This window comes from Serratia sp. BNK-23, assembly GCF_047456145.1.
Lineage (GTDB): Bacteria > Pseudomonadota > Gammaproteobacteria > Enterobacterales > Enterobacteriaceae > Serratia > Serratia nematodiphila.
Map to the genome: position 1 here is coordinate 3,350,829 of NZ_CP179900.1, position 55,835 is coordinate 3,406,663.

Sequence of the window (55,835 nt, forward strand, 5' to 3'; positions counted from 1 at the left end):
TGGCCGATCCGGCGCTGTACCAGACCTTCGTCGACGCGGCGCAGAGCATCGCCGAAGCCTACGCCGGCCGCGAGTTCAGCCGCGCGATCCGCGAAATCATGGCGCTGGCCGATCTGGCCAACCGTTATGTGGATGAGCAGGCACCGTGGGTAGTGGCGAAGGAAGAAGGCCGCGACGCCGATCTGCAGGCCATCTGTTCAATGGGCATCAACCTGTTCCGCGTGCTGATGACTTACCTGAAGCCGGTGCTGCCTTCGCTGACCGAGCGCGCCGAAGCGTTCCTCAATGCCGAGCTGAGCTGGGACGCGATCCCGCAGCCGCTGCTGGGCCATCAGGTGAACGCGTTCAAAGCGCTGTTCAACCGCATCGATCTGGACAAGGTCAACGAGATGGTCAATGCCTCGAAGGAAGACATGGCCGCCGCCAAGCCGGTGACCGGCCCGCTGGCTGACGATCCGATCCAGGAAACCATCACCTTCGACGACTTCGCCAAGGTCGACATGCGTATCGCCCTGATCAAGAGCGCCGACTTTGTCGAGGGCTCCGACAAGCTGCTGAAGCTGCAGCTGGATCTGGGCGGCGAATCGCGCCAAATCTTCTCCGGCATTCGCTCCGCTTACCCGGACCCGAAAGCGCTGGAAGGCCGTCTGACCATCATGGTCGCCAACCTGGCGCCGCGTAAAATGCGCTTCGGCGTGTCAGAAGGCATGGTGATGGCGGCGGGCCCAGGCGGGAAAGAGATCTTCCTGCTGAGCCCGGACAGCGGCGCGCAGCCTGGCATGCAGGTCAAGTAACCGCGCAGATGCGTGGCATAGGGAGGGTCGAGCTTGCTCGGCCCTTTTTTATTGCCCCAACCCCCACGTTATAAGCATGAAGAAAAAGTCATAACCGCCCTGATTCCCCTGCCCGCCGCATCCGGCTATGATGCTCCGAAACCCAAAATAGACGTCCAGACAGAAAGACTGCTATAACAGACCTTCACCGGGATCGTTTCCCTGCTTTTTTGGAGCCTATAATAATGAAAAACCTCAAGACTTCGCTGCTCGCCCTCAGTCTGCTGGCTGCCCTGCCACTGCAGGCGGCGGAAAACGCCGCCGTGCCGGCCGCCATCGCTCAACATCAGGGGCCGGTGCGCATCGCGGTGATCCGCAACCTCGGATCCGACGACAACACCACGCAATTTTTGGCGGGCGCCATTCAGGAAGGGCGCAAGCTGGGCTTCAAGGTGGACACCTTCCTCAGCAACGGCGACGACGCGCGTTTTCAGGACTTCGTCAACCAGGCTATCAGCCAGAAATATGACGGCATTATTCTTTCGCAGGGACGAGCCCCCTATTCCACCGACCTGGTCAAGCGCATCGCGGCGGCCGGCATCGCCGTCGCGGCTTTCGATACCGACGTCAGCGGCCGCGTTCCCGGCGTCACCGTCTCGCAGCAGGACGACGCTTCGCTGGCTAACGCCTCGTTCGGCCAGTTGGTGAAGGATTTCAACGGCCAGGCCAACATCATCAAACTCTGGGTGGCAGGCTTCCCGCCAATGGAGCGCCGCCAGGCCGCTTACCAGCAGTTGCTGAAACAGCATCCGGGCATTCACGAGCTGGAATCGATTGGCGCGGTTTCATCCGACGTGCAGGGAGATACCGCCAATAAAGTGGGGGCGGTGCTGGCGAAATACCCGAAAGGCAAGATTGACGCCATCTGGGGCACCTGGGACGCTTTCACCCAGGGCGCTTACAAGGCGCTGAAAGAGAACGGCCGCACCGAAATCAAACTGTACAGTATCGATATCTCCAACCAGGATCTGCAGCTGATGCGCGAGGCCGGCAGCCCATGGCAGGTCAGCGTGGCGGTGGATCCGAAGCTGATCGGCGCGGTCAACCTGCGCCTGGTGGCCAACAAGATCGCCGGGGAAAGCACGCCGGACAGCTATCAGTTCAAAGCGGCGGTCATTCCTCAGGCGCTGCTGCTGGCGCAGCCGGGGCCGGTTAACGTCGCCGGGCTGGCGAAGATCATCCCCGGCTGGAGCACCAGCAGCGATTTCGTTCAGCCGTGGTTCGCCACGCTGCAGGCCGAACACGGTAAATAATGCTGTTTTTGACGAGGCTGCCGACGCAGCCTCTGTTTTTAAACTAATTATCGGCTTTCCCCTTCCGTCCCCGCCAAAATGCGCTATGTTATCTGCATCGCCCAATAACTGTATGCATAAACAGGCCTCGAATGAAGGGATTCCCCTCGCTGATCAACGTACTGCTGGCCAGTTCGCTGGTGTTGACCATCGGCCGCGGCGTTACGCTGCCGTTCATCACCATCTACCTCACCGAACATTTCCATCTGCTGCCGAAGAGCGTGGGCGTGATCCTGGGCGTCAGCCTGACCCTCGGCATCCTTGCCAGCCTGTACGGCGGCTATCTGGTGGACAAATTCAGCAAAAACCGCCTGATCCTGCTGTCGATTTTATTGTTCGCGCTGAGTTTCTTCGCCATTCCCTGGATCCCGCGCCCCGGCGGCGTGATCGTGGTGCTGGCGATCCTGCATACCTGTTATTCGGTGTTAAGCATCACCATAAAGGCCTGCTTCGCCGACTGGCTGCCGGTCGAGCAGCGCATCAAGGCTTTCTCAATCAACTACACGCTGGTCAACGTCGGCTGGGCGATCGGCTCTGCGCTCGGCGTTCTGGTGGCCGGGCTTAGCCCGCTGCTGCCGTTTTACCTGTCGGGGGGATTGGCGCTGGCGACGGTGACGGCGCTAAGCCTGCGCTTACGCGGCCGGGAACAGCGCCCGACAACAACCGCCGCCGCACCGGCGGCACTCCCCAACTTCCGTCAGACGCTGACCATCTTGCGAAACGATCGGCGGCTTATCTACTTCACCCTCGGCAGCACCCTGGGCGCCGTGGTGTTCGGTCAGTTCACCGGCTATCTGTCGCAGTATCTGATCACCGTCTCCAGCGCCGAGTTCGCCTACAAAATCATTGGGTTGGTGATGATCGTCAACGCCGGCATCGTCATCGCCCTGCAATACCTGCTCAGCCGCGGCATGCGCCAGGAAAACATGCTGCGCTGGCTGGTGCTGGGCACGCTGTTTTTCATCGTCGGGCTGCTCGGTTTCATGGCGGCCGGCCAGGCGGTCTGGCTGTGGCTGGCGGCGATGGCAGTGTTTACCTTAGGCGAGATCATCGTTATCCCGGTGGAATACATGTTCATCGACTTTATTGCGCCGCCGCACCTGAAAGGCAGTTACTATGGAGTACAAAACCTCAGCGCGCTGGGCGGCGCCATCAACCCGGTGCTGTGCGGGGTGCTGCTCAGCTATGCCGCGCCGCCGTTGATGTTCGTGATGCTGATGGTCTCCGCCCTGCTCAGCCTGCTGTTTTTCTTCCTCGGCCACCGTTTGGCGGAACGTTCTGCGGCAACGGCCGAAGACGCGCGCTGACCCTGCCTGCAACTCTCAAAGCAGGATGTCAACCCGCCGTTCGGGCATAGCACCCATAGCGAGAATTCATGGTGCGATCTGTGGCATGGCTCACAGTTTAATTGTATGATGAATGCATCAGTTAAACGGGAAAAGACAATGGCCAACGTGCTCACACTGTGCTGGAAATACCTGAGGGCCCTGCTCCTTATCTACCTGTGTCTGTTCGTCGGCAACGCGGTGGCGGCGCTGCTGCCGTTCGCCATTCCCGGCAGCATCATTGGCATGCTGCTGCTGTTCGCCCTGCTCTCTACCCAGATTATGCCGGCCAAATGGGTTAAACCCGGCTGCCATTTGCTGATCCGCTATATGGTGCTGCTGTTCGTGCCGATCGGCGTCGGGGTGATGAAATACTACGACCAGATCGTCGCGCATCTGGGCCCGCTGGTTATCTCTTGCCTCATCAGCACGCTGATGGTGTTGGTGGTGGTCGGCTATACCTCACACTATTTTCATCGCGAGCGCCGCATCGCCGGCAAGCCCGACGACACGGAGGGCAATTCATGATCCATGAAATCTGGTGGTCGTTGCCGCTGACGCTGGCGGTCTATTTCGCCGCGCGCTGGCTGGCGCGCAAGCTGAATATGCCGCTGCTCAACCCGCTGCTGGTGTCCATGGCGGTGATCATCCCGCTGCTGCTGCTCACCGGTATTCCCTATGAACGCTACTTTCAGGGCAGCAAAATCCTCAACGATCTGCTGCAGCCGGCGGTCGTCGCGCTGGCCTTCCCGCTCTATGAGCAGCTGCACCAGATCCGCGCGCGCTGGAAGTCGATTATCGCGGTGTGCTTCATCGGCAGCCTGACCGCCATGATCAGCGGCGGCGCCATCGCCCTGTGGCTGGGCGCCACGCCGGAAATCGCCGCCTCTATCCTGCCGAAATCGGTCACTACGCCGATCGCCATGGCCGTCGCGGACTCGCTCGGCGGCATTCCGGCGATCAGCGCAGTCTGCGTCATTTTCGTCGGTATCCTCGGCGCCGTGTTCGGCCATACGTTGTTCAACCTGTTGAAAATCACCACCCACTCGGCGCGCGGCCTGGCGATGGGCACGGCATCCCACGCGCTGGGCACCGCACGCTGCGCCGAGATGGACTACCAGGAAGGCGCTTTCGGCTCGCTGGCGTTGGTGATCTGCGGCATCATCACCTCGCTGCTGGCACCGTTCCTGTTCCCGGTGCTGCTGCGCCTGTTCGGCTGAACAGGGTGAAACTTGCGATACATCTCGCATTTATGTATTTCATTGCATTAATTTCATCAATTAAGAGACATTAATCACACTTTAATGTCTCTGGCCTGCCTAGAATGTTATCCCGTTAACCCGTAGAGAGACTTTCTATGCATCCGCGTTTTCACACCGCTTTCAGCGCACTGCCCGCGACACTGCAATCCGCCCTGCGGCCTTATCTGGACGCGCCAGACTTTCCGGCGATGTTCACGGCCGAGCAAGCGGCGGCGATCCGCACAGGCTGCGGGCTGGACGATGATGCGCTGGCATTCGCGCTGCTGCCGCTGGCGGCGGCCTGCTCGTTAACCCCGATATCGCACTTTCACGTCGGCGCCATCGCGCGCGGGCAAAGCGGCAACCTCTATTTCGGCGCCAATATGGAGTTCAGCGGCGCGCCGCTGCAGCAAACCGTGCATGCAGAGCAGTGCGCGGTTACCCATGCCTGGCTGCGCGGCGAAAAAGCGCTGGCTTCGGTCACCGTCAACTACACGCCGTGCGGCCATTGCCGCCAGTTTATGAATGAACTGAACAGCGGTGGCGAGCTGCAGATCCGTCTGCCGGGCCGCGCGCCGGCCACGCTGGCGGACTATCTGCCGGACGCCTTCGGCCCGAAAGATCTGGATATCGCTTCGCTGCTGATGGACAAGGTCGATCACGGCCACCGGCTGGCGCTGGACGATGCGCTGGCGCAGGCGGCGCTGGCGGCGGCCAATCAGAGCCATGCTCCGTACAGCAACGCCCACAGCGGCGTAGCGCTGGAAACGCAGGACGGCAGCCTCTACGCCGGCCGCTATGCGGAAAACGCCGCTTTCAACCCGAGCCTGCCACCGCTACAGGCTGCGCTGATCCTGCTGAACCTCTCCGGCGGCGACTGCCAGAACATTCGCCGCGCTGTGCTGGCCGAACCGCAGAAGGCGATCCTCAGCCAGTGGGACGCCACCCGCGCCACCCTGGCGGCGCTGGGCTGCCAGAACGTCAGCCGCGCCGCCTTCTAAGCGCCACGGCGGGGCCATCCGGTTCCGCCGTTAACAGCCCCGCCCGCCAAATACAATGCCCCGACGCCGCCAGAGACACTTTCTTTAGTTAAAAAATCATTTGATTGTCGATAATTACGCCAACCTGGTTCATCATCTGGCAACAAATGCTGTACATCTTCTCTTTATCTCTTAGGATCGTCGGCAATAAAGTTATCTGATACGTGAAGAGTAAAACTGATGGAACTAGAATACGAAAGCAAACGCCCGCTCTATATCCCTTACGCCGGCCCGATTCTGCTGGAATTTCCGCTGCTGAACAAAGGCAGCGCTTTCACCGAGGAAGAACGTAGCCACTTCAACCTGCACGGTCTGCTGCCGGAAGCGGTGGAGACCATCGAAGAACAGGTGGAACGCGCCTACCGTCAGTATCAGGATTTCAAGAACGATAACGATAAGCACATCTATCTGCGCAACATCCAGGACACCAACGAAACCCTGTTCTATCGCCTGCTGGACTCGCACCTGAGCGAGATGATGCCGATCATCTACACCCCGACCGTCGGCGAGGCCTGCGAACACTTCTCCGATATCTACCGCCGCGCGCGCGGGCTGTTCATCTCCTACCCGAACCGCGATCGCATCGATGACATGCTGCAAAACGCCACCAAGCAGAACGTCAAGGTGATCGTGGTCACCGACGGCGAGCGCATTCTCGGCCTGGGCGATCAGGGCATCGGCGGCATGGGGATTCCAATTGGCAAGCTGTCGCTGTACACCGCCTGCGGCGGCATCAGCCCGGCCTACACGCTGCCGGTGGTGCTGGACGTCGGCACCAACAACCCGCAGCGCCTCAACGATCCGCTGTACATGGGCTGGCGCCATCCGCGCATCTCCGGCGAGGAGTACCACGCCTTTGTCGAAGAGTTTATTCAGGCGGTCAAACGCCGCTGGCCGAACGTGCTGCTGCAGTTTGAAGACTTCGCGCAGAATAACGCCACCCCGTTGCTGAACCGCTACCGCGACGAGATCTGCTGCTTTAACGACGACATTCAGGGCACCGCCGCGGTCACCCTCGGCAGCCTGATCGCCGCCAGCCGCGCCGCCGGCAGCCAGCTGCGCGATCAGACCGTCACCTTCCTCGGCGCCGGTTCCGCCGGCTGCGGCATCGCCGAGCAGATCATCGCGCAGATGAAGTCCGAGGGGTTGAGCGAAGACGAAGCGCGCGCCCGCGTATTCATGGTTGACCGCTTCGGCCTGTTGACCGACAAACTGCCGAACCTGCTCGACTTCCAGAGCAAGCTGGTGCAGAAGAGCGACAACCTGGCCGGCTGGGAAACCGCCAGCGACGCCATCTCGCTGCTGGACGTGGTGCGCAACGCCAAGCCGACCATTCTGATCGGCGTGTCCGGTCAGCCGGGGCTGTTTACCGAAGAGCTGATCCGCGAGATGCACAAGCACTGCGAACGCCCTATCGTGATGCCGCTGTCCAACCCGACCTCGCGCGTGGAAGCCCGTCCGGAAGACATCATCAACTGGACCGACGGCGCCGCCCTGGTGGCGACCGGCAGCCCGTTCGCGCCGGTAAGCTACAAAGAGCAGCTGTACCCGATCGCCCAGTGCAATAACTCCTACATCTTCCCGGGGATCGGTCTGGGCGTGCTGGCCTCCGGCGCCACTCGCGTCACCGACGCCATGCTGATGGCCGCCAGCCGCGCACTGGCGGACTGTTCGCCGCTGGCTACCGACGGCCACGGCGCGCTGCTGCCGAATATCGACGATATTCAGGGTGTGTCGAAGTGCATCGCCATGGAAGTGGGTAAAGCCGCCCAGCTGCAGGGGGTGGCGATCGTCACCTCCGAAGATGCGCTGTCGAAAGCCATCGAGCACAACTTCTGGCGGCCGCAGTACCGCAGTTACAAGCGCACCTCGTTCTGAATGGTGAGCTGAAATGACCCAGCCCGGCTCCGCCGGGCTTTTTTGTGCGGCAAAACCGCCGAAAAATGCGGCGGCGCGCGTGCTTCAGGCGGTTCGCGTCTTGCGTCGGTCGGTCAGGTAAAGTAGCCTTGATCCATCTTTTTCAGCCCGGCGCGCGTAAGGCAACAACATGTGGAAACGCCTGATAATCAGCCTGTTCATCATCATTGCGGTGTTGATGGGCTCGGCTATTGCGCTCGATCGCTGGATCAGCTGGAAAACCGCGCCTTACGTCTACGACGAACTGCAGGAATTGCCGCATCGCCAGGTCGGCGTGGTGCTCGGCACCGCCAAGTATTATCGCACCGGCGTGATCAACCAGTACTACCGTTACCGCATTCAGGGAGCGATCAACGCCTATAACAGCGGCAAGGTGAAATACCTGCTGCTGAGCGGCGACAATGCCCAGCAAAGCTATAACGAACCGATGACCATGCGCCGCGATCTGATCGCCGCCGGCGTGGCGCCGAGCGATATCGTGCTGGATTACGCCGGCTTCCGCACCCTGGATTCCATCGTGCGCACCCGCAAGGTGTTCGACACCAACGATTTCATCATCATCACCCAGCGCTTCCACTGCGAGCGCGCGCTGTTCATCGCCCTGCACATGGGCATTCAGGCGCAGTGTTACGCGGTGCCGTCGCCGAAGGACATGATGACGGTGCGCGCCCGCGAGATCTTCGCCCGCCTGGGCGCACTGACCGATCTGTATATCCTCAAGCGTGAACCGCGCTTCCTCGGCCCGCTGATCCCGATCTCCGCCATGCACACCGTGCCGGAAGACGCCCAGGGCTATCCCGCCGTCTCGCCGGAACAGTTGGTTGAGCTGGAGCACAAGCTGAAAGAAGAGAAGCAGAAAGCCAAACAGCCCTGACGGGTAATGCCCCAAAAAGAAAGGCCGGCATATTTTGCCGGCCTTGTCGTCTGTGCTGCGGTAGCTCTACTTCTTCTTGGCGTATTTCAACGAATCCAGCGCCACGGCGAAGATGATGATGCTGCCCTTGATGATGTACTGCCAGTACGGGTTGATGCCGATATAGGTCAGGCCGTAGTTGATGACGGTAAAGATGATCACCCCGGTCACCACGCCCCACACCGTACCCACGCCGCCGGCGAAGGAGACGCCCCCCACCACGCAGGCGGCGATGGCGTCCAGCTCATACATAAAGCCGAGGTTATTGGTGGCGCTGCCGATGCGCCCCGCTTCCAGCAGGCCGCCGAAGGCATAAAACACGCCGGACAGCGCATAGATCATGATCAGGTTCAGCGGTACGTTAACGCCGGAGACCTTGGCCGCTTCCGGGTTGCCGCCGATGGCGAAGATGTTCTTGCCGAAGCGGGTCTTGGTCCACAGGATCCAGACGAATATGATGGCGATCAGCGCGTAAAAGGTGATGTAGGACAGCTTAAAGTCGCCGAAGCGCAAGAAGCCTTGGGCAAAGGTGGAAAACTTCGGATCAAAGCCCGCGACCGGCGACGCGCCGACCGAATCGTAATACAGCGAGTTGATGCCGTAGACGATGATCATGGTGCCCAAGGTGGTGATGAACGGCGTCACGTTGAGATAGGCGATAATCAGGCCGTTAACCAGGCCGATCACCGCGCCGACCGCACACACCAGCAAGATGACCAGGGGAATCGACCAGGTTTCCATGTGAGGGAACACCTTGTTGACGTTATCCATCGATTGCAGCAGCGTGGCCGCCACCACCGCCGCCAGCCCCACCTGCCGCCCGGCGGACAGGTCGGTGCCCTGGGTAACGATCAGCCCCGCCACGCCCAGCGCGATGATGATGCGCACCGAAGACTGCGTCAGGATATTGCTCAGGTTCATCAGGCTGAGGAAAGTCGGGTCCTGAATGATGATGATGGCCAACAGCACCAGCAACACCACGTAAATGCCGCCTTCCTTGAAATAGGTAAATAAGGTTTTTTTATTTAGCGCGTTCATAATTCGAATCCTTAAAGGTGCAGGGAGGCGAGACGTAAGATTTCATTCTGCGAGGTCTGCTTGGTATTAACGATGCCCGCAACCTGACCATTGCTCATCACCAAAATACGGTCGGTGATCCCCAACAGCTCCGGCATTTCGGACGAGACGATAATGATCCCCTTGCCCTTTTTCGCCAGCTCGGTCATCAGCTGATAGATCTCGAACTTGGCGCCCACGTCAATGCCGCGCGTCGGTTCATCCAGCATCAGGATCTCCGGCTGCGTCAGCAGCCAGCGGCCGATGATCACCTTCTGCTGATTGCCGCCGGACAGCGAGCCGATATGGGTGTGATGCCCCGGCGTTTTCACCCGCATGGCGTCGATCACCCACTGGGTGTCGCTCTTCATCCGCGCGTTATCCAGCAGGCCGAGCTTGTTTTTATAATTGCGGATATTGGAGATCAACGAGTTGAAACCCACGTCGAGGTAGGCGTAAATCCCGGTGGATCGCCGCTCTTCGGTCACCAGCGCAAAGCCGTGGTTGATCGCTTCGTTGGCGCTGTGGTTGTCGATCGCCTTGCCGTGCAGCTTGATGGTGCCCGCCACCTTCTCGCGAATGCCGAACAGCGTCTCGACGATATCGGTGCGTTTGGCGCCCACCAGCCCGGCGATGCCGAGGATCTCGCCCTGATGCAGATCGAAGGACACATCGCGGATCGAAGGCTGGCGCAGCGATGTCAGGTTCTTCACCTCGAGGATCACCTCACCCGGCGTATTCTGCCTGTCGGGGAAACGCTGGCTCAGCGAGCGGCCGACCATCATGGCGATGATCTTGTCCATATCCAGCCCTTCCAGCGGCTGGGTGGCGATCCACTGGCCGTCGCGCAGCACCGTTATCTCGTCGCACAGCTGGAAGATCTCTTCCATCTTGTGCGAGATATAGACGATGCCGCAGCCGCGCTCTTTCAGCTTGCGGATGATGGTGAACAGGTGATTGACCTCTTTCTCCGTCAGCGAAGAGGTCGGTTCATCCATGATGACGATCTTGGCGTCATAGGAAAACGCCTTGGCAATCTCGATCATCTGCATCTGCGACACCGACAGGTTGCCCACCTTTTCGCGCGGGTTGATGTCAATATCCAGCTCGTCGAAGATCGCCTGAGTGTCTTTGAACATCTTGTCCTGATCGACGAACAGGCCTTTGGTCGGGTAGCGCCCCAGCCACATGTTGTCCATCACGGTGCGTTGCAGCACCAGGTTCAGCTCCTGATGCACCATCGAAACGCCGTGTTCCAGCGCTTCCTTCGAGCTCTTGAAATCGATTTCCCGGCCCTGAAATACAATGCTGCCGCTGTCTTTTTTGTAAATGCCGAACAGGCATTTCAACAACGTCGATTTCCCCGCGCCGTTCTCCCCCATCAGGGCGTGAATCGAGTGCGGACGGACGCGTAAATTGACATTGTCCAAGGCTTTGACGCCGGGAAATGACTTACAGATATCCGTCATTTCCAGCAAAAATTCGCGTGAGCTATCGGCCATAAATACACCTGGCTTAACGATCTTGCAGTCGTAAACATCCCCGCCGGCGGTATCCCTGGTGTTGGCGCCGCAGGCGGGGTCTTAGCGGGATCTCAATTCTTATTTAACAAACTGAGACAGGTTGTCTTTATCTACGCCGACGTAAGGAATACGCACGACTTTATTTTCGATTTTATATTGGGTGCCTTCGGTGGCCGGCTTGCCCGCCGCCAGGTTTTTCGCCAGCTCGAAGGTGGCCTTCGCCTGGTTGTCGGCGTCGTTCAGCACCGTGCCCGCCATCGCGCCGGATTTCACCAGCGCCAGCGCTTCAGGCAACGCATCGACGCCGAACACCGGAATACTGGTCTTGTTGTGCGCTTTCAGCGCTTCCACCGCGCCCATCGCCATGGCGTCGTTGTTGGCGATCACCACTTCGATCTTGTTGGCGTTCGGGCCGGAGAGCCAGGCATCCATCTTGTCTTTCGCCTGCGCGGTATCCCACATCGCGGTATCCATCTGCAGCTGCTGGGTCTTGATGCCTTTTTCGTTCAGCGTTTTCACCACGTAAGTGGTGCGCGCTTCGGCATCCGGGTGGCCCGGCTCGCCCTTCAGCAGCACGAACTGGATCTGGCCGTCTTTATTCAGATCCCAGGCCGGGTTGGCTTGCCAGTGTTTGGCGATCAGTTCGCCCTGGATCACGCCGGATTCTTTGGAGTCGGTGCCGACGTAATATGCCTTGTCATAGCTGTCCAGCGCCTTGCGGGAAGGTTCTTTGTTGTAGAACACCACCGGGATATCGTTTGCGCGCGCCTTATCGATAACCACCGGCGCAGCGGCCGGGTCGACCAGGTTGATCGCCAGCGCTTTCACGCCCTTGGCCAGCAGCACGTCGATCTGATCGTTCTGCTTGGACTGGTCGTTCTGCGAGTCATTCATCAACAGGGTAACGTCCGGTGAAGCCTTGGCGTCTTTCTCGATCGCCTTACGCACCACCGACATGAAGTTGTCGTCGTATTTATAAATTGTGACGCCAATACGGGTATCAGCATGGGCTGCGGCGCCAAACATCATGGCTGCGGCCATGGCGGCCAGGGTGAAAACCTTCTTATTCATTGTCAGTCTCCGGTTCTGTGTAGGGTATTACTCGTCTTTGAGCCAATGGTCACCGGCAGTGCGTACACCCCAGGCCTGGCGATTTCCACTCAACACCTGTCGTCCGTGGATCTTGTTATTTCCGAGAAATGCTGTGTCAGCGCGAGATAAAGGTTGCAGCGGCAAGGGCCTTTGCGCCGGAAAACGCCTAGAGCATAGACGGCGCGATGTTAATATTCTGTGAATTTTCTCACAGATTGAAAACGGTTACACAAGATTAAATCGTCAGAGAGTGACCGTCGCCTCACTTTGCCAGGGGGCGACAGAATGGCGCCGCACCAGCGTCGGCATGAACAGATGAGCGGCCTGCGGCTCCGCCAGGCCTGCTGCGCCCTGCAATGCCAGCTCGGTCGCCAACGTGGCCATCGAAACGATCGGGTAACGCACCGTGGTGAGTTTGGGGCTGGTGTAGCGCGCGATGGGAATGTCGTCGAAGCCGATCAGCGAGAAATGCTGCGGCACCGTGATACCGTTTTCTTTCAGCACCGCCATGGCGCCGGCGGCCATGGCGTCGTTGTAGGCGAACACCGCGCTCAGCTGTAAGTTGCGCCCCAGCAGCTCGACCATCGCCGCCTCGCCGCCCTGCAGATCCGGCGAACCGTAGGCACGCCAGTTGTCGGGCGTGGCCAGCCCGGCGGCGGCCATCGCCTGCGCATAGCCCTGCTGGCGCAGCGGCCCGTCTTCGATCGGGTGATTGGAGCCCAGATAGCCGATGCGCCGGTGGCCCTGCGACAGCAAAAGACGCATCGCCATTTCTGCGCCGCAGACGTTATCCAGCCCGACGCAGCGCGGCTCATAGCCGGGGATAATCCGGTTGATCAGCACCATGCCCGGCACCTGCTCCAGAAAACCGATCAGCTCGGCGTCGCTCAGGGCTTTGGCGTGAACAATCAGGGCGTTACAGCGCTGGCGGATCAGCACTTCGATCGCGTGGCGCTCTTTGTCCGCCTGATGATAGCTGTTGCCGATCAGCAGATACTTGTGGTGTTTCTGCGCCACCGTGTCTACCGCTTTCACCAGCGCGCCGAAGAACGGATCGGACACGTCCATCACCACCACGCCCAACGTATCGCTGCTTTGGGTCGCCAACGCCTGCGCGTTGGCATTGGGGCGATAGCCCAGATCCGCCACCGCCTGCAGCACCTGCTCGCGCGTCTCTTTGCTGGTCAGCGCGCTGTGGTTCAGCACGCGGGAGACGGTCGCTACGGAGACCCCGGCGCGTTTCGCCACGTCGCGAATAGTGATCGGATGAACTGGAGGCATGCGGGATCCTGAAATCGGGGTAGTGGCCGGTGGCGCTATCCTACCCCGATTGGCCCGCTGCTCTGCGTGAATTACGTCACAGGAAAGAAAACGTTTACATACATTTTTTTAACCTGCCGACGGGCGCTCACTTCAGCGCTTTGGATTCCGCTTCGCCGGCGGCCATCTGCGTCAATTTGCGCCACAGCCATTCCATCGGCCCCTGTTCGAAGTAACGCAGCCACAGTGCGGAAAAGACCAGGTTGACCAACCAGACCAGCGGCACAAACGCCAACAGCTGCAGCCGGTCAAACTGCTCATAGAGGCCAAAGCGATAAAACAGCGTGGTGCAGATCAGCGTTTGCAGCAGGTAGTTGCTTAACGCCATACGCCCCACCTGGCTCAGCCAGCGGGCGATGCGCAGGCGCGACAGCGCGGGCCAGAAACCGTAACACAGCGCCAGATAGCCCATCGCCTGCAGCGGCGCGCCCAGCTCGCGCGGCACCTGCAGCAGGAAACCGCTCCAGCGATAGTCCCAGTGCACCTGCCATTGCAGCGCCACCGCCGGCAGTTGGATCAGCACGGACAGCGGCAACAGCCACGCCGCCTGCCGCAGGTAATAGCCGGAGGAATAGCTGCCGCGCAGCCAGCCGCTGCGCATCAGCCCGGCGCCGAACAGCATCAGCCCCGCCAGCTCCCAGCCATACTGCGCGCCGATGGCCAGCAGGCTGGACGAGAGCAGATCGGCGCGGCTGCGCCAGGCTTCGAAACCGCCCTGCAGCTTCCAAAACTTCTCGTACTGCAACTCCGCCACGCCCGGCTGCCAGAAGCTGCCCGGCTCACCGTGCGAGACAAAACCGAGCAGCAGCAGCACCGCCACGCCGATCAGGTACAGCACGACGCCGGTTTTCAGCAGTTGGAAGGTGTCTTTGGCCTCGCGGATCATGCGCCAGCACACCAGGCCGATCAGCCCGTAGGCCAGCAGAATGTCACCGTCCCACAGGAAGATGGCGTGCGCGAGGCCGAACAACACCAGCCACGACAGCCGCGCGCGGATCCAGCTTTTGCCGCGCCGCAGCAGCATTTGCAGCCCGGCACCGAACAGCAGCGCGAACATCGCCAGGAACTTGGCCTGGGCGAAGATATCCAGCAGCGCCCAGGTCCAGGCATCGCGCGATGACGGCATCCCCAGATAGGCCGGATTGAGGTAGGCTGCCTTCGGCAAGCCGAAGGCGCTGATGTTCAGCAATAAAATGCCGAGGATGGCGATGCCGCGCACGCAGTCCAGCGTGGCAATGCGCGGCAGAGGATGACTGTTCATTTTTTATCGCTGTCTTCCGCTCATGAAAAAGGCGCCCGCAGGCGCCTGTTGTCGTCTTGCGGGTCGCCCCGCAACGCCATCACCCCTGGTGGTGACGCACCGCACGCAGGAACTCCTGGCGGGTATTCTGGCTGGACTTGAACAGCCCCCCCAGCGAGGTAGTGGTGGTGGCGCTGGTCGCGTCGCGGATACCGCGCGCCTTGACACAATAATGGACCGCATCGATCGATACCGCCACGTTATTGGTGCCGAGCAGGGTCTGCAGCGCCACCAGGATCTGCTGGGTCAGGCGCTCTTGCACCTGCGGACGCTGGGAGAAGAACTGCACGATGCGGTTGATCTTCGACAGGCCGATCACCGAGTCTTTCGGGATATAGGCCACGGTAGCCTTGCCGTCGATGGTCACGAAGTGGTGTTCACAGGTGCTGGTCAGCGTGATATCGCGCACCGTCACCATCTCATCCACCTTCATCTTGTTCTCGATGACGGTGATTTTCGGGAAGTTGGCGTAGTCCAGCCCGGAGAAGATCTCGTCGACATACATTTTGGCGATGCGATGCGGCGTTTCCGCCAGGCTGTCATCGGACAGATCGAGATTCAGCAGCTGCATGATTTCGGTCATGTGCTCTTTGATGCGACGCTTGCGCGTTTCGCGATCCAGCACTTCCCCGCGCAGCGGTGTCTCCAGACCACGCTCTTCCAGTGCCGCATGCACCAGCGCGGCTTCTTTACTTAATGATGTCATGTATTTGTTCTCCTGCGGACGGAACCCGCCGGCGGCCTGATAGGGCGTGCGGCCGGCGAATTGCTTGCTCTCGTGACGGCAGAGTTTTCGTGGTGGATAACGTGAACCCGGTCAAGATTTTGCCCCCCACTGTAGATGAGAGCGCGGCGATTATCCAGCGATAGTGCTTCATCCGCAGGTGAAATATTCGCATTTAGCACAATCAGGCCGGCTGCGGGTTTCCATGCGTTTTGTATGGATTTTAATCACCGAGTCGCCGTTTTTTGCGCCAACCGCCGCGCCGGGGTATTCACCACCAGCCCTCCGGCCGCCAACAGCGCCGCCACCGCCACATACAGCGCCGGCTCCAGCCGATGGGTCAAGGCGGTCGACAGCGCCGACAGCATCGGCCCGACCAGTTGGCCAATCGCATAACCGGTGGTCAGCAATCCGGCCATGTAACGCGCATGACGCGGCGCCAGCTCACGCCCGTGCTGAAGAGCAAGCTGCACCACGCAAAGGAAACCGCCGCCGGTCAGCAACGCCCCGAGCGCCAGGCCGGCCACGCCCGGCACCACTTCGGCGCTCAGTACGCCGAGCGCCTGTATCCACAGCGTGATCGCCAGCCGGGTCTGGGTGGTCAGCCGATGGCGGGTCAGAATGCCGATGACAATCCCCAGCACCGCCGCGCCGCCGAACACCGGCCAGACGAACTGCGCGAACAGGCTGGCGGGAAAGCGCGCCGCCGCCATCTGCGACAAGAAGGTCGCCGGCAGGATGTAGCCAAAGCCGGCCAGGCTGTAGCTCCACACCAGGCGTTTGAGCGCCGGCGTCAGCAGCAGCGGCTCCGGGGCCACGTCCGGGCGATGCAGCTCGCCGCTGCGCGGCAGAAAGGCGCTAATCCCCCCGACCAGCACCAGCGCCAGCCCGCCATACACCAACCAGGCCTGCGCCGCCGTCAGCCCCAGCGCGTTGATGCCCACCGCCAGCATGCCGCTGAGGAAGATGCCGGCGCCCGGCCCGGCGAACACCGCTGCGCTCAGCGCCGGCCGGCCGTAGTGTGCCAACCGCTCGTTGGTCCAGGCCGCCACCAGCACCATCGCCCAGCCGCTGGCCCAGCCGATGACGAAGCGCAGCGCGCCGTGCGTCCATTCATCCTGCGCCAGCGCCGACAGTAGCGTCAGCGCCATCGCGCCCCATACGCCCAGCCACAGGCGCCGCTCGACGTGGCGCGTGGCGCGCATCGCGTCGTAGGCGCCGCACAGGTAGCCCAAATAGTTGATCGCCGCCACCAGCCCAGCACCGGTCAGGCTGAACTGATGTTCCGCGATCATCAGCGGCACCTGAGGGGTGAAAGCGAAGCGGCCAATGCCCATCGCCACGATCAGCGCGGCAAACCCGCTCAAGGCAATACGTAAAGCCATATCGGCATCCAAAAGGTTAAAAGAAAGTTGCCAGTATCATGCCGCAGTATTAAACTCACAAAAACTGAATAATACTAATCAAGTTCATCACGAAACGAGAACATTATGGATCTGACCCAGCTTCGCATGTTCTGCTGCGTAGCGGAAACCGGCTCGGTCGCCCGCGCCGCCGAGCAGCTGCACCGCGTGCCGTCGAATCTGACCACCCGGCTGCGCCAGCTCGAGCAGGAGCTGGGCGCCGATCTGTTTATCCGCGAAAAACAGCGCCTGCGCCTGTCGCCGATGGGCCATAACTTTCTGTGCTACGCCAACCGCATCCTGGCGCTGAGCGACGAGGCGATGAGCATCACCCACGCCGGCGAACCGGCGGGCAACTTCGCCCTCGGCTCGATGGAGAGCACCGCCGCGACCCGCCTGCCCTCGCTGTTGGCGGCTTATCACCAGCGCTTCTCGCAGGTTTCACTGTCGCTGACCACCGGCACCTCCGGCGAAATCGCCGATCGGGTGCGCGCCGGCACGCTGGCGGCGGCGCTGGTCGACGGCCCGGTGCCTTATGACGAGTTGAACGGCTGTATCGCCTATCCTGAACATATGGTGGTGATCTCCTGTCTCGATCACGCGCCGATCCACAGCGCCAAAGACGCCAACGGCGAGACGCTGTTCGCCTTTCGCGCCAGCTGCTCTTACCGCCTGCGGCTGGAGGCCTGGTTCAAGCGCGAAGGCGCGCGGCCGGGGCAGATCATGGAGATCCAGTCCTATCACGCCATGCTGGCCTGCGTCGCCAGCGGCGCCGGGCTGGCGATGATCCCGCATTCGGTGCTCAGCCTGCTGCCGGGCCATGAGCGGGTTCGGGTTCATACCCTGCCGCCGGACGTGGCCGACACCGCCACCTGGCTGCTGTGGCGCCGCGACGCGTTCGGGCCGAACGTGCGCGCGCTGAAAGAATTGATTATTGAACAGACGGAAACCGCCGCTGTTGATGAAAGCACCCCCAACGATTTATCAGACGTTAGCGATATCGCCTGATTTAAAAGAAAACCACTGAGGAGACTATGATGGAGATGATCAAAACCCGCGCCGCCGTTGCCTGGGGCCCGAACCAGCCGCTGAAGATCGAAGAAGTCGATCTGATGCCACCGCAAAAAGGCGAAGTGCTGGTGCGGATCGTCGCTACCGGCGTCTGCCATACCGACGCCTACACCCTGTCCGGCAAAGATCCGGAAGGCGTGTTCCCGGCGATCCTCGGCCATGAGGGCGGCGGCGTGGTGGAAGCGGTCGGTGAAGGCGTCACCAGCGTGGCGGTCGGCGACCACGTGATCCCGCTCTACACCCCGGAGTGCGGCGAGTGCAAATTCTGTAAATCCGGCAAGACCAACCTGTGCCAGGCGATCCGCGCCACTCAGGGCAAAGGCCTGATGCCGGACGGCACCACCCGCTTCTTCAAGGACGGCAAACCGATCTTCCACTACATGGGCACCTCCACCTTCTCCGAATACACCGTGGTGCCGGAAATTTCACTGGCGAAAATCAACAAGGAAGCGCCGTTGGAGGAAGTGTGCCTGCTGGGCTGCGGCGTCACTACCGGCATGGGCGCGGTGATCAACACCGCCAAAGTGCAACCGGGCGACACCGTGGCGATCTTCGGCCTGGGCGGCATCGGCCTGTCGGCGATCATCGGCGCGCAGATGGCCGGCGCGGGCCGCATCATCGGCATCGACATCAACACCAGCAAGTTCGATCTGGCGCGCAAGCTGGGCGCTACCGATCTGATCAACCCGAAAGACTATGACAAACCGATTCAGGAGGTGATCGTCGAGCTGACCGACGGCGGTGTCGACTTCTCCTTCGAGTGCATCGGCAACGTCAACGTGATGCGTTCCGCGCTGGAATGCTGCCACAAGGGCTGGGGGGAATCGGTGATCATCGGCGTCGCGGGCGCCGGCGAAGAGATCTCGACCCGGCCATTCCAGCTGGTCACCGGCCGCGTCTGGCGCGGCTCGGCATTCGGCGGCGTCAAGGGCCGTTCGCAGCTGCCTGGCATCGTCGAGCGTTATCTGGACGGCGAATTCGCGCTGAACGACTTTATCACCCACACCATGGGGCTGGAGCAGATCAACGAAGCGTTCGATTTGATGCACGAAGGCAAATCGATCCGTTCCGTCATCCACTTCGACCAATAAGCCAGGAGGCAGAGATGACGTTGTCATTGGAACTTCTCGAAGAGCACCGCATGTTCGGCGGCTGGCAACAGCGCTATCGCCACGCGGCGCAGAGCCTGAATTGCAACATGACATTCAGCATCTACCTGCCGCCGCCGCGCGATGACAACCCGCCGCCGGTGCTGTACTGGCTGTCGGGGCTGACCTGCAACGACGAGAACTTCACGTTGAAAGCCGGCGCGCAGCGCATCGCCGCCGAGCTGGGCCTGGTGCTGGTGATGCCGGACACCAGCCCGCGCGGCGACGAAGTGCCGAACGACGAAGGCTACGACCTGGGCCAGGGCGCCGGGTTCTACCTGAACGCCACCCAGGCGCCGTGGGATCGTCACTTCCGCATGTACGACTACATCAGCGCCGAACTGCCGGCGCTGATCGAACAGCACTTCAGCGTCAGCGATCGTCAGTCGATCTTCGGCCACTCGATGGGCGGCCACGGTGCGCTGATGATGGCGTTTCGCAACCCGCAGCGCTTCCGCTCGGTATCGGCCTTCGCGCCGATCGTCAATCCGTGCCAGGTGCCGTGGGGCCGCAAAGCCTTCACCGCCTATCTGGGCAGCGACGAAAGCCAGTGGCTGCAGTACGACAGCTGCCATCTGCTGGCCAGCGGCGCGGAGAAAATGCCGGTCCTTATCGATCAGGGCGACGACGACCAGTTCCTGGCCGATCAGCTGCAGCCGGCGCGGCTGGCCGAACTGGCGCGCCAGCGCGACTGGCCGCTGACGCTGCGCATTCAGCCGGGGTACGATCACAGTTACTTCACCATCGCCACCTTCGTGGAAGATCACCTGCGCTTCCACGCCGAGCACCTGTTCCGCTGATAAAAAAATCCGGGCGGTTAAACCGCCCGGATTTCTTCAAAAGCCATCAATCAGAAAATCGATGGCAGCTTTAATTTGATTCCTGTGCTCATTGGCATTACCAACGGCCTTCCCGATCTGTGAAATACGTACGGCTGCCATCTCATGGGTCATAACGAGAAACTTTTCGCCGTTTACCTCAATCTCCGGGCACAGGCGTGCAGAAATTTTAACTCTGACGTTATCCAAAGCATAAAGAGGGATCATTAACCGGGTCGAGAGGGCATCAATAAGATCGCTTTGAACGTCCAGTAAGTAGGGATAGGCTGATGCCGGATACGTATTGTCATATACGGTAAACTGCATATTCAAAATGTCCGATATTCATCAGACAACAAACCATTTTCTTCAGTGATGCGATTAAGTTCTTCTAACGCCGCGCGATTTTGCTCGCGCCACTGTTGAATCTCAATATCCCTGACACGGACGCTCAATGCGTCTGTCAATACGGATGACACATTAACGCCCAGGGATTTTGCACGCTGGAAAAGATCGCGATCGATGGTTACGTTGACTGTCTTTTTCGTCACATTGTTATTTGCCATATCCATTCCTCATCCCTGTAACATACACGGGTCAAATTTTCATCAATTATACTCGTAAAACAGGGGTATGCCAATTCAGCGATACCCTCACCCCTTCAGCTTCGGATCGAGCGCGTCGCGCAATCCGTCCCCCAACAGGTTGAACGCCAGCACGGTGATGAATATCGCCAGGCTGGGGAAGATCGCCACGTGCGGCGCGATCACCATATCGGCGCGTGCCTCATTGAGCATCGCCCCCCACTCCGGCGTCGGCGGCTGGGCGCCCAGTCCCAAAAACGACAGGCTGGCGGCGGAGATGATCGAGGTGCCGATGCGCAGGGTGAAATAGACTACGATCGACGACAGCGTGCCCGGCAGAATGTGCCGCAGAATGATGGTCCAGTCCGAGGCGCCGATGCTGCGCGCCGACTCGATATAGGTCAGGTGCTTCAGCACCAGCGTGTTGCCGCGCACCAGGCGGGCAAAGGCCGGAATGCTGAAGATCGCCACCGCGACGATCACGTTGGCCATGCCGCTGCCCATGATCGCCACCACGCCGATCGCCAGCAGGATGCCGGGAAACGCGAACAGCACGTCGCAGACGCGCATGGTGAGGCGATCCCACCAGCCCTCATAGTAACCGGCCAGCAGCCCCAGCAAGGTGCCGATCGCCCCACCCGCCAGCACCGAGAACACCCCGGCCGCCAGCGAAATGCGCGTGCCCATCAGGATGCGGCTGAAGATATCGCGCCCGAGGGAATCCACCCCCAGCCAGTGCATCAGCGAAGGCCCTTCGTTCAGCCGGTCGTAATCGAAATAGTTTTCCGCATCGAACGGCGCCAGATAAGGCGCCAGCAGCGCCGCCGCGATCAGCAGCAGCACCAACAGACCGGCGACCAACGCCGCCCGCTGGCGGCGAAAACGCCGCCAAAACTCACCCCACGGCGTGCGTACCGCGTTGGGGTCAATAAGCGGCATCGCCCTCAGTGCGGCGTTGCGCCGCCAATGCTTAATCATGCCGCGTCCTCATTGGTAACGAATCGCCGGGTTGATCGCCACGTACAGCATATCCACCAGCAGGTTGATCAGGATGAACTCCAGCGAGAACAGCAGCACCTCGGCCTGGATCACCGGGTAATCGCGCATCTCCACCGAGTCCACCAGCAAGCGCCCCAGCCCCGGCCAGTTGAACACCTTCTCCACCACGATCGAACCGCCGAGCAGGAAGCCGAACTGCAGCCCCATCATGGTCACCACCGGGATCATCGCATTGCGCAGGCCGTGTTTCATCACCACCACGCTTTCCCGCACGCCCTTGGCTCGGGCGGTGCGCATGTAGTCTTCCTGCAGCACCTCGACGAACGAAGCGCGGGTGAAGCGCGCCATCACCGCCGCCACCGCCGCCCCCAGGGTTACCGAAGGCAGAATGTAGTGCCGCCAGCTGTCGGCGCCCACCGTCGGCAGCCACCCCAGCTCGACCGAGAACACCTGCATCAGCAGCATGCCGAGCGCAAAGGCCGGGAACGAGATCCCCGATACCGCCAGCGTCATGCCGAGACGATCCGGCCAACGGTTACGCCACACCGCCGACACCACGCCGATCGCCAGACCGAACGCCACCGCCCACAGCATGCTGGTGACGGTCAGCCAGAAGGTCGGCAGAAAGCGCGAGGCGATCTCTTCGCTCACCGGGCGTTTGGACACCATCGAGATGCCGAAGTCGCCCCGCAGCGCGTTGACGAAAAAGTGCGCGAACTGCTGCGGCAGCGGCTTATCCAGCCCCAAATCCTTGCGCACCAGCTGCACCACCGCCTCGTCGGCCTCCGGCCCCGCCGCCAGCCGCGCCGGATCGCCCGGAAGCAGGTGGACGAACAGGAACACCAGCACCGCCACGATCAGCAGCGTCGGGATCAGGCCCAGCAGTCGTTTCAGAAAATAATTGAGCATCTCATTCCTTCCCCCGCCCGCCGCCGTCTGGCCGCAGGCGGGGATGGGCGCCTTATTTCAGATCGGCGTTATCAAAGTTGAACGAGGTATCCGGCATCACGTAGAAACCGCTCAGCTGTTTGCTGTTGGCCGACAACAGACGTTCGGTCGCCAGGAAGATCCAGGGCGCGTCGGCCCAGATACGATCCTGCGCGTCCTGATACAGTTTCTGCTTCTCGGCGCGATCGGTGGTCGCCAGCGCGTCGGTCAGATCCTTGTCCACCTGCGGATTGCTGTAGAACGCGGTGTTGAACTGCTTCGGCGGCGCCGCCTGGGTGGAGAACAGCGGCGACAGCGCCCAGTCCGCTTCCCCGGTCGAGGCCGACCAGCCGGTGTAGAACAGCCGCACGCCGGTGTCTTTCACCCCGACGCTCTCCACCTGCGCCGCGCGCTGCCCAGCATCCATCGCCGTCACCGTCACTTTCACCCCCACCTGCGCCAGCTGCTGTTGGGTGAACTGCAGCACTTTCTGCGCGGTGCTGTGGTTGTGGGAAGACCACAGCGTGGTGGTGAAGCCGTTCGGGTAGCCGGCCTCTTTCAGCAGCTCGCGCGCCTTGGCCGGATCGTACGGCCACGGCTTATAGCGGGCGGCGAAATCGATGGCCGGCGGCACCGGCCCTTCCGCCGGCACCGCGTAACCGGCGAACGCCACCTTGATCAGCGCGTCCTTGTTGATGGCGTAGTTCAGCGCCTGGCGCACCTTCGGGTTGTCGAACGGCTTTTGGGTGACGTTCATGCTGATGTAACGCTGCAAGATCGACGGCGCGGCCACCACGTCCAGCTTGGCGTTGCCTTCCAGCACCTTGGCCTGCTCGTAAGGGATCGGGAAGGCGAAAGTCGCCTCGCCGGTCTGCAGCATCGCCGCGCGGGTGTTGTTATCCACCACCGGGCGCCAGGTGATGCTGTCGAGCTTCGGCAGCCCCGGCTGCCAGTAGCCGTCGAACTTCTTCACCTTGACGAAATCGGTCTGGTTCCAGGTCACGAACTGATAAGGCCCGGTGCCGACCGGGTGGAAACCGATCTCCTTGCCGTATTGCTTCAGCGCCGCCGGCGAGATAATCGCCGCCGCCGGGTGCGCCAGATTGTTGACGAACGCCGAGAACGGCGCCTTCAGCACGATCTTCACCGTATTGGCGTCCACCGCTTCGGTTTTGTCGATCATCTTGAACAGGTTGTAGCGCTTGAGGTGACTGTCCGGGTTGCTGGCGCGATCGAGGTTGACCTTCACCGCCTCGGCGTTGAACGCGGTGCCGTCGTGGAATTTAATGCCCTGGCGCAGTTTGACGGTGTAGGTCAGGCCGTCTTTGCTGACCTCATAGCTGTCCGCCAGCACGTTTACCAGCTTCATGTCCTTATCAAAGCCGAACAGCCCCTGATAGAAAGACTTGGCCACCGCCTGCGACAGCGTGTCGTTGGCGTCGTAAGGATCGAGGGTGGTGAAGTTGGAGGCCACGGCGATCACCGCGTCCTTCGCCGCCCAGACCGGGCCGGTTCCCGCCGCCAGCAGTACGGCGGCCAACAGCGCATTGCGTTTGAATGTGTGCTTCATGTCGCTTGTCTCTCCTGAGGTCTTTAAAAAGCACCGGCGATCGGGTGGCGGGCGACAAAGTGCCCGGCGCCAACCTGCACCAGCGGTGCGGTAACGGGTTCATCGCCCAGCGCGCGCACCGGGCTCGGGATCTCATCGGCCGGCAGCGGCTGCCGTTTGTGGGCGTGAGCGGGATCGGCCACCGGCACCGCCGCCATCAGCTTGCGGGTGTAGGGATGCTGCGGATTGTCGAACACCGCCTGCCGCGGGCCGATCTCGACGATCTGCCCGAGGTACATCACCGCCACCCGGTGGCTGATCCGCTCCACCACCGCCATGTCGTGTGAAATAAACAGAAAAGCGATGCCGAACTCGCGCTGCAGATCGAGCAGCAGATTGACGATCTGCGCCTGAATCGACACGTCCAGCGCCGAAACCGCCTCGTCGGCGATCACCACTTTCGGGTTCAACGCCAACGCGCGTGCGATGCAGATACGCTGGCGCTGGCCGCCGGAAAATTCGTGCGGGTAGCGGCGCGCGTGTTCCGGCAACAGGCCGACGCGTTCCAACAGCCAGGCTACCCGCCGTTCCGCCTCCCGGCCGCGCATCACGTTGTGCACCAGCAGCGGCTCCATGATGGAAAAACCGACCGTCAGGCGCGGATCGAGCGAGGCGTAAGGATCTTGAAAGATGAACTGAATATCGCGCCGCAGGTGCTGCAGCGCCGGCCCCTTCAACCGATCGATTCGCCGCCCGGCGAAGGTGATGGTGCCGCTCTGGCTGTCCACCAGTTTCAGCAAAGAACGCCCGGTGGTGGACTTGCCGCAGCCGGACTCGCCCACCAGCCCCAGCGTCTCGCCGGGGTAAAGATCGAAACTGACGTTTTCCACCGCGTGCACCCGGCGAGTGACCCGATTGAACAGCCCGCCGCGCAGATCAAAACGCGTGACCAGATGATCCACCCGCAGGATCGGCGCGGCGCCTGGCGGCACGGTATCCTGCGGCGCTTCATCCTCCTCGCCCCCCGGCAGCGGAAACTTCGCCGGCAGCGGCCGATCGGCCATCGCCCCCAGCTTCGGCACCGCCGCCAGCAGCGCCCGGGTATAGGCCTGCTGCGGCGTGGCGAACAGCTCGCGCACCCGATTTTGCTCCACCTGCTCACCGCGGCGCATCACCAGCACCCGGTCAGCAATCTCCGCCACCACCCCCATGTCGTGAGTGATGAAAATCACCCCCATCTGCATCTCCTGTTGCAGCACGCGGATCAGCTGCAGGATCTGCGCCTGAATGGTGACGTCGAGGGCGGTGGTGGGCTCATCGGCGATCAACAGCGCCGGCTTGCAGGAGAGCGCCATGGCGATCATCACCCGCTGGCGCATGCCGCCGGAAAGCTGGTGCGGGTAGCGCCCCAGCACCTCTTTAGCCTCCGGAATACGCACCAGATCGAGCATGCGCAGCGCCTCCTGGCGCGCGCTGCGGTGATCCATGCCCTGATGCAAACGCAGCGATTCGGCGATCTGCTCGCCGACCGGAAACACCGGGTTGAGCGAGGTCATCGGCTCCTGAAAGATCATCGCCATATCGGCGCCGCGCACCGTGCGCAGCGTGCTCTGCGAGGCGCGCGCCAGATCGAGCAGCGCGCCGTCGCGCCGGCGCAGCGTCATGGCGCCGCCGACGATGCGCCCGCCGCCCTGCTCCACCAGCCGCATCAGCCCCAGTGAAGTCACCGATTTGCCGGAACCGGACTCACCGACGATCGCCAGCGTCTCGCCGCGATCGAGCTCGAACGACAGGTTGCGCACCGCTTCCACGGCGCCTTCCGATTGAGGAAAGCTGATGCTCAGATCGCGCACCGACAGCACACGCTGCGGCGGCAATGGCAGCCCGTCGCCGGCGGGCCGGAATGAAACGTCGGTCATACACCCTCCCGGTGAACGCTTAGCGATAAATCCCGACGGACGGCGCATCGCCGACATAGCCAAAACCGCGGTACATCCCCTCGCTGTTGAACGGCAGCGCGATATTGCCGTGGCGATCGACGGCGATCATGCCGCCGCTGCCGCCCAGCGCCGGCAGCTTCTCCATCACCACCCGATCGCTGGCCTCTTGCAGGCTGAGGCCGCCGTATTCGATCAGGGCAGAGACGTCATAGGCCGCCACGCCGCGCATGAAGATTTCGCCGGTGCCGGTGCTGGAGACCGCCACCGTGGCGTTATTGGCATAGCAACCGGCGCCGATGATCGGCGTGTCGCCTACCCGCCCGGCCTGCTTGTTGGTCATGCCACCGGTGGAAGTGGCGGCGGCGAGGTTGCCCAGCGCATCCAGTGCCACCGCGCCGACGGTGCCGAATTTGCGATCGGGATCGAGCGGATCGCCGGCCTGCGCCGCGCCGTCGTGATCAAGCAAGACCCGCCCCTGCTCCGCCTGGGCGCGGTGCAACTGATCAAAGCGTTCCTGGGTAAAGAAGAAGTCGGGAGTAACCATTTCCAGGCCGTGGGCGGCGGCAAACTTCTCGGCGCCTTCGGCGGCAAACAGCACGTGCTCACTGTTTTCCAGCACCGCGCGCGCCGCCAGCACCGGGTTGCGGATATGGCTGACGCCGGCGACAGCGCCGGCGTCGCAGGTGCGGCCGTCCATCACGCAGGCGTCCAGTTCGTGGGTGCCCTGATGGGTAAACACCGAGCCTTTGCCGGCGTTGAACAGCGGGCATTCCTCCAGCAGCCGCACCGCTTCGGTCACCGCGTCCAGCGCGCTGCCGCCCTGCGCCAGTACCGCCTGCACGGCGGCCACGATCTCGGACAGCGCCTGGATATACTGCCGTTCTTTTTCCGCACTCAACGCCGCCCGGGTAATTGCGCCCGCGCCGCCATGAATGGCAATCACTGGTTTGCTCATTTGCCTGACACCCTGTGTTAATCCCGCCGTTGCGCAGCGAATAAGCTGAGCGCGGTATCATTATTATTCAGTCTTTTTCGACTCTATTTAGTCCTACAGTGGAAGTACAGCATAACGTCCACGTCCCGCTTTTAGCGTAGCGCGCTTAGACCATTTCGCACCTTGAAATAGCTTATTGGAATAAAAACAGCAGGTTATAAAAAGCGGCAAACCGCTGACAGTGCGGCTGGGATTATTGGTAATTTCGCGAGAGGAAATAGCGGCATGGCGTAATGAAATAAACGTTCGCGCTGAGTCACGCTTATTGTGGCGCCCGGCCTGCTGTTTTTTCCCCGGCCGGGCGCAGATGATCCGACGATTAAAAACCCGAGCCGGGCTGCCGTAAAAAGGCCTCTTCTTCCGGCGTGCTGATGCGCCCCAATATTGCGTTGCGATGCGGGTAGCGGCCGAAACGATCGATGATCGCCTTATGCCGTAGCTCGAACTCCAGCTGGTCGCCGTTATTAAGCTCGGTATATAACACCAGCGCCTGCTGGTGGATCAGCGGCGATTCCGAATGCATGAACGGCAGATAAAGGAAGCCGCGCTGCTCACGGCTCAGCCGTTCGCACTCGCCGCTGCGGATCGCCTCCTGCGCCAGGACCAGCGCCATGCCGTCGCAGGCGAACGACTGCGGCGTGCCGCGAAACAGGTTGCGGCTGAACTGATCGAGCACGATCACCTCCGCCAGGCGCCCTTCGATGGTGTCGCGCCAGTGCGCCAGTTCCCCCGCCGCCGCCGCCCGCCAGATTTCGCCGAAGCGGCTGTGCAGCAGACGATCGAAATCATCGTCCTTTTTGAACCACATCACCGGTTCGATCTCGTCGAACCAGAACTCGATAACCTGTTTATGCATCATGATCCTCCTGTGTTTTAGGCAGTTTATACCCGTTCGCGCTTCCGGCGCAGTGCGAAAGATGGCGGGCATAACCCGTTCTCCCCCCCGGCGTTCTCTGCCATAATAGCCGCACTTTGTCGCTATCATTGCGCACCCTGATTACGGAGTTCCCCTTATGGATCATTGCCATACTTCCGATCTCATCTCCCTGGAGCAAGCGCTGGAAAAAATGCTCGGGCAGATCGCACCGCTGCAGCAAACCGAATCCGTCGCGCTGACCGCCGCCGCCGGCCGCATCACCGCCGCGCCGGTGGTCTCACCGCTCGACGTGCCGCCATTCGCCAACTCGGCGATGGACGGTTATGCGGTACGCCTCGCCGATCTGGCGGCCAATGCGCCATTGCCGATCGCCGGGAAAGCCTTCGCCGGCGCGCCGTTCGACGGCCAATGGCCGGCCAACAGCTGCGTGCGCATCATGACTGGCGCGCCGATCCCGGCCGAGGCGGAAGCGGTTGTCATGCAAGAGCAGGCCGAAGTGAGCGACCAGGGCGTGCGTTTTACCGCCCCGGTAGAAGCCGGCCAGAATATCCGTCTGGCGGGTGAAGACATTCGCCAAGGCGCCAGCGTGTTGCCGGCCGGCGTGAGGCTGGGCGCCGCGCAGCTGCCGCTGCTGGCTTCGCTCGGCGTCGCCGAAGTGCAGGTGATGCGTAAGCTGAAGGTCGCGGTGTTCTCCACCGGCGACGAACTGCAGCCGGTCGGCCAGCCGCTGCAGGCAGGCCAGATCTACGACACCAACCGCTTCGCGGTGCGCCTGATGCTGGAGCAGATGGGCTGTGACGTGCTCGATCTCGGCATTATCCGCGACGATCGCGACGCGCTGCGCGCCGCCTTTACACAGGCGGACAGCCAGGCTGACGTGGTGATCAGCAGCGGCGGCGTCTCGGTCGGCGAAGCCGACTACACCAAACAGATGCTCGACGAACTGGGCCAGGTCAGCTTCTGGAAGCTGGCGATCAAACCCGGCAAACCGTTCGCCTTCGGCAAACTGGGCCACGCCTGGTTCTGCGGCCTGCCGGGCAACCCGGTTTCCGCCGCCCTGACCTTCTACCAGCTGGTGCAACCGCTGCTGGCGAAGCTGGCCGGCCACAGCGACTGGCGCCTGCCGCCGCGCCTGCGCGCGCGGGCGCTGACGCCGCTGAAGAAATCGCCGGGCCGCCTCGATTTTCAGCGCGGCGTGTTCAGCAGCAACGCCGCGGGCGAACTGGAGGTCAGCACCACCGGCCACCAGGGCTCGCACGTCTTCAGCTCCTACAGCCAGGGCAACTGTTTCATCGTGCTGGAGCGCGAACGCGGTTCGGTGGCGGCGGGTGAAACGGTGGAGATCGAGCCGTTCAACGCCCTGCTGAGGAGCTGAACATGTTGCCGGAATTGACCGACGCCGAAGCGCTGCGCTACAACCGCCAGATCGTGCTGCGCGGCTTTGACTTCGACGGCCAGGAGAAGCTGAAGGCCGCCCGCGTGCTGATCGCCGGGCTGGGCGGGCTGGGCTGCGCCGCCGCGCCTTATCTGGCGGCGGCCGGCGTCGGCCATCTGGTGCTGGTGGATTTCGACACCGTCTCGCTCTCCAATCTGCAGCGCCAAATCCTGCACCGCGACGATCGCATCGGCCAGAGCAAAGTCAGCTCCGCCAGGCAGGAACTGAGCGCCATCAATCCACATATCCGCATCGATGCCATCGACGGCCGTCTGGAAGATGACGCGGTCGCGGCAGAGATCGCCGCCTGCGATCTGGTGCTGGACTGCACCGACAACGTGGCGGCGCGCGACGCGCTGAACCACCTGTGCCACGCACAGCGCAAACCGCTGGTTTCCGGCGCGGCGATCCGTATGGAAGGCCAGCTCAGCGTGTTCACCTATCAGCCGGGCGAGCCCTGCTACCGCTGCCTGAGCCGGCTGTTCGGCGACAGCGCCCTCACCTGCGTCGAAGCGGGCGTGATGGCGCCGCTGGTCGGCACTATCGGCACCCTGCAGGCGATGGAAGCCATCAAGCTGTTGGCCGACTATGGTCAACCGCTGCGCGGCAAACTGTTGATGTTCGATGCGATGAGCATGCAGTTCCGCGAGATAAAGCTGCCGAAGGATCCGCACTGCGAGGTGTGCGGCGGGGAATGACGGATAAAAAAAGGGCGGGATAATTCCCGCCCTGATGCGTTGCCGCGAGGCTTACACGATGCCCTGGCTGCGCAGATAGTCTTCGTAGTTGCCGGTAAAGTCGATCACCTTGTTCGGGGTGATTTCCAGAATGCGCGTCGCCAGCGAGCTGACGAACTCACGGTCGTGGGAGACGAAGATCAGCGTGCCTTCGTACATCTCCAGCGCCATGTTCAGCGATTCGATGGATTCCATATCCAGGTGGTTGGTCGGTTCGTCCATCACCAGAATATTCGGGCGCTGCATCATCAGCTTGCCGAACAGCATGCGGCCCTTCTCGCCACCGGACAGCACCTTCACTTTCTTCTTGATGTCGTCCTGGCTGAACAGCAGACGGCCCAGCACGCTGCGCACCGCCTGCTCGTCGTCTTTTTCCTGCTTCCACTGGCTCATCCAGTCGAACACGCTCAGGGTGTCGTCGAACTCGTATTCGTGATCCTGCGCGTAGTAACCGATACGGGCGTTTTCCGACCACTTCACGGTACCGCTGTCCGGCTGCGCGTCGCCCACCAGCGTTTTCAGCAGGGTGGTTTTACCGATACCGTTGGCGCCCAGCACCGCGACCTTCTCGCCCACTTCCACCATCAGGTTCAGCTTGCTGAACAACGGGCCTTCGTCGAAGCCCTTGGTGAGCGCTTCCACTTCCAGCGCGTTACGGAACAGCTTCTTGTCCTGTTCGAAACGGATGAACGGGTTCTGGCGGCTGGAGGCTTTCACCTCTTCCAGCTGGATCTTGTCGATCTGGCGGGCGCGCGAGGTGGCCTGCTTGGATTTGGAGGCGTTGGCGCTGAAGCGGCTGACGAACGATTGCAGCTCATTGATCTGCGCCTTCTTCTTGGCGTTGTCCGCCAGCAGACGCTCGCGCGCCTGGGTGGCGGCGGTCATGTATTCGTCGTAGTTGCCCGGATAAACGCGCAGTTCGCCGTAGTCCAGATCCGCCATGTGGGTGCAGACCATGTTCAGGAAGTGACGGTCGTGCGAGATGATGATCATGGTGCTGTTGCGCTCGTTGAGCACGTTTTCCAGCCAGCGGATGGTGTCGATGTCCAGGTTGTTGGTCGGTTCGTCGAGCAGCAGGATTTCCGGATCGGAGAACAGCGCCTGCGCCAGCAGCACGCGCAGCTTCCAGCCCGGCGCGATTTCGCTCATCGGACCGTAGTGTTGTTCCACCGGGATGCCAACGCCGAGCAGCAGTTCGCCGGCACGCGCTTCGGCGCTGTAGCCGTCCATTTCGCCGTAGGCCACTTCCAGATCGGCCACTTTATAGCCGTCTTCTTCGCTCATCTCCGCCAAGGCGTAGATGCGGTCGCGCTCTTCCTTCACCGCCCACAGTTCGGTGTGGCCCATGATCACGGTATCCAGCACGCTGTACTGCTCGAAGGCGAACTGATCCTGACGCAGTTTACCCAGGCGCTCGTTCGGATCGAGGAACACGTTGCCGCCGCTCGGCGCCAGATCGCCGCCGAGGATTTTCATAAAGGTGGACTTGCCGCAGCCGTTGGCGCCGATCAGGCCGTAACGGTTGCCGCCGCCGAATTTGACAGAGATGTTTTCAAACAACGGCTTACTGCCGAACTGCATGGTGATGTTGTTAGTGCTTAACACAGCGCTCGCTCTTTATACATAGGGAATGTGATTTGGCGCGCATTATGCCACAACGGGGTACAGAGATCGCGGGAAGTTTCGGTGACATTTTGAGCGCCTGCGGCATCCTATCCTTTTCGCAGGCGGCATAGTTGAATTAACGCGGCGGGAACTTCGCGGCAATCATCGCCGCCGTCGGCTGCACACCGCCCAGGCTCCATTGTTCGGGCGCATGTTCATCGATTCTGACCCAAACCGACTGCCTGAACGCCGGATCGCCTCGCCCTTCTATCTCCACCAACAGATCGGTAATGCGGGACAGCAATTCGCTTTTTTGCCGTTCATCCAGCATGCCTTTCACCGTTTGCACATTAACAAATGGCATTATACTCTCCTTGAATATAGATAAGTCTAAAAACAAGACTTAGACTAGCGAAGGAAAATGCCCATGTCAAAATCTCCCGATCTCCCTACCGTTTCTCTTGCCCTGTGCGGGCTGGCGCAGGCCGCGGACCTGCTTGGCGATCGCTGGACGTTGCTGATCCTGCGCGAATCATTCTACGGCGTTCGCCGTTTTGAAGAGCTGCGCGAGAATATCGGCGCTTCGCGCCAGGCGTTGAGCAACCGTCTGAATGCCATGGTAGAACAAGAACTGTTGGCCAAACGCGCTTACCGGGAGCCGGGCGAGCGTGAGCGACATGAATATGTCTTGACGGACAAGGGACGCAGCCTGGGGCCCATCCTGGTTGCGCTGATGGCATGGGGCCACCGGCATATTCTGCATGACACCCCCCACGTTCAACTGGTGGATAAACACAGCGGGCTGCCGGTGCAGCTGGCATTTATCGATGCGCAGGCCCGCGTGGTGCCTGAAGACGCGCTGCAAATGTCGGCCGTTGAGCTCCCCCCGGCCTGACTTACCCATTCTGGTCTACGCTTGATGCCAGACATGTTGATGACAAGGATGCTGAACCATGCCACACCTCTATAACACCGCGCTGCTGATCGGCGCTGCGCTGAGCGCCATCGCCGCCCTGCTGCATATTTGGGTGATCACCGCCGGGCCGCGCGGCTATCGGCTGTGCGGCGCCGGCGATCGCTTCATTAAGGCGGCGGAAGCGGGTAAAAAGTTCCCGGCCGTCGTCACCGCCGGTATCGCGCTGGTGCTGTTTATTTGGGCGCTGTATGCGCTGTCCGGCGCGGGCCTGATCGCGCCGCTGCCGCTGCTGCGGCCCGCGCTGTTTATCATCACCTTTATCTACCTGCTGCGCGGCGTCGCCGGCCCTTTCGCCCTGCGCGACACCGGCCGCAGCCAACGCTTTATCATCGTCAGCTCGCTGATTTGCCTCGGCTTCGGGCTGGTGCATCTGCTGGGGATGACGCAGCGCTGGGGGGCGTTGGCGTAACGCCCTGTTGCTGCAAAACGGCGATAAATGCCTGTGCGGCGGCGCTGCGGTAAGCGCCTTGGCGCTGCAGCAACACCGCCTGCCGAGCCGGCATGGCGTTGTCCAGCGCCACTTTTTTCAACTGCCGGTTCTCGCGTGCAATGGCGGCCGGCAACAGCGTGGCGAGCTGCCCGCGCCGCACGATCTCGACGATAGCGCCCAACGCATTGGCCTCCACCGCCACCAGCGGCCGGAAACCGAGCTGCGTGCAGTAGCGATCGATAAACTGGCGCGTGGCGAAGTCGCCGCTCAGCAAGGCCAGCGGCAGATGCCGCCATTCCGCCAGCGTCAGCGGCCGGCGCCGCGCCGCCAGGGGATGTTCGGCGCCGACCATCAGCTCCAGCGTCTCACTGAACAACGGCGTCGCTTCCACCTCCACCGACTGCGCCATCTCAAAGGCGATGCCCAGATCCAGCCGATCCTGCGCCAGCAGCGCCTCAATCCGCTCTTGCGCCATCTCCTCAATGCTCAGCGTAATCCCCGGGTAGCGGCGGTAGAACGCATCGATCGTCGGCCCCACCAGATAGGCGGTGAAGGTTGGCGTCATCGCCAGCCGCAGATGGCCGCGCGCCAGCGTCGCCACGTCATGGATCGCCCGCGCGCCGGCGTCCAGATCCTGCAGCGCCAGGCGCGCATAGCGCATCCAGGCCTCACCGGCGTCGGTCAGCTGCACCCTTCTGCCGCTGCGATCGAACAGCGGCGCTCCCAGCGCATCCTCCAGCTGTTTGATCTGCTGCGACAAGGTCGGTTGCGAGACGTGCAGCGCTTCGGCGGCACGAGTGAAATTGCCCTGTTCGGCCACGGCCAGAAAATAACGGATATGTCGCAGCAGCATAGCGCCCCAACTATTAGTAATACCTATAGCCATCATTATAAATGGGTCTTAGACCCTATAGCCAGAAGCGTTCATCATGCCGTCATCGCTTACCCCCCAGGGAGAAAAACAATGAAAGAGGTGATTGAGGGCTTCCTGAAGTTCCAGCGCGAAGCCTTTGTTGAACGCACGGCGCTGTTTCAGCGGCTGGCGACCCGCCAAAATCCGCGTACGCTGTTTATCTCGTGTTCCGACAGCCGCCTGGTGCCCGAGCTGGTCACCCAGCGTGAGCCGGGCGATCTGTTCGTTATCCGCAATGCCGGTAACATCGTGCCTTCTTTCGGCCCCGAACCCGGCGGGGTGACCGCCTCGGTCGAGTACGCGGTCGCCGCGCTGGGCGTGGAAGATATCGTGATCTGCGGCCATTCCGACTGCGGCGCAATGACCGCCATCGCCACCTGTCAGTGTCTGGATCACCTGCCGACGGTCGCCGGCTGGCTGCGTTACGCCGATTCCGCCAAGGCGGTCAATCAGGCTTATCCGCATGTCTCCGACGAGGCCCGGGTCGCGTCGATGGTGCGCGAGAACGTCATCGCCCAACTCAACAACATCAAAACGCACCCTTCCGTCGCCCTGGCGCTGGATCAGGGCCGCCTGACGCTGCACGGCTGGGTCTATGACATCGCCAGCGGCGCTATCGAGGCGCTGGACGGCGAAACCCGCCGCTTCGTATCGCTCGCCACCCATCCCGAGGTGACCGCCACGCCGGCGATCGCCCGTTTTTAAGCCAACAAAAGGAGCCAACATGACACACTCTCTGCATAACGCCGCCCCGCGCGAAGCGCTCACCGACACCATCATGGCCGCCAAGATCCGCCATAACCTGACGTTCGAAGCGCTGGCCGAGGGCACCGGCCTCAGCCTGGCGTTTGTCACCGCCGCCCTGCTGGGGCAGCATGCGCTGCCGGAACCGGCAGCGCGCACCGTGGCGGCCAAGCTGGGGCTGGATGAAGAAGCGGTGCAGCTGCTGCAAACCATCCCGCTGCGCGGCAGCATTCCCGGCGGCGTGCCGACCGACCCGACCATTTATCGTTTCTATGAAATGCTGCAGGTCTACGGCTCCACGCTGAAAGCGCTGGTGCACGAGCAGTTTGGCGACGGCATCATCAGCGCCATCAACTTCAAGCTGGATATCAAGAAGGTCGCCGATCCGGACGGCGGCGAACGCGCGGTGATCACCCTGGACGGCAAATACCTGCCGACCAAACCTTTCTGATTGGCCTTGCGCCGGCGGCCCGCGTCGCCGGCAAATTGACAGCCAACCGGCCATTGGCTACATTAACTGCGCTTAAACGCCGTCCTGGCGTTTTTCACTGCCCGAGGCCTGTATGTTGGAGATTGTAACCACCCGATAGTCGCTTCCTTGCCGCATGGCGAGGGACTCTGACGTATCCGACGCGCGTTTGCGCGGGGATGCGCGTATCTGGGGTTATTACAGGATCTCCCAACATGAACATTTCCAAAGCGGAACAACGCGTGCTGCACGTGTTGGCCAAAGGTGGCTATATCGCCTTCACCCGCAACGACGCCGGTCGCGTCACCCACGTCGAATGCTACACCCGCGAAGGGCTCGGCCTGGCCGACTGCTCGCTGGCCGTTTTCACCAAGCTCAAAACCAAACGCCTGATCCTCTCTCGCCAGGGGCGCCCTTATCGCGTCACCTTCGCCGGGCTCAAGGCCGTGCGGGCGCAGCTGGATAACCGTTAATCATCGATACCGGCCGGGCAGGCAGCCCGGTCGGCACAGCGTTATTGAATCAGGACACAACCATGAACATCACGTTACGCCACGAAACGCCGGCCGACGTCGGCGCCATCGCCACCCTGACCGCCGCCGCATTCCTGCACGCCGAACACAGCAGCCACACCGAGCAGTTTATCGTCAATGCGCTGCGCGCGGCGGGAGCCCTCACCCTGTCGCTGGTCGCCGAGCACAATGGCACACCGCTCGGGCACGCGTCCGTCTCACCGGTCGCACTCAGCAACGGCGCCGTCGGTTGGTTCGGGCTGGCGCCGGTATCGGTGCTGCCGGCCTGTCAGAACCAGGGGATCGGCAGCCGGCTTATTCGCCGGCTGCTGGCCGAGCTGCAGGAGCGTGGCGCCGCAGGCTGCGTGGTGCTGGGCGATCCGAGCTATTACGGCCGTTTCGGCTTCCAGGCGCAGAGCGCGCTGACCCTGCCGGGCGTGCCGCAAGACTACTTCCGCGCCGTCGCCTTCCAGGGCGCGCTGCCGTGCGCGGAGGTCACCTTCCACAACGCGTTTAACGCCGAAGCCTAACCCTGTTGCCGGCGCCGTCATGGCGCCGGTTTTCAGTCCCGCTCGCCATAACGCAAGATAGTCATCCCTTCCTCTTCCGCCGGGGGAACAAAATACTGCGCCAGGTGCTCAAACTCCGCCTCGCTCAGTGCAAACGGGTTGCAGGATGGGTTTGCATAACGTTCTCCGGTCGTTGCCGGAAGGGGATAAAAAAACCCGCCTGCCGGCGGGTTTTTATTGGCGACACACGCGCTACCCCACCCTCTGGAGAAGGGTGATAATAATTTGCGCGAATGGGCGGTAGGATTTTTTCATAGCTAATGAATATGACAACCGTACGCCGTTGTCAATTCGCCGTCATCAATCCATGCTCTCGCACAAACTCGGTGAATAAACTCACTTTCTGCTGCACATGCCGGCGCGTCGGGTAAACCGCGAAGACCTGATGCACTTCGGCAATCTGTTCAGGGAACAGCCGCACCAGCCTGCCGGCGGCGATCTCGGGATCCGCCACGAACGACGGCAGCGAACCGATGCCCAATCCCGCCACCAACATATCCCGCAGCATCAGGCTGTTGTTGGCGATCAACCGGGGCGTGAACGCCACGCTCAGGCTCTCCTCGCCGGCGGTGAACTGCCACTGCCCCGGCCTTTCCGCCAGGGAATAGGCCAGACAGCTGTGTCGCTGTAATTCATTCGGCGTTTGCGGCATGCCGTGCTGCGCCAAATAGCCGGGCGCGGCGCAAATTCGCTGGTGCACTTCACCCAGCGCCCGGGCGCTGAGGGAAGAGTCCGGCAGCCGTCGGCGAATGCGCAAGGAAATATCGAAACCAGCCGCCACTACGTCCAATACCCTGTCGTCCAGCGTCAGTTCCACCTGCAACTGCGGGTAACGTTGCATAAACAGCGGCAACAGCGGCGACAGCACCGTCAGGCCGAATGAGAGCGGCGCATTGACCCGCAGCGTGCCGGAGACCTGCTGCGCGCTGGCGGCAACCGTCTGTTCCAGCGCGTCGAACTCGCCGAGCAACCGACAGGCTTCCTGGTAATAGATCTGCCCGGCTTCGGTCAGGCTCATGCTGCGGGTGGTGCGCACGAGCAACAGCGTCCCCAACCGGCTTTCCAACTGCTTAATCTGCTTGCTCAACGCCGCCGGCGTGATCGCCAGATCCTCCGCCGCCTTATAGAAACTGTTGCGCTCAACCACGCGGCGAAAGGCGCGCATCGTCAGTAGCACGTCCATATTATGTCCTGATAGTTAATTATAAATTCAATAAAACACAGATTATTAACCCCAACAACCTAAGTAGACTTTATCCAACCGCTTCCCTGAGTGGTAAGTGAATTTAATCTACTGATAATAATGGAGTTAATAATGAAAAAGACCCTGTTCGCCCTGATGCTCGGCCTGAGCGCCGCCACCGCCCCCGTCGCCGCGCTGGCGCAATCCCCCGCCGCCAATAGCCGCCAGGCGGGTTATGTGCAGCCGCTGACCGCCGACAACAGCCTGTTGCTGTTGGTCGATCTGCAGGACATGTTCGGCATGACCATTTCCTCTATCGATCAAACCAATCTGGTGAATAACGCCGCCGGCATCGCCAAGGCCGCCAAAGTGTTCAACGTGCCGACCATTCTGGCCTCGGCCAACGCCAAAAGCTTCGCCGGGCCGGTATTCCAGCAGGTGACGCAGGCGCGCCCGGACCTGCAGGTGTACGACCGCACCGCCATCAACGTCTGGCAGGATCGGCGCGTGGTGGATCTGATCAAACAATCCGGCCGCAAGAAAATCATCATCGGCGGGCTGTGGACCGCCAGCTGCGTGATGCTGCCGGCGCTGTCCGCCCTGGGCGAGGGTTATGAGGTTTATATCCTGTCGGACGTCACCGGCGACATTACGCCAGACAGCCAAAACAACGCCATGCAGCGTCTGGTTCAGGCGGGCGCCACGCCCATCAACTGGGTAGCGTTGATGCTGGAATGGCAGCAGGACTGGAGCCGTAAAGCCACGGCGGGGGGCGTATTGCAGATCGCTCGCGACCACGGCGCCGCCTGGGGGATGGGCGCCAGCTACGCCGGGGCGATGAAGGTGGGCAGCGAGGCGAAATAGCGGGTGAAAGCCCGCCGGCGGCGGGCTTTTTCTCAGGTACGGTGATAACAACGGCTATCCTGCGGCACCTGGTCGCGACTTTCCAGCCCGTAGTCCCGCACCACCTCCGCCACCCGCAGCCGATACTGCGCCAGCACTTCGCCACGGCCGCGCGCCTGCGCCGCCCGGTGCTGCTCGAGATTGCGCCACTGCTGCACCGCCGCCTCGTCGCGCCAGAAGGAGAGCGACAGCAGGCGCGCAGGATCGGCCAGGCTTTGAAACCGCTCGATGGAAATGAATCCATCGATCTGCGCCAGCAGCGGCTTCAGCTCCGCCGCCAACGTCAGGTAGGTATCGCGCAGCCCGTCGGCGGCCTGCAGTTCAAAAATCACGGCAATCATCCTCGTCTCCTCTCAACGGTAAAATTCCGGCACGCGCGCATTCAGTGAACGGCGCCACTGCACCGATTTCAACGCCCGCTCATCAATATCCAGCGGACACGGACGCACAGCACCAGACTGCGATAGCTACAGGCTAGCGATGGACGCGCCGTCATACTTCGTCTAACCTCGAAGTATGCATAACATCGAGATAGAAGATCGTTTAGCGGCGCTGAGCGCCGCCATCGCCGACCGCACCCGGGCGCGCATGCTGTGCCTGTTGATGGATGGGCGCGCCTACACCGCCACCGAGCTCAGCGCGGCGGTCGAGGTCGCCCCGTCTACCGCCAGCGCACATCTGGCGAAGCTGCTGGAGCAGCGGCTGATTGCCTGCGTCAAACAGGGGCGCTATCGCTATTTTCGGCTGGCCGGGCAACCGGTGGCCGCAGCGCTGGAGGGTCTGATGGCGCTGGCGGGCGTGCCGCGCCCGTCGGTGAAAAGCAGCACGCCCACCTCGCTGCAATATGCTCGCACCTGTTACGACCATATGGCGGGCGAGGTGGCGGTGAAGCTGCACGATCGGCTGCATGCGCTGAACTGGCTGACCGGCGAGGAAGACTACCGGTTAAGCGACATCGGTCAGGCCGCGCTGGCGCGGCTGGGCGTCGATTGCTCCCCCGCTCCCACCCGCCGCCGCTTCGCCTGCGGCTGCCTGGACTGGAGCGAACGCCGCTCTCACCTCGGTGGCGCGCTGGGCGCCGCGCTGTTAGCCGCCTTTATCCAACGCGGCTGGATCGTCCGCCGGCTCGACAGCCGCGAACTGCAGCTGCCCCCCGCCGGTAAAAAAGCGCTGGCCGCACATTTTGACCTCACGGTGTAACCCGGCGGCGGGGTAGTTTTACTGCAATACTCAAGGGGTACGCTTAAGCAACCCCGCCAACCCGAGGAGTTTCCATGCTCGATTCCACCCAATTCCCGATCGTCAAACGCTGGCCGGCTCAGCACCCGGAACGGCTGCAGCTCTACTCTCTGCCGACGCCGAACGGCGTCAAAGTGTCCATCATGCTGGAAGAGATCGGCCTGCCTTATGAAGCGCACCTGATCGACATCGGCAACAACGAGACCTGGACGCCGGAATTCCTGGCGCTGAACCCGAACGGCAAGATCCCGGCGATCATCGATCCCGACGGCCCCGGCGGCCGGCCGCTGCCGCTGTTCGAATCCGGCGCCATTCTGCTCTACCTGGCGGAAAAGAGCGGCCGTTTCCTGCCGCAGGATCCGGCGCAGCGTTACGAAACCATTCAGTGGGTGTTCTTCCAGATGGCCGCCGTCGGCCCAATGTTCGGCCAGCTCGGTTTCTTCCACAAGTTTGCCGGGCGCGAATATGAAGACAAGCGGCCGCTGGAGCGTTACAAAAACGAATCGAAACGCCTGCTCGGCGTATTGGAAACGCGCCTTGAAGGCCGCGACTGGATCATGGGTGCGGACTACACCATCGCCGATATTTCGCTGCTGGGCTGGGTGCGTAACCTGATCGGCTTCTATGAGGCGCGCGAACTGGTGGCGTTCGACAGTTTCCCGTGCGTCGCGCAGTGGCTGGAGCGCGGTCTGGCGCGGCCGGCGGTGCAGCGCGGGCTGGCTATTCCGGCGCGCGCGGCCTGATTGTCAAACGGGGTGGCCGCCGGGCCATCCCGTCTTTCATTGTCATAAAATTGTCATCCCTCTGCTCTACTCTCCTTTCGTAACAATTTGATGTTATTTACATTGTTGTATTACGACAAGGAGCTTACCCCATGCAACCTGCTGTATCCCTGATCGCCGGCGCCGTGCTGTCCGCCCTGCTCTGTTCCTCCGCCATCGCGGCGGAAACCTCGGCCAATGCCGATGGCCTGACCGAACGCGCCGCGCGCGGCAACCTCGCCGAACCGGGCGGCGCCCGTCGTCTGGCCGGCGATCAGACCGCCGCGCTGAAGGCGTCGCTGTCGGACAAAACGGCGAAAAACGTGATTCTGCTGATCGGCGACGGCATGGGGGATTCCGAGATCACCGCCGCGCGCAACTACGCTGAAGGCGCAGGCGGTTACTTCAAGGGCATCGACGCCCTGCCGCTGACCGGGCAATACACCCACTACTCGCTGGACAAGAAAACCCACAAGCCGGATTACGTGACCGATTCCGCCGCCTCCGCCACCGCCTGGACCACCGGGGTGAAAACCTATAACGGCGCGCTCGGCGTGGACGTGAACGGCAAAGATCAGCCGACGCTGCTGGAGATCGCCAAGGCGGCCGGCAAGGCCACCGGCAACGTCTCCACCGCCGAGTTGCAAGACGCTACGCCGGCGGCGCTGGTGTCGCACGTCACCTCGCGCAAATGCTACGGCCCGGAGGAAACCAGCGAGAAATGCGCCGCTAACGCGCTGGAAAACGGCGGCCGCGGCTCCATCACCGAGCAGTTGCTGAAAACCCGCGCCGACGTCACGCTGGGCGGCGGCGCGAAGTCCTTCAACCAGCTGGCGAAAAGCGGCGAATGGCGAGGAAAATCGCTGAAAGATCAGGCGGCGGCGCAAGGTTACCAGTGGGTGAGCAACGCGGATGAGCTGCAGGCCGTTACGCTGGCCAACCAGCAAAAACCGCTGCTGGGTCTGTTCGCCGACGGCAACATGCCGGTGCGCTGGCTGGGGCCGAAAGCCAGCTATCACGGCAACCTCGACAAGCCGGCGGTAACCTGCGAAAACAACCCGGCGCGCACCGCGGCCACGCCAACGCTGGCGGCGATGACCGAAAAAGCGATCGCACTGTTGAAAGATAACCCGAACGGCTTCTTCCTGCAGGTAGAGGGCGCGTCGATCGATAAGCAGGATCACGCCGCTAACCCGTGCGGGCAGATTGGTGAAACCGTCGATCTGGACGAAGCGGTGCAAAAAGCGCTGGCCTTCGCCCGCGCCGACGGCAACACGCTGGTGATCGTCACCGCCGACCATGCACACTCCAGCCAGATCGTCGCCGCCGACGCCAAAGCGCCGGGCCTGACCCAGATGCTGACCACCAAAGACGGCGCGCCGATGACCCTCAGCTACGGCAACTCGGAAGAAGAGTCGCAGGGGCACACCGGCACCCAATTGCGCGTCGCGGCCTACGGCCCGCACGCCGCCAACGTGGTGGGATTGACCGATCAGACCGATCTGTTCTTCACCATGCGCGATGCGATGGGCATCAAGTAACCGCCTTCTGCACGATGGCCGCCCGCAACGGCGGCCATTTATTATTGGTTACCGATAGGTATTTGCAATTTAACCGCAATTATTGTGTGATAACGAAATAACGTTTAATTGCGCGACAATTAACCCCCGAAAATAACGCGGTTATACGACCTTTCTTCCCTCTTTGTTTATTACTACGACAGCAACCGGCCTATTTTTGCTTATATTCATTTTTTTTAGTTACAAAAGTAGTTTTTAACATTCTCGCAAACAATAATACCCCGCCAGTAACGTGAACCGATCAATTTGCACCCGGACGGCCTGCAATAGTTCACTTTTCGTTAAAAACCCTATTAACAAAAAGGCATTATTGCTGCCTATCGGCTCACGCCGGGCGGTCGGCTTCATTATTTCCAGGGTAACTCCCGCTAAATTCTTTCACCTGCAATGAGTAGAATTTACACACAAGAGATTTAATTCAATGAGAAAATTACTCGTCCTGATTTTCAGTCTCAGCCTGTTTGGCGTTACGCAACAGGCGGCGGCTGAAGAGAAGAATAAAACCGTCGACGTGGTGTTGATCGGCGGCGGCATCATGAGCGCCACCTTGGGTACCTATCTGCATGAGCTGGAGCCGACCTGGACCATCGACATGTACGAGCGCATGAACGGCGTGGCGGAAGAGAGCTCCAACGGCTGGAACAACGCCGGTACCGGCCACTCCGCCTTCAGCGAAATGAACTACACGCCGGAAAAAGCCGATGGCACCATCGACATCAGCAAGGCGGTGAAGGTCAACGAGTCTTTCGAAATCTCCCGTCAGTTCTGGTCTTATCAGGTGAAAAACAATGTCCTGAAAGATCCGAAATCCTTCATTAACAGCGTGCCGCACATGAGCTTCGTGTGGGGCGACGACAACGTCAACTTCCTGCGTAAACGCTACGCGGCGCTGCAGCACAGCACCCTGTTCCGCGGCATGGAATACTCCGAAGACCCTGCGCAAATCAAACAGTGGGCGCCACTGGTGATGAACGGCCGCGATCCGGCGCAGAAAATCGCCGCGACCCGCATGCCGCTGGGCACCGACGTTAACTTCGGCGTGATCACCCACCAGCTGGTTGACGCACTGAGCGCCAGCGACAAGTTCAAGCTGAACCTGAGCCACGAAGTGCGCGACATCAAGCGCAACGCCGACCAGACCTGGAGCGTAACCGTTGCCGATCTGAACCGCGACGGTAAAGAAACCACCGTTAACGCCAAGTTCGTGTTCATCGGCGCAGGCGGCGCGTCCCTGACCCTGCTGCAGAAATCCGGCATCCCTGAGGCCGACGGTTACGGCGGCTTCCCGGTCGGCGGCCAGTTCTTGGTCACGACCAACCCGGAGATCGCCAACCAGCACCTGGCCAAAGTGTATGGCCTGGCCAGCGTAGGTTCGCCGCCGATGTCCGTGCCTCACCTGGATACCCGCATGCTGGACGGCAAGCGCGTGCTGCTGTTCGGGCCGTTCGCCACCTTCTCCAGCAAGTTCCTGAAGAACGGTTCGCTGTTTGATCTGCTGCACTCGCTGAGCACCTCGAACCTGATGCCGATGACCCACGTCGGTCTGGATAACTTCGATCTGGTGAAATACCTGGTCGGCCAGCTGATGATGAACGACGACGATCGCTTCGCCGCATTGAAAGAGTACTTCCCGGACGCCAAGCAGGAAGACTGGAAGCTGTGGACCGCAGGCCAGCGCGTACAGATCATCAAGAAAGACGCGGATAAAGGCGGCGTGCTGCAGTTCGGCACCGAAGTCGTCAGCTCTGAAGACGGCAGCATCGCCGCTCTGCTGGGCGCTTCGCCGGGCGCTTCCACCGCTGCGCCAATCATGCTGCACCTGATGGAAACCGTGTTCAAAGACAAAGTGGCGACGCCGGAATGGCAGAGCAAGCTGAAAGAGATCATCCCGTCCTACGGCCACAAGCTGAACGGCGATATCGAGATGACCAACAAGATCCGCGGTTACACCAGCAGCGTGCTGGGTCTGAACTACATTGAAGTGAAACCAGAAACTAACTGATTTTCCGTCACTTCCTACTGAAAAGGCCGCTTTATGCGGCCTTTCTTTTATTCCCCTGCCGTTCAAAGAGCATTTTTGGCCACCTTTTTATCCCCGGCTTACCCTTGCGTAACGGCGTAGTCACGCCTATTATCAAAGCATATTCTTGGATAATTAAGCTAAGTCACTGTGACCTGAATGTCGTTTTTGCGGGAGAACTAAAACCATGGATCGCGTCAATATCATTCACGATTTACTAGACTGGATTGAAACTCATCTGGATCAGCCGCTGCTGCTGGACAACGTCGCCGCCAAGTCGGGCTACTCCAAATGGCACCTGCAGCGCATGTTCCGCAGCACCACCGGCCACGCGCTCGGCAGCTATATCCGCGAGCGGCGTCTTTCGCAGGCGGCGCAGGCGCTGCGCTCCACTCCACGACCGATCCTGGATATCGCCCTGCAATACCATTTCGACTCTCAGCCTTCGTTCTCGCGTGCCTTCAAGAAACAGTTCGGCAAAACCCCGGCGGTCTATCGCCGCACCACCCGCTGGGACGTCGCAGAATGGCCGGCGCAGCCGATAGAAATGCAGGCCGAACCGCGCCACGATGCCCCCACGCTGCCCCGCTGGTACGCCGGCAAGCCGCCGGAAGGCGTTTGCACCAGCTGGATGGGGCTGCGTTAATCAGCGCGGTATAAGGCACAAAAAAGGGTTCAGTTCGCGAGAACTGAACCCTTTCTCTATTGACGAGACACCGAATTATTTGAAGGTGACGTCAATATTCGCCGATGCGCTGAACGGCCCTACCTTCGGGTTGGTGCTCAACCATTTCAGGCTGGCCATAAAGTTCTTTTCAACGATGGTGCCGTTGACCAGGCCCAGATCGACCGGGCTGTTCATCATGATCGGCGTATTTGGCGTCGCCGCCTGCGAGATCAAAATACCGAAGCCGCTGTCGCTGGTCGGCAGGATCACGCTGTTATCCTGCAATGGGTAGGTGGTGCTGAAGCTGGCCTGCAGCGTTTCCCCTTTGCAGTCTTGACCGGTCGTTGGATCGGACATATTGGCGGCGACCGAGAACGGCACCTGCTTCTCGATTTTACCCACCACCGCATTCTGACGCGGAATGGTGCCAAAGTTCACCGTCGAACCGTTGTTGGCCACCACGGTGATTTTCGGGTTGCAGGAGATAAACTGAATATTGCCCAGCCCGGAGATGTAGGCGTTAAAGTTGCTGTTCGGACGGCTGTTCAAGCCGCCGACGCCATCAACCTGAAACACCGAATAGGCATTATTGTCTGTGATTTTTCCGCCCGCCGGCGGTGCCTTGCCGGTCGCTTTAATGTAGATAGAGTATGTTACGGTGACGCTTTGGCTCGTCGCCGGCCTGCTACAACGTGGCGGGTTGCTACATACTGTACCCGGACCAACATTCTCACGCTGATTCTTTACCGGCTTGACGTCAATCCCTTTAAATGTCACACCCACTTCGATTGAATTGTGGATGTTTTGCATTTTATTCTGCGGATCCCAATACAAAAATGCGTCTTCGCCTTTCGGCATATTGTCTGTATCAGAGCACTGGAACGTAGAGGTAAAGGGCTGCGAACGCCACAGCAATGCCCCCGGAGCAGTATTAGCCGTCGACACCTTGATGGCCTTATCCAGCACGATATCCTGGCGAATGCTGCCGTTCTGCTTACACGACAACGCATAGCTGCTCTGCGAAAACCCGCCCAGCGTGACCAGCAGCCCAGCCGCCAATCCGAGATTCTTATGCTTTAACAAAGAAGACATATCCTTTCCTTTTACGGTTTTCCGCAGGTCAGCGAAAGTTCCTGATAACCCATCAACTGTTCGGTCGCCGCTTTCAATTCCGGCACCACCAGTGAGCAGCTTTCGCCCGCGTCGTTGCCCCATTTCACCAGCAGACGATCCCCTGCGGAGGCACCTGAGATATAAATATCGCCGTTGGTACCGACAGTACCGTTGTTCTTACCATCCGCACTGAAGACGTTGGCACCAATCGGCGGTACGCTGCCGTCGGTCATCTTGCTGTGTACCAACAGGCTTTGGCCCGTGTGCGTTTCAAACTTCACGCGGGTGATTGCGCCGTAAGTCGGCACCACGTCTCTTGCCGCCATCGGGATATCCAGACCGTTGCCGATATCTTCGGTGCGCAGCGCCACGCGGTTATGGCGGTATGGCGACGCAGAGGTCATCACCGCGTAACCGAAGCGGTCGATGGCGACGCCGGGTTGGTTTTCGATACGAACGCCCTTGGCGTCTTTGGCTTCCACCAGCACAAACGTATTCTGCAGCGGCTGGGTCAACGTCACGCCGCCGGAGTGTGCGACGATACCGCCCGCCACGCCCAACGAAGACTGCTGATAATCTTTGCTGTAGCTATAACCGGCATTGATGGTCCCCATGCTGCCCTGATAACCGACGTTGGCCGAGCTGGTTTGGCCCGAATAACGATCATGACCGCTTTGCACCGCATAGTTCAAGCGGTTGTCATCCAGCGCGGTGCCACTCAGGCCGGCGCTGTAGGTGTTGCCGCTCTGCTTGCTGTGGCCGGCGTTGAAGCTGGCGGTCATGTCCGACGAATCCTTGCTGAAGAAGCTGAACGGAATCGATACGGTCAGGTTGACGCTGCGGTCTTTATAGCCGTAGTTGCTGCGGCTGTCCTGATAAAAGACGCCATAGCTGATATTTTTATAGCTGCTGTTAAAACCGGTTTGTACGGTACGGTCTTCACCGGATCCGCCCCAGTAAGACTGGTTGCTGAGGTTGGCGTACAGCGTCGAATTACCGGCGATGCGCTGGTTGACAGACAGCTCAACGCGCTGGCGTTTGTTGTTGAAACGGCTGGTGTAATAGCTGCGACGGCGAGATTCCGCCCAGTCCGGCACGCCCAGGTTGCGATCGTTTTGATCGTAGTAATCGTTACGGTAATAACCGTTCTCATAGCGTTCGCGCTCGGCAACCGCATCGGAGAAATCATAATAGCCGGAGGTCGAGTAACGGTAACCGGCAATGCGGAATTCCGTCCCCCAATCGTTGAGCGACTTGGAATACAGGAAACGGAAACTCTCCCCCTGCTTGTCATCGCCGTTCACCAGGTTGGTGTCGGAATAGGACATATCAAAAGAGACAGCCCCCCAGTTCCCCAGGTTTTTACCGAGGCCTACGACCGCTGAACGGTAGTTTTCCGCCACCAGCACGCCACCGTAAGGCGTGATGTCATACGCCATACCGTGCGACAAGGTGCCTTGGACAAACTTGGGCTGATAGCGGCTGGTGCCGTCGTGGTATTTACCGGCGGTCAGCTGATAGTTCCAAATCCCTTCGCGCAGCATGTTCGGCACCGAGGAGAACGGCACGACGAAAGAAGTTCTCGAACCGTTGGCTTCGATAACCGTCACGTCCAGGTTACCACTCAGGGTGCTTGGGAAAATGTCCGTCAGTGCAAACGGCCCTGGCGGCACGTTGGTGCTGTAAATGGTATAGCCGTTCTGACGCACTTCAACGCGCGCGTTGGTCGTCGCCACACCGCGCACCACCGGCGCATAGCCGCGCTGGCTTTCCGGCAGCATGTCGTCGGCGCTGGACATCTGCACACCGCGGAACTGAATGCTGTCGAAAACATTGTTATTGGTGTTGGTCTGGCCGATCACCAGACGGCTGCGCAGAGAAACGATGTCCGTTTCCGCCCAGCTGGAAATGTTCTTCCAATGCGTACCGGCGCCCGACTGTTGGTTCAACGTCGAGTTGTTGCGCAGGCGCCAATCGCCAATATTGAGGCCATTGTTAAGGCTCAGGAAGTAATAGTCGGAAGTCTTGTCGTTCTGATTGTTGCCGTAGCGGTTATGAGTGCCGCTAAAGTTATAGTTAACAAAGCCGGCATTGATGCCGCGATCGTAAACTTTCGGCGAAATGGCACCTTGCGGGCGTGGGATCAGAAACACCTGCGGCACTTCCAGATCCATACGCTGTACGGCGGCGTCATAGCTCAGCTTGGCGCCGGAGATCTGTTGTGGCAATGCGTAGCATTGCGCGGCACCGGCGGTGGTCAGATCGCCGGGCAGCTTTACGCCGTAATCCTGATAGTCCGCGGCCGTCAGGCACGGCGCTACCGGAGAGTCTTTGGATTCTTTCTTGAACTCGATTTCGCGGTGATCGATACGCTGCCCGTTGAGATAGATATCAAACGGATATTTACCCGGCAGAATGTCATCCCCGCTGGCCAACGACGCCACCTGGGCGATATTGTCATCGCCATGGATGAAGGAGGTGTTGAACTGCTCCTCCGCCATGGCCATATGTGAGAATGAAAAAGGCACAGCAGAAAAATAAATTACACCATTAATCAGCTTCACCAAACGTTTTGGCGCGAGGGTTGTTATTCTTTTGTGTGCCATTTCTTTCATTCCTTGAAGTGCTTCAAATCAATTCAGTGCGACGTTTTTAATCTCGGTGTGACCGCCATAGTCGTTGATATAGGTAAACGACATATTGTTGGCTGATTGCGCCCCCTGAGGCAGGGAAATACGCAGGCTGTCGTGTGGCTTGACCATGTCGGCGTTCACTTTCCAGCTCTTGCCGCCGCTCTTCAGGTTCAACACGCCCAGCGTGACAAACAGCGGGCCATCGTTAGTCACGACTAAATTGCCGCCCTGGCGCTTCCACTTCAGCGCTTCCGCCTGCTGTTGCAGGTTGGTTTTCAACGAATCCGGGCGATAGAACAGTTTGATACGAGTACGGATCGCCACCTGCAGCACGTTATCTTGCTTAGGCGTTGGCGGAATTTCCTGTACGTTGACCCAGAGCAGAGATTCTCTGTCCTGCGGCAAACCGCTGCCGGAATAGATAAAACGCAAAATGGCGTCTTTCTTGGCAGCCAGCTTCAAAATGGGTGGCGTCACCACGATCGGCAAATTCTTAGGCATCTGGCTTGCATCGCCAGTATCCAGCCAGGTTTGCACCATGTAGGTATCGTCGCTGTCATTGCTGATTGAGAGCGATGCGGATTTACTTGCGCTGTTATAGATGACACGCGTCGCATCAACCTGAATGCCGGCAAAGGCATTAACAGAGAATGCGAATAAAATACCAGTCAGAATTTTTTTCATCGGAATGTCTCAACTCTCAAAATTTAGCCATCCTTGGCCAATAACTCTATCTATCCTGCCAGCGAATTATTTGTATTCGATGGTGAAGGTAGCGTTAGAGTTTGCCTGACCGGCAGTTACCAGATCCTGGAAGGATTTGTAACGAGCGCGCAGGTTGAAAGTCGCAGCACCTGGGTTATCGCCATCAGCAGCAACAGTTACGGTAGCTGGGGTAGCCACTTCCTGAGAGATTGGCAGAGTAGAACCGTTGTTATCCAGAATTTCAACGCCAACGCCAGTCGCGCCGCCAGTTACAGCCAACAGCTCTGGGTGGCCAGCTGGGGTGTTACCGTCGAAACGCAGGGTGTAGTTACCCGCTTCACATTTCTCCAGGCTGATATCGAAAGCTTTAGCACCGCTGGTAGAACCGGCAGTTGGGAAAGCGGTGGTAGGATATTTACCCAGGTAAACTTCTTTATTCTGGTCTTTATCAACAACTTTACAGGTGGACTGTACAATTTCACCGGTGAATTTAACGTTGCCGTTTGCTGCCATTGCGTTGGAAGCAGTTGCAGACAATACCAGGGCAGCCAAAGGCAATAATACTTTTTTCATTTCCAGCTCCATAGAACAATAAAATAATCGATTCAGTGGCGGGCTTATATATATATTGCCGCCACTGAGCATACACTCAGCGATAGCACTCCCTTGCTGAAAAGGAGCGTTGCCTCGATGAACTCATTGCCGGACGAAATATAGACTAAGCATATTCTTAATGTTAAATCGTTTAAAACATTCATAAGCCCCCTCTTGATAGGAATAAACTATCGGCGGATACCTATCGATCGATGTTGACGATTCATATGAATAGGAATAATCTGTGTTTGGGAAAGCTGCAGAGTTCAAGATTTTGCGTTAAGGCCTGAAAATCAGAATATTATCCCGAATATTTACATTTAGTAACAGATTGCGACGTTTGGACTTTGGCACGAATTACGCGTTTAATGGTCTGTCGACACGTTTCGGCCATCCTGACGCTTTAAATAAGAAATTTACCAATAAACCTGGAGTAACTTTCTTTTTAATCATTTAAAATCAACAAGTTAAATATCAATCCAAGGATTGGGAAATGAGCGGTTCTTTCAGAGAGAAAAATAACGGCATTAATTATGTTTTTCAGCCAATGTTCGCGAAGTCGGGACAATTGCTGGCCGTTGAATGTCTGTCTCGCTTTACGTTTAATAGCGAATATGCCCATTTTTCTCCTGAACAGTTCTTTCGTCACGCCGACAGCGCCACCCGGATTGAGATTTTGATGGATCAGATCAATCTGATCGATAAATACAAACACTGGTTTCATGAAAACCAAGTGATAGCCACTTTGAATGTTGACGATTATTCCCTGCAATCGCTGGCGAATAGTCACTTTGCCGAGAGAATTAATGCCCTGCGCTGTATTCATTTTGAGATCAGCGAGAATTCAACCCGGCTGGTGAAAGATCGCGTGCACGGCGATCCGTCATTGAATAGTTATTCATTTTGGCTCGATGATTTTGGTTCTGGCTATGCGGGTTTTTCCGCGTTGTACAACAGCCAGTTCCGCTTCGTTAAGCTCGATCGTTTTCTGCTCTGGGACTTTATGAAAAAGTCCGGCGGCGAGGGCTTGATGCGCGCGTTACTGCGCTTCTTTTACCTTAATCATTACAAGGTAATTATCGAAGGAGTTGAAACTCCCGAACACAAGAAATGGCTGGATGAAATGCCATATTACGCACTGCAGGGAAAGCTGTGGAAGGAATCCAGCATCAAGGATTTGAACTCGCTTCTTACAGCTGAATACTTTTAACTCGGTATTGGTGTTTGCCCTATGTCTAAAAACAACGTTCTTGTGATTAGTGAGTGTAAGTACAGCTATGTTGGCCTGTCGGTGCTGCTGAAGAAACATTACGGCGCGTACGATATCCGCCTGTTTTCCGATTTCATGCACGGCGGCGCCAAAGCAGAGAAGATCACCAAGCACGATATCGCGCTGATTTTCACCTCGCAAAACCTGGAACAGAGCGTCAACGTGATCGAAAGCCTGGTGTCCCTGCACCAGCAATACAACAGCAAGACGCGCCTGCTGGTGTTCTATGACGACGAGCGCGTAGTGAAACTGCTGTCGATCCTGGGGATTTCCGTTGAATTGGTCTCTACCCGCATTCCGCTTTATTCGCTGCAGGAAAAAATCCAGCGGCTGCTGGAAAGCAAAGAACCGGGCGGTATCCGGGTGCAGAAAACCCGCGAGCTCAGCCCGGCGGAAAGCGACGTGATCTTCAATCTGCTGCGCGGCGACAGCCTGCTGCATATCGCGGAAAAACGCGGCACGCACCCGAAAACCATCTTCTCGCAAAAATACAGCGCGATGAAAAAGCTGCGGCTGCGCAGCATGAGCACCATCTTCGTCGCCGGCAAATAAACATCTTGGCTTGTTGCGCGGCACGCCGCGCGGCAACCCCTCCCTTCCGCCAGGTTAAATTAATGTAACAACCAGCGACAAAGCAGCAACAGACACACAACATCCTCTCCTGTTGGCTACGATTTGCACACGGATTATCCGTGAGTCATGTCGTGTGGATTAAAAATAAACATCAGGAGATGTTATGAAGTCGTCCTTATTCAGCCGCTATACCTGCTTTGTGCTGAGCATCTTGCTCACCCTGGTTTTCTTGATCATGATGCACAACCATCCGTGGTTCTGGCTGCCGGCCCTGGCCTGCGGTTGCCTGATGGTGCTGGGTATCTACGATCTCACGCAGCAGCGCCACGCCATCTGCCGCAACTACCCGATCATCGGCCGCCTGCGCTTCTTCTTCGAGTTCATCCGTCCGGAACTGCGCCAGTATTTCCTCGAGCAGGATAATGAAGAGATCCCGTTTTCGCGCACCCAGCGCACGCTGGTGTATCGCCGGGCGAAAAACGAGATGGGTGACAAACCGTTCGGCACCCTGCTGGACGTGTATCAAACCGGCTATGAGTGCATCGGCCACTCCATGCGGCCGGTGGAAGCCGCCGACCCAACCAGTTTCCGCATCACCATCGGCGGCGCCGACTGCCGCCAGCCCTACTCCGCGTCGATCTTCAACATTTCGGCCATGAGCTTCGGCGCACTCTCCGCCAACGCCATCCGCGCGCTCAACCTCGGCGCGGCCAAGGGTAACTTCTACCACGACACCGGTGAGGGCAGCATCAGCCGCTATCACCGCGAAAACAACGGCGACCTGGTGTGGGAGCTGGGCAGCGGCTATTTCGGCTGTCGCACCGCCGACGGCCATTTCGATCCGCGCCGCTTTGCCGAACAGGCGCAAAGCCCGCAGGTGAAAATGATTGAAATCAAGCTCAGCCAGGGCGCCAAGCCGGGCCACGGCGGCATTCTGCCGGCGAAGAAGGTAGATGCGGAAATCGCCGCCACCCGCGGCGTGCCGGAAGGCGTGGATTGCATCTCGCCGGCCTCGCACAGCGCCTTCACCACCCCGCTGGAAATGATGCAGTTCATCCAACAGCTGCGCGAGCTGTCAGGCGGCAAACCGGTCGGTTTCAAGCTGTGCATCGGCCACCCGTGGGAGTTCGTCGCCATCGTCAAGGCGATGCTGCACACCCGCATTCTGCCGGACTTCATCGTGGTGGACGGCAAGGAGGGCGGCACCGGCGCCGCGCCGCTCGAACTCTCCAACTATATGGGCATGCCGCTGCGCGAAGGGCTGCTGTTCGTGCATAACACGCTGGTGGGCTGCGGCCTGCGCGACCAAATCAAGATTGGCGCCAGCGGCAAGATCATCAGCGCCTTTGACATCGCCAGCGTGCTGGTGCTCGGCGCCGACTGGGTGAATTCGGCGCGCGGCTTTATGTTCGCCGTCGGCTGCATCCAGTCGCAAAGCTGCCACACCAACCACTGCCCGACCGGCGTAGCGACGCAAGATCCGCTGCGGCAAAAGGCGCTGGTGGTACCGAACAAGGCGGAACGCGTCTACCACTTCCATCAGAATACGGTGAAAGCGCTGGCGGACATGCTGGCGGCGGCCGGCGTCAGCCGCCCGGAGCAGCTGACCTCGCACCATATGCTGCGCCGCATCACGCCGACCGAGATCAAAGTGTACGCCGATATCTATTACTATCTGGAGCCGGGCGCGCTGCTGCAGCCGGAGATCAAAAGCGAGTTCTACGCCCGCATGTGGCGCATGGCGACGCCCACCAGTTTCGATCAGGCGATCTCGCTGCCGGCGGCATGATGGGATAAGGGATAAAAGAGAGTTGCCCCCTCGCCTTGGGGAAGAGCATATGGAGAGGGGTTGCTTGCTACGGCGGCCCTCCCCCTCAACGGCGAGAGGGCGTGTCGGTTACTGCTTGCGCACCGGCGCATCGCCGGCGACGTAGTAGTCGGCGGTGCTGCGCGGCAGCGGCGCGCGCTGGCGAATGCGGTCGGCGATCTTTTCGGCGATCATGATGGTGGTGGCGTTCAGGTTGCCGGTAATGATCAGCGGCATGATTGACGCATCCACCACCCGCAATCCTTCCATGCCGTGCACCCGGCCCTGGCCGTCGACCACCGCCATCTCGTCTTCGCCCATCTTGCACGAGCAGGACGGGTGGAAGGCGGTTTCGGCGTGCTCGCGCACGAAGGCGTCCAGCTGCTCGTCGGTCTGCACCTCCGGCCCTGGGCTGATCTCGCGGCCGCGGTATTCGTCCAGGGCAGGCTGCGCCATGATTTCGCGCGTGATGCGGATAGCGTCGCGGAACTCCTGCCAATCCTGTTCGGTCGACATGTAGTTGAACAGAATGCTCGGATGCTGACGCGGATCTTTCGATTTCACCTGCACCCGGCCGCGGCTCGGCGAACGCATCGAACCGACGTGGGCCTGGAAGCCATGCTCTTTCACCGCGTTGCTGCCGTTATAGTTAATCGCCACCGGCAGGAAGTGATACTGAATGTTCGGCCAGGCGAACTCTGCGCGGCTGCGGATGAAACCGCCGGCCTCGAACTGGTTGCTGGCGCCGACGCCGGTGCCGTTGAACAGCCATTCCGCGCCGATTTTCGGCTGATTGAACCATTGCAACGCCGGGTACAGCGACACCGGTTTCTTACAGGCGTACTGCAGATACATCTCCAGGTGGTCCTGCAGGTTTTCCCCCACCCCCGGCAGATCGTGCACCACGTTGATGTCCAGACTTTTCAGCAGCGCCGCCGGGCCGACGCCCGAACGCTGCAGAATTTGCGGCGAGGCGATGGCGCCGGCGCACAGCAGCACTTCGCGGCGCGCTTTGGCATGGGTCAGCTGATTGCTGTCGCCCTGCAGATAGTTGACGCCCACTGCGCGCTTGCCGTCGAACACGATATGGTCGGTCAGCGCATGGGTGACGATCTTCAGGTTCGGCCGGGAACGCGCCTGATCCAGATAACCGCGGGCGGTGCTGGCGCGGCGTCCCTTCGGCGTCACGGTGCGATCCATCGGGCCGAAGCCTTCTTGTTGGTAACCGTTCAGATCGTCAGTGCGCGGGTAACCCGCCTGCACGCCGGCTTCCACCATGGCGTGGAACAGTTCGTTGTTACCGGCCTTCGGCGTGGTGACGCTCACCGGGCCCTCACCACCGTGGTAATCGTTCGGGCCGATATCGCGCGTTTCCGCCTTACGGAAATACGGCAGGCAGTCCAGATAGGTCCAGTCTTCCAGACCCGGCGCCTTGGCCCAGTTGTCGAAATCCATCGCGTTGCCGCGAATGTAACACATGCCGTTGATCAGGGATGAACCGCCCAGCCCTTTGCCGCGGCCGCATTCCATCCGGCGGTTGTTCATGTGCGGCTCAGGATCGGTTTCATACGCCCAGTTATAGCGGCGGCCCTGCAGCGGAAACGCCAGCGCGGCCGGCATCTGGGTACGGAAATCCATCCGGTAATCCGGGCCGCCGGCTTCCAGCAGCAGGACGCTGACGTCGGCGTCTTCGGTCAATCGGGTGGCTAACACGTTGCCGGCGGAACCGGCACCGATAATGATGTAGTCAAATTCCATTCATTATCTCCTTACTTTATTGGCCTGCATGAGACGAAAACGCGAAACGCGGATCCGCAACAGGCGGTGTATTTGGCTCTCGGGGAGTGTCGGCCGCAGCCAACCCGGCTGCGGCTCGAAAGACGACGGGGATAGTTAAAATACCGAGGCGTAATCGCCCAGCTCAACCTGCACCGATTTGATCTGGGTGTAGTGCTCCAGCGTGGTCAGGCCGTTTTCGCGGCCGACGCCGGACTGCTTGTAACCACCGACCGGCATTTCCGCCGCCGACTCGCCCCAGGTGTTGATCCAGCAAATGCCGGCTTCCAGCTGGTGGATCACGCGGTGCGCGCGGGCCAGATCGTGGGTCACCACGCCCGCGGCCAGGCCGAAGGTGGTGTCGTTGGCACGGCGCACCACTTCCTCTTCGCTCTGGTAGCTGAGAATGCTCATCACCGGCCCGAAGATCTCTTCGCGCACGATTTCCATGTCGTCGCGGCAGTCGCTGAATACCGTCGGCGCCACGTAAGCGCCCTTGCCGAACTCACCGTGGGTGACGCGTTCGCCGCCGCACAGCAGGCGCGCGCCGCTGTTCTTGCCGCTCTCGATAAAGCGCAGCACCGATTCCATGTGCGCAAAGCTGACCAGCGGCCCGAAGTTGGTTTGCGGATCGGTCGGATCGCCGAGGCGAATGCGCTTCACGCGCTCGAGAATTTTCGCCTCAAACTGCGCCTGCAGCGCCGCCGGCACAAAGACGCGGGTGCCGTTGGTGCA

General features: G+C 60.3%; 54 protein-coding genes (2 of these 54 cut by a window edge). 28 read left to right on the forward strand and 26 right to left on the reverse strand.

Going from position 1 to position 55,835, the window contains the following annotated elements; all coding sequences use genetic code 11:
* From metG to sanA, 8 genes are all read left to right on the forward strand, one after another.
* A protein-coding gene (metG, locus tag ACMGF9_RS15890) for a methionine--tRNA ligase (RefSeq protein WP_015377219.1) crosses the window boundary here: on the forward strand, positions 1–794 show its 3' portion. It extends 1,234 nt beyond the left edge of the window; the window shows 794 of its 2,028 coding nt (coding positions 1,235–2,028); its start codon lies off the left edge, out of view; its stop codon occupies positions 792–794.
* Positions 795–1,018: 224 nt separating this feature from the next.
* On the forward strand, positions 1,019–2,086 hold the full coding sequence (locus ACMGF9_RS15895; protein ID WP_088381408.1) for a sugar ABC transporter substrate-binding protein: 1,068 nt from the start codon (positions 1,019–1,021) through the stop codon (positions 2,084–2,086).
* A gap of 131 nt (positions 2,087–2,217) precedes the next feature.
* A complete protein-coding gene (locus ACMGF9_RS15900) occupies positions 2,218–3,432 on the forward strand; it encodes an MFS transporter (RefSeq protein ID WP_088381407.1) in 1,215 nt (404 codons plus the stop codon).
* Between the two features lie 138 nt (positions 3,433–3,570).
* Entirely contained in the window at positions 3,571–3,978 is a 408-nt protein-coding gene (locus tag ACMGF9_RS15905; protein ID WP_004938939.1) for a CidA/LrgA family protein, read from the forward strand.
* A complete protein-coding gene (locus ACMGF9_RS15910; RefSeq protein ID WP_004938941.1) occupies positions 3,975–4,670 on the forward strand; it encodes a CidB/LrgB family autolysis modulator in 696 nt (231 codons plus the stop codon). The genes ACMGF9_RS15905 and ACMGF9_RS15910 overlap by 4 nt, the downstream gene beginning before the upstream one ends.
* A 137-nt stretch (positions 4,671–4,807) precedes the next feature.
* A complete protein-coding gene (gene cdd, locus ACMGF9_RS15915) occupies positions 4,808–5,692 on the forward strand; it encodes a cytidine deaminase (RefSeq protein WP_088381406.1) in 885 nt (294 codons plus the stop codon).
* 219 nt (positions 5,693–5,911) lie between these two features.
* Positions 5,912–7,609, forward strand: coding sequence for an NAD-dependent malic enzyme (locus ACMGF9_RS15920; RefSeq protein ID WP_004938945.1), 1,698 nt, complete (start codon positions 5,912–5,914; stop codon positions 7,607–7,609).
* A gap of 169 nt (positions 7,610–7,778) precedes the next feature.
* Positions 7,779–8,522, forward strand: a complete 744-nt coding sequence (gene sanA / locus ACMGF9_RS15925) for an outer membrane permeability protein SanA (RefSeq protein ID WP_004938948.1) — start codon at positions 7,779–7,781, stop codon at positions 8,520–8,522.
* Between the two features lie 66 nt (positions 8,523–8,588).
* Here sanA and mglC read toward each other — a convergent pair whose 3' ends face one another.
* From mglC to ACMGF9_RS15960, 7 genes are all read right to left on the reverse strand, one after another.
* A complete protein-coding gene (gene mglC / locus ACMGF9_RS15930; RefSeq protein ID WP_004938953.1) occupies positions 8,589–9,599 on the reverse strand; it encodes a galactose/methyl galactoside ABC transporter permease MglC in 1,011 nt (336 codons plus the stop codon).
* An 11-nt stretch (positions 9,600–9,610) separates the two neighbouring features.
* A complete protein-coding gene (gene mglA, locus ACMGF9_RS15935; RefSeq protein ID WP_004938959.1) occupies positions 9,611–11,119 on the reverse strand; it encodes a galactose/methyl galactoside ABC transporter ATP-binding protein MglA in 1,509 nt (502 codons plus the stop codon).
* Positions 11,120–11,218: 99 nt separating this feature from the next.
* The gene (gene mglB, locus ACMGF9_RS15940; RefSeq protein WP_004938962.1) at positions 11,219–12,211 is read right to left on the reverse strand and encodes a galactose/glucose ABC transporter substrate-binding protein MglB; all 993 of its coding nucleotides are present in this window, start codon (positions 12,209–12,211) and stop codon (positions 11,219–11,221) included.
* A gap of 264 nt (positions 12,212–12,475) precedes the next feature.
* Complete coding sequence (gene galS, locus ACMGF9_RS15945) at positions 12,476–13,513, reverse strand: HTH-type transcriptional regulator GalS (RefSeq protein WP_004938964.1); 1,038 nt, start codon at positions 13,511–13,513, stop codon at positions 12,476–12,478.
* 127 nt (positions 13,514–13,640) lie between these two features.
* On the reverse strand, positions 13,641–14,813 hold the full coding sequence (gene yeiB, locus ACMGF9_RS15950) for a DUF418 domain-containing protein YeiB (protein WP_118892276.1): 1,173 nt from the start codon (positions 14,811–14,813) through the stop codon (positions 13,641–13,643).
* 79 nt (positions 14,814–14,892) lie between these two features.
* On the reverse strand, positions 14,893–15,558 hold the full coding sequence (gene folE / locus ACMGF9_RS15955) for a GTP cyclohydrolase I FolE (RefSeq protein ID WP_004938969.1): 666 nt from the start codon (positions 15,556–15,558) through the stop codon (positions 14,893–14,895).
* A gap of 245 nt (positions 15,559–15,803) precedes the next feature.
* The gene (locus ACMGF9_RS15960) at positions 15,804–16,961 is read right to left on the reverse strand and encodes a YbfB/YjiJ family MFS transporter (protein ID WP_004938972.1); all 1,158 of its coding nucleotides are present in this window, start codon (positions 16,959–16,961) and stop codon (positions 15,804–15,806) included.
* Positions 16,962–17,066: 105 nt separating this feature from the next.
* On the opposite strand from ACMGF9_RS15960, the gene ptrR reads away from it, so the two are divergent.
* Genes ptrR through fghA form a run of 3 tightly spaced genes read left to right on the forward strand, consistent with a single transcriptional unit; the run spans position 17,067 to position 19,998 of the window.
* The gene (gene ptrR, locus ACMGF9_RS15965) at positions 17,067–17,987 is read left to right on the forward strand and encodes a putrescine utilization regulator PtrR (RefSeq protein WP_004938975.1); all 921 of its coding nucleotides are present in this window, start codon (positions 17,067–17,069) and stop codon (positions 17,985–17,987) included.
* A 29-nt stretch (positions 17,988–18,016) separates the two neighbouring features.
* On the forward strand, positions 18,017–19,141 hold the full coding sequence (locus tag ACMGF9_RS15970; RefSeq protein ID WP_015377215.1) for an S-(hydroxymethyl)glutathione dehydrogenase/class III alcohol dehydrogenase: 1,125 nt from the start codon (positions 18,017–18,019) through the stop codon (positions 19,139–19,141).
* Between the two features lie 14 nt (positions 19,142–19,155).
* On the forward strand, positions 19,156–19,998 hold the full coding sequence (gene fghA, locus ACMGF9_RS15975; protein WP_015377214.1) for an S-formylglutathione hydrolase: 843 nt from the start codon (positions 19,156–19,158) through the stop codon (positions 19,996–19,998).
* A gap of 36 nt (positions 19,999–20,034) precedes the next feature.
* Here fghA and ACMGF9_RS15980 read toward each other — a convergent pair whose 3' ends face one another.
* From ACMGF9_RS15980 to ACMGF9_RS16015, 8 genes are all read right to left on the reverse strand, one after another.
* Positions 20,035–20,343 (reverse strand): CcdB family protein, encoded by a 309-nt coding sequence (locus ACMGF9_RS15980; protein WP_073528876.1) that lies wholly within the window; start codon positions 20,341–20,343, stop codon positions 20,035–20,037.
* Positions 20,344–20,345: 2 nt separating this feature from the next.
* Positions 20,346–20,588, reverse strand: coding sequence for a type II toxin-antitoxin system CcdA family antitoxin (locus tag ACMGF9_RS15985; protein WP_078061989.1), 243 nt, complete (start codon positions 20,586–20,588; stop codon positions 20,346–20,348).
* An 81-nt stretch (positions 20,589–20,669) separates the two neighbouring features.
* Entirely contained in the window at positions 20,670–21,578 is a 909-nt protein-coding gene (gene gsiD / locus ACMGF9_RS15990; RefSeq protein WP_198386563.1) for a glutathione ABC transporter permease GsiD, read from the reverse strand.
* A gap of 9 nt (positions 21,579–21,587) precedes the next feature.
* Positions 21,588–22,508 carry a glutathione ABC transporter permease GsiC gene (gene gsiC, locus ACMGF9_RS15995; RefSeq protein WP_021504290.1) on the reverse strand — a complete coding sequence of 307 codons (921 nt, stop codon included), beginning with the start codon at positions 22,506–22,508 and terminating at the stop codon, positions 21,588–21,590.
* Positions 22,509–22,560: 52 nt separating this feature from the next.
* Complete coding sequence (gsiB, locus tag ACMGF9_RS16000; protein ID WP_004938996.1) at positions 22,561–24,096, reverse strand: glutathione ABC transporter substrate-binding protein GsiB; 1,536 nt, start codon at positions 24,094–24,096, stop codon at positions 22,561–22,563.
* 23 nt (positions 24,097–24,119) lie between these two features.
* On the reverse strand, positions 24,120–25,994 hold the full coding sequence (locus tag ACMGF9_RS16005; RefSeq protein WP_015377210.1) for a dipeptide ABC transporter ATP-binding protein: 1,875 nt from the start codon (positions 25,992–25,994) through the stop codon (positions 24,120–24,122).
* A 19-nt stretch (positions 25,995–26,013) separates the two neighbouring features.
* Positions 26,014–26,970 (reverse strand): isoaspartyl peptidase/L-asparaginase family protein, encoded by a 957-nt coding sequence (locus ACMGF9_RS16010; RefSeq protein ID WP_414160316.1) that lies wholly within the window; start codon positions 26,968–26,970, stop codon positions 26,014–26,016.
* Between the two features lie 358 nt (positions 26,971–27,328).
* Entirely contained in the window at positions 27,329–27,865 is a 537-nt protein-coding gene (locus tag ACMGF9_RS16015; protein ID WP_004938999.1) for a DUF924 family protein, read from the reverse strand.
* Between the two features lie 157 nt (positions 27,866–28,022).
* Between ACMGF9_RS16015 and moeA the strand changes: the two genes are divergently transcribed.
* Together moeA and moeB are read left to right on the forward strand one after the other, a co-directional pair.
* Entirely contained in the window at positions 28,023–29,261 is a 1,239-nt protein-coding gene (moeA, locus tag ACMGF9_RS16020; protein ID WP_414160317.1) for a molybdopterin molybdotransferase MoeA, read from the forward strand.
* 2 nt (positions 29,262–29,263) lie between these two features.
* Positions 29,264–30,019 carry a molybdopterin-synthase adenylyltransferase MoeB gene (moeB, locus tag ACMGF9_RS16025; protein WP_414160318.1) on the forward strand — a complete coding sequence of 252 codons (756 nt, stop codon included), beginning with the start codon at positions 29,264–29,266 and terminating at the stop codon, positions 30,017–30,019.
* Between the two features lie 51 nt (positions 30,020–30,070).
* On the opposite strand, the gene ACMGF9_RS16030 is transcribed toward moeB, so the two are convergent.
* Both ACMGF9_RS16030 and ACMGF9_RS16035 read right to left on the reverse strand, forming a co-directional pair.
* Positions 30,071–31,663, reverse strand: a complete 1,593-nt coding sequence (locus tag ACMGF9_RS16030; protein WP_004939011.1) for an ABC-F family ATPase — start codon at positions 31,661–31,663, stop codon at positions 30,071–30,073.
* Between the two features lie 136 nt (positions 31,664–31,799).
* Positions 31,800–32,027 (reverse strand): tautomerase family protein, encoded by a 228-nt coding sequence (locus ACMGF9_RS16035; protein WP_004939015.1) that lies wholly within the window; start codon positions 32,025–32,027, stop codon positions 31,800–31,802.
* A 63-nt stretch (positions 32,028–32,090) separates the two neighbouring features.
* Here ACMGF9_RS16035 and ACMGF9_RS16040 point away from each other — a divergent pair, with 63 nt between their 5' ends.
* The gene (locus tag ACMGF9_RS16040) at positions 32,091–32,558 is read left to right on the forward strand and encodes a winged helix-turn-helix transcriptional regulator (RefSeq protein ID WP_021504286.1); all 468 of its coding nucleotides are present in this window, start codon (positions 32,091–32,093) and stop codon (positions 32,556–32,558) included.
* A gap of 58 nt (positions 32,559–32,616) precedes the next feature.
* Positions 32,617–33,048, forward strand: a complete 432-nt coding sequence (locus ACMGF9_RS16045) for a hypothetical protein (protein WP_015377196.1) — start codon at positions 32,617–32,619, stop codon at positions 33,046–33,048.
* On the opposite strand, the gene cynR is transcribed toward ACMGF9_RS16045, so the two are convergent.
* Positions 32,972–33,922: a transcriptional regulator CynR gene (cynR, locus tag ACMGF9_RS16050; RefSeq protein WP_015377195.1), complete on the reverse strand. Its 951-nt coding sequence runs from the start codon at positions 33,920–33,922 to the stop codon at positions 32,972–32,974. The genes ACMGF9_RS16045 and cynR overlap by 77 nt on opposite strands.
* A gap of 111 nt (positions 33,923–34,033) precedes the next feature.
* Here cynR and ACMGF9_RS16055 point away from each other — a divergent pair, with 111 nt between their 5' ends.
* From ACMGF9_RS16055 to ACMGF9_RS16070, 4 genes are all read left to right on the forward strand, one after another.
* A complete protein-coding gene (locus ACMGF9_RS16055; RefSeq protein WP_049187339.1) occupies positions 34,034–34,687 on the forward strand; it encodes a carbonic anhydrase in 654 nt (217 codons plus the stop codon).
* 19 nt (positions 34,688–34,706) lie between these two features.
* A complete protein-coding gene (cynS, locus tag ACMGF9_RS16060; RefSeq protein ID WP_004939029.1) occupies positions 34,707–35,177 on the forward strand; it encodes a cyanase in 471 nt (156 codons plus the stop codon).
* Between the two features lie 233 nt (positions 35,178–35,410).
* Complete coding sequence (locus ACMGF9_RS16065) at positions 35,411–35,668, forward strand: YjhX family toxin (RefSeq protein WP_004939031.1); 258 nt, start codon at positions 35,411–35,413, stop codon at positions 35,666–35,668.
* Positions 35,669–35,730: 62 nt separating this feature from the next.
* Positions 35,731–36,237, forward strand: a complete 507-nt coding sequence (locus ACMGF9_RS16070; RefSeq protein WP_414160320.1) for a GNAT family N-acetyltransferase — start codon at positions 35,731–35,733, stop codon at positions 36,235–36,237.
* Positions 36,238–36,562: 325 nt separating this feature from the next.
* On the opposite strand, the gene ACMGF9_RS16075 is transcribed toward ACMGF9_RS16070, so the two are convergent.
* Positions 36,563–37,459: a LysR family transcriptional regulator gene (locus tag ACMGF9_RS16075; protein ID WP_075685593.1), complete on the reverse strand. Its 897-nt coding sequence runs from the start codon at positions 37,457–37,459 to the stop codon at positions 36,563–36,565.
* A 132-nt stretch (positions 37,460–37,591) separates the two neighbouring features.
* On the opposite strand from ACMGF9_RS16075, the gene ACMGF9_RS16080 reads away from it, so the two are divergent.
* A complete protein-coding gene (locus ACMGF9_RS16080) occupies positions 37,592–38,323 on the forward strand; it encodes an isochorismatase family protein (protein ID WP_414160321.1) in 732 nt (243 codons plus the stop codon).
* Between the two features lie 32 nt (positions 38,324–38,355).
* Here the strand turns inward: ACMGF9_RS16080 and ACMGF9_RS16085 are convergent, their stop codons facing one another.
* Positions 38,356–38,703, reverse strand: coding sequence for an antibiotic biosynthesis monooxygenase family protein (locus tag ACMGF9_RS16085; protein ID WP_015377189.1), 348 nt, complete (start codon positions 38,701–38,703; stop codon positions 38,356–38,358).
* 175 nt (positions 38,704–38,878) lie between these two features.
* Here ACMGF9_RS16085 and ACMGF9_RS16090 point away from each other — a divergent pair, with 175 nt between their 5' ends.
* The 5 genes from ACMGF9_RS16090 to ACMGF9_RS16110 all read left to right on the forward strand — a co-directional run bounded on the left by ACMGF9_RS16090 (position 38,879) and on the right by ACMGF9_RS16110 (position 44,608).
* On the forward strand, positions 38,879–39,562 hold the full coding sequence (locus ACMGF9_RS16090; protein WP_015377188.1) for an ArsR/SmtB family transcription factor: 684 nt from the start codon (positions 38,879–38,881) through the stop codon (positions 39,560–39,562).
* Positions 39,563–39,636: 74 nt separating this feature from the next.
* Positions 39,637–40,344: a glutathione S-transferase N-terminal domain-containing protein gene (locus ACMGF9_RS16095; protein ID WP_414160322.1), complete on the forward strand. Its 708-nt coding sequence runs from the start codon at positions 39,637–39,639 to the stop codon at positions 40,342–40,344.
* A gap of 131 nt (positions 40,345–40,475) precedes the next feature.
* Entirely contained in the window at positions 40,476–41,903 is a 1,428-nt protein-coding gene (phoA, locus tag ACMGF9_RS16100) for an alkaline phosphatase (protein WP_160125259.1), read from the forward strand.
* Positions 41,904–42,363: 460 nt separating this feature from the next.
* Positions 42,364–43,944 carry a malate:quinone oxidoreductase gene (locus tag ACMGF9_RS16105; RefSeq protein WP_015377186.1) on the forward strand — a complete coding sequence of 527 codons (1,581 nt, stop codon included), beginning with the start codon at positions 42,364–42,366 and terminating at the stop codon, positions 43,942–43,944.
* A gap of 205 nt (positions 43,945–44,149) precedes the next feature.
* Positions 44,150–44,608, forward strand: coding sequence for a helix-turn-helix domain-containing protein (locus ACMGF9_RS16110; protein ID WP_004939075.1), 459 nt, complete (start codon positions 44,150–44,152; stop codon positions 44,606–44,608).
* A gap of 75 nt (positions 44,609–44,683) precedes the next feature.
* Here the strand turns inward: ACMGF9_RS16110 and ACMGF9_RS16115 are convergent, their stop codons facing one another.
* The 4 genes from ACMGF9_RS16115 to ACMGF9_RS16130 form a co-directional block, all read right to left on the reverse strand.
* Positions 44,684–45,721 carry a fimbrial protein gene (locus ACMGF9_RS16115; RefSeq protein ID WP_015377185.1) on the reverse strand — a complete coding sequence of 346 codons (1,038 nt, stop codon included), beginning with the start codon at positions 45,719–45,721 and terminating at the stop codon, positions 44,684–44,686.
* A gap of 11 nt (positions 45,722–45,732) precedes the next feature.
* Positions 45,733–48,348, reverse strand: a complete 2,616-nt coding sequence (locus tag ACMGF9_RS16120; protein ID WP_015377184.1) for a fimbria/pilus outer membrane usher protein — start codon at positions 48,346–48,348, stop codon at positions 45,733–45,735.
* A gap of 27 nt (positions 48,349–48,375) precedes the next feature.
* A complete protein-coding gene (locus tag ACMGF9_RS16125; protein ID WP_004939085.1) occupies positions 48,376–49,059 on the reverse strand; it encodes a molecular chaperone in 684 nt (227 codons plus the stop codon).
* 66 nt (positions 49,060–49,125) lie between these two features.
* Positions 49,126–49,653, reverse strand: coding sequence for a fimbrial protein (locus ACMGF9_RS16130; protein ID WP_004939088.1), 528 nt, complete (start codon positions 49,651–49,653; stop codon positions 49,126–49,128).
* Positions 49,654–50,167: 514 nt separating this feature from the next.
* Here ACMGF9_RS16130 and ACMGF9_RS16135 point away from each other — a divergent pair.
* From ACMGF9_RS16135 to ACMGF9_RS16145, 3 genes are all read left to right on the forward strand, one after another.
* Positions 50,168–50,884 carry an EAL domain-containing protein gene (locus ACMGF9_RS16135; RefSeq protein ID WP_004939091.1) on the forward strand — a complete coding sequence of 239 codons (717 nt, stop codon included), beginning with the start codon at positions 50,168–50,170 and terminating at the stop codon, positions 50,882–50,884.
* Between the two features lie 21 nt (positions 50,885–50,905).
* A complete protein-coding gene (locus ACMGF9_RS16140) occupies positions 50,906–51,496 on the forward strand; it encodes a LuxR family transcriptional regulator (protein WP_004939094.1) in 591 nt (196 codons plus the stop codon).
* Between the two features lie 184 nt (positions 51,497–51,680).
* Positions 51,681–53,306, forward strand: coding sequence for an FMN-binding glutamate synthase family protein (locus ACMGF9_RS16145; protein ID WP_015377182.1), 1,626 nt, complete (start codon positions 51,681–51,683; stop codon positions 53,304–53,306).
* Between the two features lie 108 nt (positions 53,307–53,414).
* Here the strand turns inward: ACMGF9_RS16145 and betA are convergent, their stop codons facing one another.
* Both betA and betB read right to left on the reverse strand, forming a co-directional pair.
* Positions 53,415–55,082: a choline dehydrogenase gene (gene betA / locus ACMGF9_RS16150; protein WP_015377181.1), complete on the reverse strand. Its 1,668-nt coding sequence runs from the start codon at positions 55,080–55,082 to the stop codon at positions 53,415–53,417.
* A gap of 135 nt (positions 55,083–55,217) precedes the next feature.
* Positions 55,218–55,835, reverse strand: the 3' end of a protein-coding gene (betB, locus tag ACMGF9_RS16155) for a betaine-aldehyde dehydrogenase (RefSeq protein ID WP_004939102.1). It continues 855 nt past the right edge of the window; only the last 618 of its 1,473 coding nucleotides appear in the window; its start codon lies off the right edge, out of view — the gene reads right to left on this strand; its stop codon occupies positions 55,218–55,220.

What these genes read in the sequence shown, in the direction of transcription:
- betA (WP_015377181.1), bottom strand. Translation starts at nt 55,082, where the DNA reads ATGGAATTTGACTACATCATTATCGGTGCCGGTTCCGCCGGCAACGTG.
- yeiB (WP_118892276.1), bottom strand. Translation starts at nt 14,813, where the DNA reads ATGAACAGTCATCCTCTGCCGCGCATTGCCACGCTGGACTGCGTGCGC.
- ACMGF9_RS16145 (WP_015377182.1), top strand. Translation starts at nt 51,681, where the DNA reads ATGAAGTCGTCCTTATTCAGCCGCTATACCTGCTTTGTGCTGAGCATC.
- ACMGF9_RS16055 (WP_049187339.1), top strand. Translation starts at nt 34,034, where the DNA reads ATGAAAGAGGTGATTGAGGGCTTCCTGAAGTTCCAGCGCGAAGCCTTT.
- moeB (WP_414160318.1), top strand. Translation starts at nt 29,264, where the DNA reads ATGTTGCCGGAATTGACCGACGCCGAAGCGCTGCGCTACAACCGCCAG.
- ACMGF9_RS16085 (WP_015377189.1), bottom strand. Translation starts at nt 38,703, where the DNA reads ATGATTGCCGTGATTTTTGAACTGCAGGCCGCCGACGGGCTGCGCGAT.
- ACMGF9_RS16045 (WP_015377196.1), top strand. Translation starts at nt 32,617, where the DNA reads ATGCCACACCTCTATAACACCGCGCTGCTGATCGGCGCTGCGCTGAGC.
- ACMGF9_RS16040 (WP_021504286.1), top strand. Translation starts at nt 32,091, where the DNA reads ATGTCAAAATCTCCCGATCTCCCTACCGTTTCTCTTGCCCTGTGCGGG.
- ACMGF9_RS15960 (WP_004938972.1), bottom strand. Translation starts at nt 16,961, where the DNA reads ATGGCTTTACGTATTGCCTTGAGCGGGTTTGCCGCGCTGATCGTGGCG.
- ACMGF9_RS15985 (WP_078061989.1), bottom strand. Translation starts at nt 20,588, where the DNA reads ATGGATATGGCAAATAACAATGTGACGAAAAAGACAGTCAACGTAACC.
- phoA (WP_160125259.1), top strand. Translation starts at nt 40,476, where the DNA reads ATGCAACCTGCTGTATCCCTGATCGCCGGCGCCGTGCTGTCCGCCCTG.
- ACMGF9_RS16130 (WP_004939088.1), bottom strand. Translation starts at nt 49,653, where the DNA reads ATGAAAAAAGTATTATTGCCTTTGGCTGCCCTGGTATTGTCTGCAACT.
- cdd (WP_088381406.1), top strand. Translation starts at nt 4,808, where the DNA reads ATGCATCCGCGTTTTCACACCGCTTTCAGCGCACTGCCCGCGACACTG.
- ACMGF9_RS15900 (WP_088381407.1), top strand. Translation starts at nt 2,218, where the DNA reads ATGAAGGGATTCCCCTCGCTGATCAACGTACTGCTGGCCAGTTCGCTG.
- mglC (WP_004938953.1), bottom strand. Translation starts at nt 9,599, where the DNA reads ATGAACGCGCTAAATAAAAAAACCTTATTTACCTATTTCAAGGAAGGC.
- fghA (WP_015377214.1), top strand. Translation starts at nt 19,156, where the DNA reads ATGACGTTGTCATTGGAACTTCTCGAAGAGCACCGCATGTTCGGCGGC.
- ACMGF9_RS15970 (WP_015377215.1), top strand. Translation starts at nt 18,017, where the DNA reads ATGGAGATGATCAAAACCCGCGCCGCCGTTGCCTGGGGCCCGAACCAG.
- moeA (WP_414160317.1), top strand. Translation starts at nt 28,023, where the DNA reads ATGGATCATTGCCATACTTCCGATCTCATCTCCCTGGAGCAAGCGCTG.
- galS (WP_004938964.1), bottom strand. Translation starts at nt 13,513, where the DNA reads ATGCCTCCAGTTCATCCGATCACTATTCGCGACGTGGCGAAACGCGCC.
- ACMGF9_RS16095 (WP_414160322.1), top strand. Translation starts at nt 39,637, where the DNA reads ATGCTCGATTCCACCCAATTCCCGATCGTCAAACGCTGGCCGGCTCAG.
- ACMGF9_RS16005 (WP_015377210.1), bottom strand. Translation starts at nt 25,994, where the DNA reads ATGACCGACGTTTCATTCCGGCCCGCCGGCGACGGGCTGCCATTGCCG.
- cynS (WP_004939029.1), top strand. Translation starts at nt 34,707, where the DNA reads ATGACACACTCTCTGCATAACGCCGCCCCGCGCGAAGCGCTCACCGAC.
- ACMGF9_RS15905 (WP_004938939.1), top strand. Translation starts at nt 3,571, where the DNA reads ATGGCCAACGTGCTCACACTGTGCTGGAAATACCTGAGGGCCCTGCTC.
- sanA (WP_004938948.1), top strand. Translation starts at nt 7,779, where the DNA reads ATGTGGAAACGCCTGATAATCAGCCTGTTCATCATCATTGCGGTGTTG.
- ACMGF9_RS15980 (WP_073528876.1), bottom strand. Translation starts at nt 20,343, where the DNA reads ATGCAGTTTACCGTATATGACAATACGTATCCGGCATCAGCCTATCCC.
- gsiD (WP_198386563.1), bottom strand. Translation starts at nt 21,578, where the DNA reads ATGATTAAGCATTGGCGGCGCAACGCCGCACTGAGGGCGATGCCGCTT.
- ACMGF9_RS16125 (WP_004939085.1), bottom strand. Translation starts at nt 49,059, where the DNA reads ATGAAAAAAATTCTGACTGGTATTTTATTCGCATTCTCTGTTAATGCC.
- ACMGF9_RS16035 (WP_004939015.1), bottom strand. Translation starts at nt 32,027, where the DNA reads ATGCCATTTGTTAATGTGCAAACGGTGAAAGGCATGCTGGATGAACGG.
- ACMGF9_RS16120 (WP_015377184.1), bottom strand. Translation starts at nt 48,348, where the DNA reads ATGGCACACAAAAGAATAACAACCCTCGCGCCAAAACGTTTGGTGAAG.
- ptrR (WP_004938975.1), top strand. Translation starts at nt 17,067, where the DNA reads ATGGATCTGACCCAGCTTCGCATGTTCTGCTGCGTAGCGGAAACCGGC.
- ACMGF9_RS15920 (WP_004938945.1), top strand. Translation starts at nt 5,912, where the DNA reads ATGGAACTAGAATACGAAAGCAAACGCCCGCTCTATATCCCTTACGCC.
- ACMGF9_RS16015 (WP_004938999.1), bottom strand. Translation starts at nt 27,865, where the DNA reads ATGCATAAACAGGTTATCGAGTTCTGGTTCGACGAGATCGAACCGGTG.
- ACMGF9_RS16070 (WP_414160320.1), top strand. Translation starts at nt 35,731, where the DNA reads ATGAACATCACGTTACGCCACGAAACGCCGGCCGACGTCGGCGCCATC.
- ACMGF9_RS16075 (WP_075685593.1), bottom strand. Translation starts at nt 37,459, where the DNA reads ATGGACGTGCTACTGACGATGCGCGCCTTTCGCCGCGTGGTTGAGCGC.
- cynR (WP_015377195.1), bottom strand. Translation starts at nt 33,922, where the DNA reads ATGCTGCTGCGACATATCCGTTATTTTCTGGCCGTGGCCGAACAGGGC.
- ACMGF9_RS16110 (WP_004939075.1), top strand. Translation starts at nt 44,150, where the DNA reads ATGGATCGCGTCAATATCATTCACGATTTACTAGACTGGATTGAAACT.
- ACMGF9_RS16010 (WP_414160316.1), bottom strand. Translation starts at nt 26,970, where the DNA reads ATGAGCAAACCAGTGATTGCCATTCATGGCGGCGCGGGCGCAATTACC.
- ACMGF9_RS15895 (WP_088381408.1), top strand. Translation starts at nt 1,019, where the DNA reads ATGAAAAACCTCAAGACTTCGCTGCTCGCCCTCAGTCTGCTGGCTGCC.
- ACMGF9_RS15910 (WP_004938941.1), top strand. Translation starts at nt 3,975, where the DNA reads ATGATCCATGAAATCTGGTGGTCGTTGCCGCTGACGCTGGCGGTCTAT.
- gsiB (WP_004938996.1), bottom strand. Translation starts at nt 24,096, where the DNA reads ATGAAGCACACATTCAAACGCAATGCGCTGTTGGCCGCCGTACTGCTG.
- gsiC (WP_021504290.1), bottom strand. Translation starts at nt 22,508, where the DNA reads ATGCTCAATTATTTTCTGAAACGACTGCTGGGCCTGATCCCGACGCTG.
- ACMGF9_RS16065 (WP_004939031.1), top strand. Translation starts at nt 35,411, where the DNA reads ATGAACATTTCCAAAGCGGAACAACGCGTGCTGCACGTGTTGGCCAAA.
- ACMGF9_RS16115 (WP_015377185.1), bottom strand. Translation starts at nt 45,721, where the DNA reads ATGTCTTCTTTGTTAAAGCATAAGAATCTCGGATTGGCGGCTGGGCTG.
- mglA (WP_004938959.1), bottom strand. Translation starts at nt 11,119, where the DNA reads ATGGCCGATAGCTCACGCGAATTTTTGCTGGAAATGACGGATATCTGT.
- mglB (WP_004938962.1), bottom strand. Translation starts at nt 12,211, where the DNA reads ATGAATAAGAAGGTTTTCACCCTGGCCGCCATGGCCGCAGCCATGATG.
- ACMGF9_RS16080 (WP_414160321.1), top strand. Translation starts at nt 37,592, where the DNA reads ATGAAAAAGACCCTGTTCGCCCTGATGCTCGGCCTGAGCGCCGCCACC.
- ACMGF9_RS16140 (WP_004939094.1), top strand. Translation starts at nt 50,906, where the DNA reads ATGTCTAAAAACAACGTTCTTGTGATTAGTGAGTGTAAGTACAGCTAT.
- folE (WP_004938969.1), bottom strand. Translation starts at nt 15,558, where the DNA reads ATGACATCATTAAGTAAAGAAGCCGCGCTGGTGCATGCGGCACTGGAA.
- ACMGF9_RS16135 (WP_004939091.1), top strand. Translation starts at nt 50,168, where the DNA reads ATGAGCGGTTCTTTCAGAGAGAAAAATAACGGCATTAATTATGTTTTT.
- ACMGF9_RS16090 (WP_015377188.1), top strand. Translation starts at nt 38,879, where the DNA reads ATGCATAACATCGAGATAGAAGATCGTTTAGCGGCGCTGAGCGCCGCC.
- ACMGF9_RS16105 (WP_015377186.1), top strand. Translation starts at nt 42,364, where the DNA reads ATGAGAAAATTACTCGTCCTGATTTTCAGTCTCAGCCTGTTTGGCGTT.